The 55,851-nt window shown below is 69.7% G+C and carries 57 protein-coding genes and 1 pseudogene (1 of these 58 only partly in view); 39 read left to right on the plus strand and 19 right to left on the minus strand.

What is annotated here, in order from left to right; all coding sequences use genetic code 11:
* The 3 genes from D1J51_RS15165 to mobF all read left to right on the plus strand — a co-directional run.
* A partial coding sequence (locus D1J51_RS15165; RefSeq protein ID WP_205547951.1) for a hypothetical protein occupies nt 1–312 on the plus strand: 312 nt, incomplete at its 5' end.
* Between the two features lie 8 nt (nt 313–320).
* Nucleotides 321–758 carry a protein-tyrosine phosphatase family protein gene (locus tag D1J51_RS15170; protein ID WP_119076627.1) on the plus strand — a complete coding sequence of 146 codons (438 nt, stop codon included), beginning with the start codon at nt 321–323 and terminating at the stop codon, nt 756–758.
* A 185-nt stretch (nt 759–943) separates the two neighbouring features.
* On the plus strand, nt 944–4,390 hold the full coding sequence (gene mobF / locus D1J51_RS15175; RefSeq protein ID WP_240423339.1) for a MobF family relaxase: 3,447 nt from the start codon (nt 944–946) through the stop codon (nt 4,388–4,390).
* Between the two features lie 191 nt (nt 4,391–4,581).
* Here the strand turns inward: mobF and D1J51_RS15180 are convergent, their stop codons facing one another.
* A complete protein-coding gene (locus tag D1J51_RS15180) occupies nt 4,582–5,652 on the minus strand; it encodes a YeiH family protein (protein ID WP_119076631.1) in 1,071 nt (356 codons plus the stop codon).
* Nucleotides 5,653–5,742: 90 nt separating this feature from the next.
* Here D1J51_RS15180 and D1J51_RS15185 point away from each other — a divergent pair, with 90 nt between their 5' ends.
* The 3 genes from D1J51_RS15185 (at nt 5,743) to D1J51_RS15195 (ending at nt 8,024) form a co-directional block, all read left to right on the plus strand.
* Nucleotides 5,743–6,636: a LysR family transcriptional regulator gene (locus D1J51_RS15185; protein ID WP_119076632.1), complete on the plus strand. Its 894-nt coding sequence runs from the start codon at nt 5,743–5,745 to the stop codon at nt 6,634–6,636.
* 345 nt (nt 6,637–6,981) lie between these two features.
* Nucleotides 6,982–7,341 (plus strand): Cd(II)/Pb(II)-sensing metalloregulatory transcriptional regulator CmtR, encoded by a 360-nt coding sequence (locus D1J51_RS15190; protein WP_119076634.1) that lies wholly within the window; start codon nt 6,982–6,984, stop codon nt 7,339–7,341.
* Entirely contained in the window at nt 7,338–8,024 is a 687-nt protein-coding gene (locus D1J51_RS15195; RefSeq protein ID WP_119076636.1) for a cation efflux transmembrane domain-containing protein, read from the plus strand. Before D1J51_RS15190 ends, D1J51_RS15195 begins: the two co-directional genes overlap by 4 nt.
* A gap of 56 nt (nt 8,025–8,080) precedes the next feature.
* Here D1J51_RS15195 and D1J51_RS15200 read toward each other — a convergent pair whose 3' ends face one another.
* On the minus strand, nt 8,081–9,382 hold the full coding sequence (locus tag D1J51_RS15200; RefSeq protein ID WP_240423341.1) for a recombinase zinc beta ribbon domain-containing protein: 1,302 nt from the start codon (nt 9,380–9,382) through the stop codon (nt 8,081–8,083).
* Between D1J51_RS15200 and D1J51_RS15205 the strand changes: the two genes are divergently transcribed.
* Nucleotides 9,382–9,891 (plus strand): Bug family tripartite tricarboxylate transporter substrate binding protein, encoded by a 510-nt coding sequence (locus D1J51_RS15205; protein ID WP_119076638.1) that lies wholly within the window; start codon nt 9,382–9,384, stop codon nt 9,889–9,891. The two genes, D1J51_RS15200 and D1J51_RS15205, sit on opposite strands and share 1 nt — an antisense overlap.
* Nucleotides 9,888–10,349, plus strand: a pseudogene (locus D1J51_RS18685) (tripartite tricarboxylate transporter TctB family protein); the annotation flags it as partial. The gene D1J51_RS15205 and the pseudogene D1J51_RS18685, both read left to right, overlap by 4 nt.
* Nucleotides 10,350–10,547: 198 nt before the next feature.
* Here D1J51_RS18685 and D1J51_RS18495 read toward each other — a convergent pair.
* On the minus strand, nt 10,548–11,141 hold the full coding sequence (locus tag D1J51_RS18495) for a hypothetical protein (protein WP_240423343.1): 594 nt from the start codon (nt 11,139–11,141) through the stop codon (nt 10,548–10,550).
* Nucleotides 11,142–11,352: 211 nt separating this feature from the next.
* Between D1J51_RS18495 and uvrB the strand changes: the two genes are divergently transcribed.
* Nucleotides 11,353–13,443, plus strand: a complete 2,091-nt coding sequence (gene uvrB / locus D1J51_RS15215; protein ID WP_119076642.1) for an excinuclease ABC subunit UvrB — start codon at nt 11,353–11,355, stop codon at nt 13,441–13,443.
* A complete protein-coding gene (locus D1J51_RS15220) occupies nt 13,443–13,652 on the plus strand; it encodes a hypothetical protein (RefSeq protein ID WP_119076644.1) in 210 nt (69 codons plus the stop codon). The genes uvrB and D1J51_RS15220 overlap by 1 nt, the downstream gene beginning before the upstream one ends.
* Here the strand turns inward: D1J51_RS15220 and D1J51_RS15225 are convergent.
* Nucleotides 13,649–14,044, minus strand: a complete 396-nt coding sequence (locus D1J51_RS15225) for a VOC family protein (protein ID WP_205547957.1) — start codon at nt 14,042–14,044, stop codon at nt 13,649–13,651. The two genes, D1J51_RS15220 and D1J51_RS15225, sit on opposite strands and share 4 nt — an antisense overlap.
* A gap of 637 nt (nt 14,045–14,681) precedes the next feature.
* Here D1J51_RS15225 and D1J51_RS15230 point away from each other — a divergent pair.
* The 3 genes from D1J51_RS15230 to D1J51_RS15240 are packed head-to-tail and all read left to right on the plus strand — an operon-like array spanning nt 14,682 to nt 15,843.
* Complete coding sequence (locus D1J51_RS15230; protein WP_119076646.1) at nt 14,682–15,161, plus strand: hypothetical protein; 480 nt, start codon at nt 14,682–14,684, stop codon at nt 15,159–15,161.
* Nucleotides 15,162–15,187: 26 nt separating this feature from the next.
* Nucleotides 15,188–15,448 (plus strand): type II toxin-antitoxin system VapB family antitoxin, encoded by a 261-nt coding sequence (locus tag D1J51_RS15235; RefSeq protein ID WP_162903882.1) that lies wholly within the window; start codon nt 15,188–15,190, stop codon nt 15,446–15,448.
* Between the two features lie 29 nt (nt 15,449–15,477).
* A complete protein-coding gene (locus D1J51_RS15240) occupies nt 15,478–15,843 on the plus strand; it encodes a type II toxin-antitoxin system VapC family toxin (protein WP_205547959.1) in 366 nt (121 codons plus the stop codon).
* A gap of 16 nt (nt 15,844–15,859) precedes the next feature.
* On the opposite strand, the gene D1J51_RS15245 is transcribed toward D1J51_RS15240, so the two are convergent.
* Nucleotides 15,860–16,543, minus strand: a complete 684-nt coding sequence (locus tag D1J51_RS15245; RefSeq protein ID WP_119076652.1) for an RES family NAD+ phosphorylase — start codon at nt 16,541–16,543, stop codon at nt 15,860–15,862.
* A complete protein-coding gene (locus D1J51_RS15250) occupies nt 16,540–17,178 on the minus strand; it encodes a helix-turn-helix domain-containing protein (protein WP_119076654.1) in 639 nt (212 codons plus the stop codon). The genes D1J51_RS15245 and D1J51_RS15250 overlap by 4 nt, the downstream gene beginning before the upstream one ends.
* 159 nt (nt 17,179–17,337) lie before the next feature.
* On the opposite strand from D1J51_RS15250, the gene uvrA reads away from it, so the two are divergent.
* The 9 genes from uvrA to D1J51_RS15295 all read left to right on the plus strand — a co-directional run bounded on the left by uvrA (nt 17,338) and on the right by D1J51_RS15295 (nt 27,653).
* Nucleotides 17,338–20,244, plus strand: a complete 2,907-nt coding sequence (gene uvrA, locus D1J51_RS15255) for an excinuclease ABC subunit UvrA (RefSeq protein WP_119076732.1) — start codon at nt 17,338–17,340, stop codon at nt 20,242–20,244.
* A complete protein-coding gene (uvrC, locus tag D1J51_RS15260; RefSeq protein WP_119076656.1) occupies nt 20,241–22,175 on the plus strand; it encodes an excinuclease ABC subunit UvrC in 1,935 nt (644 codons plus the stop codon). The genes uvrA and uvrC overlap by 4 nt, the downstream gene beginning before the upstream one ends.
* Nucleotides 22,172–23,050, plus strand: a complete 879-nt coding sequence (gene rapZ, locus D1J51_RS15265; protein ID WP_119076658.1) for an RNase adapter RapZ — start codon at nt 22,172–22,174, stop codon at nt 23,048–23,050. Before uvrC ends, rapZ begins: the two co-directional genes overlap by 4 nt.
* 62 nt (nt 23,051–23,112) lie before the next feature.
* Nucleotides 23,113–24,093, plus strand: coding sequence for a DNA-binding protein WhiA (gene whiA / locus D1J51_RS15270; RefSeq protein WP_119076660.1), 981 nt, complete (start codon nt 23,113–23,115; stop codon nt 24,091–24,093).
* A 102-nt stretch (nt 24,094–24,195) separates the two neighbouring features.
* Complete coding sequence (locus D1J51_RS15275; RefSeq protein ID WP_119076662.1) at nt 24,196–24,813, plus strand: superoxide dismutase; 618 nt, start codon at nt 24,196–24,198, stop codon at nt 24,811–24,813.
* A gap of 28 nt (nt 24,814–24,841) precedes the next feature.
* Complete coding sequence (pgk, locus tag D1J51_RS15280; protein ID WP_119076664.1) at nt 24,842–26,044, plus strand: phosphoglycerate kinase; 1,203 nt, start codon at nt 24,842–24,844, stop codon at nt 26,042–26,044.
* Between the two features lie 44 nt (nt 26,045–26,088).
* On the plus strand, nt 26,089–26,883 hold the full coding sequence (tpiA, locus tag D1J51_RS15285) for a triose-phosphate isomerase (protein ID WP_119076734.1): 795 nt from the start codon (nt 26,089–26,091) through the stop codon (nt 26,881–26,883).
* A gap of 82 nt (nt 26,884–26,965) precedes the next feature.
* On the plus strand, nt 26,966–27,214 hold the full coding sequence (gene secG, locus D1J51_RS15290; RefSeq protein WP_119076666.1) for a preprotein translocase subunit SecG: 249 nt from the start codon (nt 26,966–26,968) through the stop codon (nt 27,212–27,214).
* Nucleotides 27,215–27,287: 73 nt separating this feature from the next.
* Nucleotides 27,288–27,653 (plus strand): RNA polymerase-binding protein RbpA, encoded by a 366-nt coding sequence (locus tag D1J51_RS15295; protein ID WP_119076668.1) that lies wholly within the window; start codon nt 27,288–27,290, stop codon nt 27,651–27,653.
* Nucleotides 27,654–27,719: 66 nt separating this feature from the next.
* Here D1J51_RS15295 and D1J51_RS15300 read toward each other — a convergent pair whose 3' ends face one another.
* From D1J51_RS15300 to tkt, 3 genes are read right to left on the minus strand one after another with little or no spacing between them, the layout of a single operon-like run.
* Nucleotides 27,720–29,273, minus strand: coding sequence for a glucose-6-phosphate isomerase (locus tag D1J51_RS15300; RefSeq protein ID WP_119076669.1), 1,554 nt, complete (start codon nt 29,271–29,273; stop codon nt 27,720–27,722).
* A 34-nt stretch (nt 29,274–29,307) separates the two neighbouring features.
* Complete coding sequence (gene tal / locus D1J51_RS15305) at nt 29,308–30,417, minus strand: transaldolase (protein ID WP_119076671.1); 1,110 nt, start codon at nt 30,415–30,417, stop codon at nt 29,308–29,310.
* On the minus strand, nt 30,414–32,492 hold the full coding sequence (gene tkt, locus D1J51_RS15310) for a transketolase (RefSeq protein ID WP_119076673.1): 2,079 nt from the start codon (nt 32,490–32,492) through the stop codon (nt 30,414–30,416). The genes tal and tkt overlap by 4 nt, the downstream gene beginning before the upstream one ends.
* 105 nt (nt 32,493–32,597) lie before the next feature.
* Here tkt and D1J51_RS15315 point away from each other — a divergent pair, with 105 nt between their 5' ends.
* Nucleotides 32,598–33,530 (plus strand): heme o synthase, encoded by a 933-nt coding sequence (locus tag D1J51_RS15315; RefSeq protein WP_119076675.1) that lies wholly within the window; start codon nt 32,598–32,600, stop codon nt 33,528–33,530.
* Between the two features lie 341 nt (nt 33,531–33,871).
* Nucleotides 33,872–34,219: a hypothetical protein gene (locus D1J51_RS15320; protein WP_162903883.1), complete on the plus strand. Its 348-nt coding sequence runs from the start codon at nt 33,872–33,874 to the stop codon at nt 34,217–34,219.
* On the opposite strand, the gene D1J51_RS15325 is transcribed toward D1J51_RS15320, so the two are convergent.
* Nucleotides 34,188–35,132, minus strand: coding sequence for a COX15/CtaA family protein (locus D1J51_RS15325; RefSeq protein WP_240423345.1), 945 nt, complete (start codon nt 35,130–35,132; stop codon nt 34,188–34,190). The genes D1J51_RS15320 and D1J51_RS15325 overlap by 32 nt on opposite strands.
* Before the next feature lie 249 nt (nt 35,133–35,381).
* On the opposite strand from D1J51_RS15325, the gene sufB reads away from it, so the two are divergent.
* The 10 genes from sufB (at nt 35,382) to D1J51_RS15375 (ending at nt 45,868) form a co-directional block, all read left to right on the plus strand.
* Entirely contained in the window at nt 35,382–36,800 is a 1,419-nt protein-coding gene (sufB, locus tag D1J51_RS15330) for a Fe-S cluster assembly protein SufB (RefSeq protein WP_119076678.1), read from the plus strand.
* The gene (sufD, locus tag D1J51_RS15335; protein WP_119076679.1) at nt 36,800–38,008 is read left to right on the plus strand and encodes a Fe-S cluster assembly protein SufD; all 1,209 of its coding nucleotides are present in this window, start codon (nt 36,800–36,802) and stop codon (nt 38,006–38,008) included. Before sufB ends, sufD begins: the two co-directional genes overlap by 1 nt.
* Nucleotides 38,008–38,340 carry a non-heme iron oxygenase ferredoxin subunit gene (locus tag D1J51_RS15340; RefSeq protein ID WP_119076681.1) on the plus strand — a complete coding sequence of 111 codons (333 nt, stop codon included), beginning with the start codon at nt 38,008–38,010 and terminating at the stop codon, nt 38,338–38,340. The genes sufD and D1J51_RS15340 overlap by 1 nt, the downstream gene beginning before the upstream one ends.
* Nucleotides 38,337–39,095: a Fe-S cluster assembly ATPase SufC gene (gene sufC / locus D1J51_RS15345; protein WP_119076683.1), complete on the plus strand. Its 759-nt coding sequence runs from the start codon at nt 38,337–38,339 to the stop codon at nt 39,093–39,095. Before D1J51_RS15340 ends, sufC begins: the two co-directional genes overlap by 4 nt.
* 18 nt (nt 39,096–39,113) lie before the next feature.
* Nucleotides 39,114–39,464 (plus strand): metal-sulfur cluster assembly factor, encoded by a 351-nt coding sequence (locus D1J51_RS15350; RefSeq protein ID WP_119076685.1) that lies wholly within the window; start codon nt 39,114–39,116, stop codon nt 39,462–39,464.
* An 80-nt stretch (nt 39,465–39,544) separates the two neighbouring features.
* Nucleotides 39,545–41,077 carry a glucose-6-phosphate dehydrogenase gene (gene zwf, locus D1J51_RS15355; protein ID WP_119076686.1) on the plus strand — a complete coding sequence of 511 codons (1,533 nt, stop codon included), beginning with the start codon at nt 39,545–39,547 and terminating at the stop codon, nt 41,075–41,077.
* Nucleotides 41,074–42,042 carry a glucose-6-phosphate dehydrogenase assembly protein OpcA gene (locus D1J51_RS15360; RefSeq protein ID WP_119076688.1) on the plus strand — a complete coding sequence of 323 codons (969 nt, stop codon included), beginning with the start codon at nt 41,074–41,076 and terminating at the stop codon, nt 42,040–42,042. Before zwf ends, D1J51_RS15360 begins: the two co-directional genes overlap by 4 nt.
* Nucleotides 42,035–43,486, plus strand: a complete 1,452-nt coding sequence (gene gndA / locus D1J51_RS15365; RefSeq protein ID WP_119076690.1) for an NADP-dependent phosphogluconate dehydrogenase — start codon at nt 42,035–42,037, stop codon at nt 43,484–43,486. The genes D1J51_RS15360 and gndA overlap by 8 nt, the downstream gene beginning before the upstream one ends.
* Nucleotides 43,483–44,220, plus strand: a complete 738-nt coding sequence (gene pgl, locus D1J51_RS15370) for a 6-phosphogluconolactonase (RefSeq protein WP_119076692.1) — start codon at nt 43,483–43,485, stop codon at nt 44,218–44,220. Before gndA ends, pgl begins: the two co-directional genes overlap by 4 nt.
* Nucleotides 44,221–44,269: 49 nt before the next feature.
* Nucleotides 44,270–45,868, plus strand: a complete 1,599-nt coding sequence (locus tag D1J51_RS15375; protein ID WP_119076694.1) for an ABC-F family ATP-binding cassette domain-containing protein — start codon at nt 44,270–44,272, stop codon at nt 45,866–45,868.
* Between the two features lie 36 nt (nt 45,869–45,904).
* On the opposite strand, the gene D1J51_RS15380 is transcribed toward D1J51_RS15375, so the two are convergent.
* Nucleotides 45,905–46,687, minus strand: coding sequence for an ABC transporter permease (locus D1J51_RS15380; RefSeq protein WP_119076696.1), 783 nt, complete (start codon nt 46,685–46,687; stop codon nt 45,905–45,907).
* Nucleotides 46,684–47,733 (minus strand): ATP-binding cassette domain-containing protein, encoded by a 1,050-nt coding sequence (locus tag D1J51_RS15385; protein ID WP_119076698.1) that lies wholly within the window; start codon nt 47,731–47,733, stop codon nt 46,684–46,686. The genes D1J51_RS15380 and D1J51_RS15385 overlap by 4 nt, the downstream gene beginning before the upstream one ends.
* 62 nt (nt 47,734–47,795) lie before the next feature.
* On the opposite strand from D1J51_RS15385, the gene D1J51_RS15390 reads away from it, so the two are divergent.
* Nucleotides 47,796–48,785: a helix-turn-helix transcriptional regulator gene (locus D1J51_RS15390; protein WP_119076700.1), complete on the plus strand. Its 990-nt coding sequence runs from the start codon at nt 47,796–47,798 to the stop codon at nt 48,783–48,785.
* On the opposite strand, the gene D1J51_RS15395 is transcribed toward D1J51_RS15390, so the two are convergent.
* From D1J51_RS15395 to D1J51_RS15415, 5 genes are all read right to left on the minus strand, one after another.
* Entirely contained in the window at nt 48,786–49,028 is a 243-nt protein-coding gene (locus D1J51_RS15395) for a lysophospholipid acyltransferase family protein (RefSeq protein WP_119076702.1), read from the minus strand.
* A 174-nt stretch (nt 49,029–49,202) separates the two neighbouring features.
* Complete coding sequence (locus tag D1J51_RS15400; RefSeq protein WP_119076704.1) at nt 49,203–50,039, minus strand: cutinase family protein; 837 nt, start codon at nt 50,037–50,039, stop codon at nt 49,203–49,205.
* Entirely contained in the window at nt 50,032–50,940 is a 909-nt protein-coding gene (locus tag D1J51_RS15405) for an SURF1 family cytochrome oxidase biogenesis protein (protein ID WP_119076706.1), read from the minus strand. Before D1J51_RS15405 ends, D1J51_RS15400 begins: the two co-directional genes overlap by 8 nt.
* Complete coding sequence (locus tag D1J51_RS15410) at nt 50,933–51,178, minus strand: hypothetical protein (RefSeq protein ID WP_205547963.1); 246 nt, start codon at nt 51,176–51,178, stop codon at nt 50,933–50,935. Before D1J51_RS15410 ends, D1J51_RS15405 begins: the two co-directional genes overlap by 8 nt.
* Nucleotides 51,175–51,552, minus strand: coding sequence for a DUF3099 domain-containing protein (locus D1J51_RS15415; RefSeq protein ID WP_119076708.1), 378 nt, complete (start codon nt 51,550–51,552; stop codon nt 51,175–51,177). Before D1J51_RS15415 ends, D1J51_RS15410 begins: the two co-directional genes overlap by 4 nt.
* A gap of 136 nt (nt 51,553–51,688) precedes the next feature.
* Between D1J51_RS15415 and fabG the strand changes: the two genes are divergently transcribed.
* The gene (fabG, locus tag D1J51_RS15420) at nt 51,689–52,399 is read left to right on the plus strand and encodes a 3-oxoacyl-ACP reductase FabG (protein ID WP_119076710.1); all 711 of its coding nucleotides are present in this window, start codon (nt 51,689–51,691) and stop codon (nt 52,397–52,399) included.
* An 87-nt stretch (nt 52,400–52,486) separates the two neighbouring features.
* Entirely contained in the window at nt 52,487–53,296 is an 810-nt protein-coding gene (locus tag D1J51_RS15425; protein WP_119076712.1) for an isocitrate lyase/PEP mutase family protein, read from the plus strand.
* Nucleotides 53,297–53,308: 12 nt separating this feature from the next.
* Here the strand turns inward: D1J51_RS15425 and serB are convergent, their stop codons facing one another.
* A complete protein-coding gene (gene serB, locus D1J51_RS15430) occupies nt 53,309–53,947 on the minus strand; it encodes a phosphoserine phosphatase SerB (protein WP_119076714.1) in 639 nt (212 codons plus the stop codon).
* 125 nt (nt 53,948–54,072) lie between these two features.
* Between serB and D1J51_RS15435 the strand changes: the two genes are divergently transcribed.
* Together D1J51_RS15435 and D1J51_RS15440 are read left to right on the plus strand one after the other, a co-directional pair.
* Nucleotides 54,073–54,858, plus strand: coding sequence for an ABC transporter ATP-binding protein (locus D1J51_RS15435; RefSeq protein WP_119076716.1), 786 nt, complete (start codon nt 54,073–54,075; stop codon nt 54,856–54,858).
* A gap of 133 nt (nt 54,859–54,991) precedes the next feature.
* Nucleotides 54,992–55,240 (plus strand): type B 50S ribosomal protein L31, encoded by a 249-nt coding sequence (locus D1J51_RS15440; protein ID WP_119076718.1) that lies wholly within the window; start codon nt 54,992–54,994, stop codon nt 55,238–55,240.
* Nucleotides 55,241–55,298: 58 nt separating this feature from the next.
* Here D1J51_RS15440 and D1J51_RS15445 read toward each other — a convergent pair whose 3' ends face one another.
* Nucleotides 55,299–55,851: the 3' portion of an exonuclease domain-containing protein gene (locus D1J51_RS15445; protein ID WP_119076720.1), read on the minus strand. It continues 146 nt past the right edge of the window; the window shows 553 of its 699 coding nt (coding positions 147–699); the start codon falls outside the window, past its right edge — the gene reads right to left on this strand; the stop codon is at nt 55,299–55,301.

Consider the following 55,851-nt stretch of genomic DNA (forward strand, 5'->3'; position numbering starts at 1 on the left):
GCGGCGATCAACCGCCGCCAGTTCGCCGTCACCGGCGCCAGCCGCTTCACCGGCGGCACCATGACGATGCCCTCTGGCCGCACCCTCCGCTCGGCGGACGTGATGAAGCCGCTGGGCAACCCGAAGCGCACCCCCGACTTCTACGAGGTCGTCGCCCTGCAACACACCCGCCTCGTGGACGACGGCGAACCGAACCCGACCGCGCGCATGGCCGAGCTCAGCCGCGTGCCGCTCTCCACTGCACAGGGCTGGGTTGCCCGTGCCCGCCGCAAAGGACTGCTCCCGCCCGGACGCCGAGGCCGCGCCGGGTAAGGGTTCGCATGACGAGCTGGGCGATTGAGGACGCGGGCGTGGTGCGCCTGCCAGACGGTCGTCTGATCCGTGGCACGGGCGCGCGTCGGCCTCGCGGTCAGGCCCCGCCCCCGGAGTTCGCCGTCTACCTCTTGGGCCGCGACCCTCGCGTGGCCGACTGGCCCTACTGCTGGGTCAGGTGGCCGGACTTCCGCCTGCCTGGCTCCACCGAGGACGCCGTGGCCGCACTCAGAGAAGCGCACGCGCGGGCCGTGTCCGAGCGGGTCGAGATTGCCTGCGGCGGCGGGGTCGGCAGAACCGGAACCGCTCTCGCGGTGCTCGCCGTATTGAGCGGCGTTCCGGCGGCCGCTGCCGTGGAATGGGTGCGAGCGAACTACCACCCCCGCGCCGTCGAGACTCGCCGCCAGCGAGCCTGGATCGCCACCGCCGCATCCTCTCTCACCTGACGCAGAACCGCCACCCTCCCGCGCCGCCTGCTCACCAAGCCCGTACGCCTCCGCGCCTGCCGCCTGAGCACATCCTGAGTCCTCCCGCTGTCCTCTTGACCTCTCAATCCTGAATGTACGTATACTAACTACGTTAGTTGCCAGTACGCCAGATAGCGAGAGGGGGTAGCAGAATGCATGGGGGCGTGGTTCCGTTCCGGGGCACCGGGGCCGATGCGCTGCGCTATGTCGAGGCCGACCGTGCTCGTGCTGACGACTACTACCTCGGCGCGGAAACCTCGGTGGCGCAGTTCGCGGCGCTCGACAGCTCAGACGCGGTTACCGACAGGCTCGGCCTTGATCCTGTGGGGTATGCGGGGTGGGTGGACTGGGTTGATCCGTTGACCGGGGAGCGGATGGGCAGACCCCGACGGGCGGGAGTGTATCGGCAGGGATCGCCGCGGTTCATGGAGATGGTCATCAACGGGCCGAAGTCGCTGTCGATCGCCGCCGCGCTTCACCCCGAAGTCTCGGCGGCGCTGGACGCGGCGCAGCAGGACGCGCTGGCCGAGATTCGGCGGTGGGTTGCCCGGCACTCGGTGACCCGTGTCGGGCCGCTCGGTGCGCAGGAGCACGTTCCCATCGAGCGGTTGCAGGTCGTCGGGATCACGCACCGCACGTCTCGTGCGGGTGATCCGCACCGGCACATTCACATGCAGATCGGCACCAGAGTGTGGGCGGCGGGGAAGTGGCGAGGACTGGACACCACCGCTCTGTTCCGGCAGCAGGGCGCGATCCGTGCCCTCGGCACCGCAGTGATCGCGGCAAGCCCGGAACTCGCTGCCGTGCTCGACCGACACGGCCTCACCCTCGACCCCGCCACCGGCGAGGTCGCGGAGTTGCAGCCGTACAACGCGGTCATGTCGAAGCGGGGTGAGCAGGTGGGCCGCAACCTCGACCGCCTCGAAGCCGAATGGCGGGCCACGCATCCCGGTGAGACGATGGGGCCGGTCGTGACCTCTCGCCTGATCGCCAAAGCATGGGCATACGAGCGGCCTGCGAAGAAGCCCACCACGCTCCGTGAGGAACAGGCGTGGCTGACGGAGTTGGTCGAGGCCGGATACGACCCCGCGAGCCTGCAACGGCCCGCAACCCCGGTGCCGGTCAGCCTCGATGACCTCAGCGTGCAGGAAGTCGCCTCCCGCGCCCTCGACCGCTGCGCCGCAGGTGCGTCGGTATGGACGACACACACTGTGACCGAGCACGCCACAACGATCATGACCGAGTACGGAGTACGCGCCAACGGAGATGAGATCCGCGACTTCGTGCAGGCTGCGACGGTGCTGGCGTTGGAGGACTGCTTCACGATCCTCCCGCCCGACACACCACGCCCAGAGCATGTCGCTCACTGGACGAGCGTGCGCGTCATACAGGCCGAGACAGAGCTGCGCGACCTGATCGCCGCCCGTGTACCCGAGCAGGAGCCGGAGCACCCGGACGTGCGCCGGCTGGCGCAAGCGCAGAACCTCGACCCCGGCCAGACCGAAGCCGCCGCAGCGGTCGCCTCAACCGACCCGTTGGTGATCGTGGAGGGCGCGGCGGGCAGCGGGAAGACGACCATGCTTGCCACCGCGATCCAGGCGAGTGAGGCGCACGGGCGAGCGGTGCGGGTGGTGGCTCCGACGAAGAAGGCCGCCGAGATCGCGCACCAGGAACTCGGCGTGCCCGCTGAATCGGTCGCGTCACTGGTGTACGCGCGCGGGTGGCGGTGGAACCGCGACGGCGTATGGACACGACTCGTCGTGGGTGACGCCGACCCCATCACCGGCGCAACCTATACCGGCCCGCCGAGCGAGGCGCGGTTGCGCAAGGGCGAACGGATTGTGGTGGACGAGGCGGGGATGCTCGACCAGGACACCGCCCTGGCCCTGCTCGCCGTCGCCGCAGAAGCGGGCGCGACGCTCGCGCTCGTGGGTGACCGGGCGCAACTCCCCGCCGTCGGACGGGGCGGAGTACTCGACATGGTTGCGCAGATTCGGGGCCGCACGTTCGATATGGCCGAGGTACACCGCTTCGCCGATCCCGAATATGCCGAGCTGTCGGTGCGGTTGCGCGACCGCGACGATCCCGGCGCGATCTTCGACCAACTCGCAGCTCTGGGCCTGATCCGCTTGCACGACGATACCGAGAGCCTGCGCGACCACATCGCCAATCATCACAGCGGCGGGGAGGCGGTCACGGTCGCCACCAACGACGTGGCCGCACGCATGAACGCGCGCATCCGCGATCAGCGCGTGCAAGCGGGAACCGTGGATGACGAGACGACCGCGACCGGGAGCGACGGACTTTCCATCGGTCAGGGTGATCTGATCCAGACTCGCAAGAACGACGCGGCCCTGGGGGTGGCGAATCGTCAGCAGTGGATCGTGCAACACGTCACCGAGGACGGCACCGTGTGGGCGGTTGAGGCAGACAGCGACCGCAAGCGCGACCACACCGTGCGCCTGCCCGCCGGGTACGTCACCGAGTACGCGCACTTGGCCTACGCCTCGACCGCCTACGGTGTGCAAGGCATTACCGCCACCAGAGCCGACACGATCCTCACAGGCGCCATGAGCGGCGCAGCCGTCTACGTCGGCATGACCCGAGGCAAAGATCAGAACCAGTTGCACATCATCGCCCAGAACACAGCCGACGCCCGAGCGCAGTTCATCTACGCTGTAGAACGTGACCGGGCAGACCGTGGGCTGGCCGACGCCACCCGACAGGCGGCAGAGGCGGTGCGGGGTCTGGTCGACGACGGCCCCGCCAAGCGCGTGAACACCGAGATAGCCGCACTCACCGCAAAGGCCGAGCGAGCCGAGGCGCGGGCTGCGCTCTGGCAGCAGGCCGCTGACGCCCTCACCGAGCTATACGCCCAGCAACGTGACGACCTCGACCACGCAGGCCAAGCCCGCGACACCGCAGCCCAGCAGCTCGAACGGGTGCGGGCCGAGGTCGCCGCACCGCTCACCGAGCACGCATCGGCGGCACTGGCCGAGTGGGGCGACGCCGACGTCGAACTGCGTACCGCCCGCGACCGGCTGGGTACGGTCGGCAGGTTCGGCAAGCGTCGCGCGACCGCCGAGCACAACACCGCGCAGACCCTCGCCCGCGACGCTGAGCAGCGGCTGACGAGCGCGTGGGGCGAGCCGCCCCGCTGGAACGAGACTCGGGCCGCGTGGCTCGAGCGCGTCACGCGCCCTCGTATCGACGGCGATCCCCGCGTGATCGACGCGACCGAGCAGCACGATGCCGCAGCCAGGACGGTGCGCAAGGCGCTCGAACCCGACCCGTGGCCGCGCCTGCGCATCTACGCCCGCATCTTCGGCACCGAGGCCGTGGCGAAGCACCGGGCCGCCTACCTGGATGCCCGCCCCCACGCCAACGCCGAGAACGCGGCCCGCATCGCGAAGCAGGCCCGCGCCGAAATCGACACGCTACAGGCGCTCACCCCCGTCGAGGCAGTCGAGCGCATCGAGCAGACCCGCGCGACCGAGCAAGCGCAGCGCGACGCCGCCGACCGTGCCCTGAAAAAGCGGCAACGACAGCTCGATCCCTCCCACACGCCCGACCGCGGTCCCAGTGATGGCGGGCCGTCTCTGGGCTGGTGACCATCCTCCCCGACTTATGACCACGTAGTAGCCTCCAAGAGGAGGCGGTGAATACAAGCGGGTCGTAAAGGCTAATTCTTCATGGAAGCCGTATCAGCGTCTGTCGATCCCTCGTTCAGTATCTTCCTCGGTGTTGCCGCTGTGCTGACGCGGTGAGCTGATGGCTCGGACGGCTTCGCTGTGTGATCCGTTCATGCGATATGGCTCGCAAACGAGATCCCCGCCCACGCGATGGTCGCAACCAGAAGGGTGGAGAGTGCGGCAAGAGCGAAGGGCTTGAAGCCGACCTGTGCGAGGTTGCGGATCTTGACACCGCAGCCGAGGCCGAACATCGCCGCTGACAGTAGGCCGGTCTGCAACAGGCTCCCGGTTGTCAGCACGAACTCGGGCAGGGGCAGGAAGGAGCGCAGGAGCACCATGAGGATGAACCCGATGATGAACGCCGGGACGATAGGCGGCAGCTTTCTGGAGGATGTTTGCGAGGTAGGCGTGGGGTTCGCGCGCTGGAGGCGACGCTGTCGGATACTGAGCACGGCTACGACGGGTGCGAGAAGCAAGACTCGGGCGAGTTTCACGATCACTGCGACGGTGAGTGCGCCCGCGCCGATGATGCCGCCGGCTGCGACGACCTGGGCGATCTCGTGGATTGAGCCTCCTGCCCACATGCCCGCGGCTTCGGTATCGAATCCGAGGAGGTTCGCCGTCAGGGGCACGAGTGGGATCATGAGCGTGCCGAAGATGACCACCAGTGCTACGGCGGTGATCGTGTCCTCTTCCGCCTCATCGTCGGGGTCGGTCACGCCCGCTGCGCCGGCGACTGCCGCAGCACCGCAGATCGAGAAGCCGCATCCGATGAGGAGGGCCAGGCTGGGCCGAACCCGTAGCAGCCGCCCCAGCACAACGGTGCCGCATAGCCCGCCTGTGACGATGCAGACGACGACGAGGAGAATCGGGGCACCCAGGTCGAGGATGTCGGTGAGTACGAGCTGGAGTCCGAGAAACACGATGCCTGCGCGAAGAAGCTTCTTCGCCGAGAAATCGATTCCGGCGGTCACTGCCGTCGGCATTCGGAGCAGGTTCGCTGCGAGCACACCGAGCACGATCGCAACGATGAGGGGGCTGACTCCCGGCAGCAGCGCGTTCACTCCATAGGAAATGCCCGCCGCAAGCGCGCACGTCCCGAGTCCTGGCAGAAGCGACCGAAGGTAGACGAGGAAAGCGTGCGTGGGCCGGGTGCGGGCCTCATGCTGTAGGTCAGTCATGTATCTATCGTTTCGTCGGAAACCCCAGGTCGGTAGAGGCAGATCTCGTGCTGGTCACAAGTTATACTTGTCTCTAATGGGAGGTGAGTCATGCGGAGCGAACCGGACCTGGAAGCGCTGCGGGCGCTGATGCTCATCGCGCAGGAGAGCAGCATCTCGGCGGCAAGCGGACGGTTGGGGGTGAGCCAGCAAGCGGTATCGTTGCGTATCCGAAGCCTCGAGCGAAGCCTGGGGGTGAGGTTGCTGGTGCGCTCCGCGCGAGGTTCTCGCCTGACACCCGCCGGCGAACTCGTGGTCGGTTGGGCGAGGAAGTTGCTAGAAGCAGCCGATGATTTCTCCGATGCCGTGGATTCACTCCGTTCGGATCGAGCAAGGACGATGCGTATTGCCGCGAGTCTGACGATCGCCGAGTATTTGCTTCCCGAATGGATCGCCAGATGGCGCGCCCGGACCGACAGCAGCGGTCCAGGCATTCAGCTCGACGCCGAGAACAGCACCGCAGTCGCTGTGGCTGTGCGCGAGGGGACCGTCGATCTCGGATTCATCGAGTCTCCAGCGGTGCCAGCCGATCTGGGCGCGGTGACCATCGCCCATGACACACTCGCGGTCGTCGTGCAGCCCGGACATCGGTGGGCGAAATCCGCCAGGATCACCGCCCGCGAGCTCTCCGACACCAGCCTGGTGTTGCGCGAGCCGGGCAGCGGCACCCGCCACGCGTTCGAAGCGGCGCTCGCTGATACCGGCTGTTCACCCCACGCCAGCCCGGTGGCGGTGCTATCCACCACTCTCGGAGTGCGTAGCGCGATCATGGCAGGCGTTGCGCCAGGGGTGCTCAGCAGCTTGGCCGTAGCCGAGGATCTCCGAGCCGGACGGCTCGCTCGCGTCCAGGTCAGAGGTCTCACCATGACCCGTCCTTTGACCGCGATCTGGGCCGGGGCCTCGCCCTCACGCCATGCGCACGACTTCCTCGACGCTCTCGCCTAGATTCCAGCGATGACTGACCGGACGCATCGGTACGGAAGAGTGTCTACGAAAGCGATAAGCAAACCGCAGGTCGGCGTATCGCGGTGGAACTATCCACAGGCCATGCGCTGCAGATCGTTGATTTGCACGTCAGAACGCCCGCCGGGACTCGCGGCGCGAACTATCAATCTTAGCTGAGCGGGAGTGGTGGACACGGCGAGCCCATCTGGAACGGGCGGTCCCTGCCCGACCAGCTGCCGGGAACCCTCGACCCTCAGATGGCAACGCGACCCCTGTGTTATTCATGGCGCGACCGTCTTCTGATGACCTTTGACGGTAGGTCAGTCTTCACTGTATGGTCATTACATGCTGACTCTTGCTTCTCGGGTGGACGTGATGCACCGGCTCGGCCGGGCGATGGCCGACGCGACCCGCTCCCGCATCCTGCTCTCCCTGCTCGACGGGCCGGGGTATCCTGCGAAGCTCGCCCGCGACCTCGGGCTGACGCGCACGAACGTGTCGAACCACTTGGCCTGTCTGCGCGGGTGCGGGATCGTGGTGGCCGAGCCCGAGGGCCGGCAGACCCGCTACGAGATCGCCGACCCCCACCTCGCGGCAGCGCTGACCGCGCTAGTGGACGTGACGCTCGCGGTCGATGAGAGCGTGCCCTGCATGGATCCGGCCTGCACCGTCCCCGGCTGCTGCGACCCGGAGCCTGCGCAGTGACCACGGCAGTACTGCCTCCGGCACGGACGGGTGTGCTGCGGCGGCGGATCAGGATCGTCGTGGCGATCACAATCACCTGGAACGTCATCGAGGCGGTCGTCGCTCTCGCTGTGGGAGGAGCCGCCTCGTCTGCCGCGCTGATCGGGTTCGGGCTGGACTCGATCGTGGAAGTCCTCTCTGCCGCGGCTGTCGCGTGGCAGTTCGCCGCTCCCGACCCCGAGAAGCGGGAGAAGGTCGCACTGCGGGTGATTGCGCTATCGTTCTTCGGACTCGCCGTCTACGTCACCATCGACGCGATCCTGTCGCTGACAGGTCTGCGGGAGCCCGAGCACTCGACCGTAGGAATCGTGCTTGCTGCGCTGAGCCTGCTGGTGATGCCGTTCCTGTCCTGGTTCGAGCGACGCACCGGCCGCGAACTCGGCTCTGCCTCCGCGGTCGCGGACTCGAAGCAGACCCTGATCTGTACCTACCTCTCAGCGGCGCTCCTCATCGGTCTCTTATTGAACTCCTTGCTCGGGTGGGCGTGGGCTGACTCGATCGCCGCCCTGGTGATCGCTGGATTCGCCGTGCGCGAGGGTATCGAGGCCTGGCGCGGAGATGCGTGCTGCGCCGCCCAAGTCACAGTGCTTACCGGAGAGCGCGAGCCCGAGCACTGCGAGGACGATTGCTGCGCACCGCGCTGAGCAACCCGGCAGGTTGTTCGCTCGCTCCAACTCCATCAGATGCGTGAAAAGCCCCTCTACCGAGTCTTGGCCCACACTGTCCCCCGGTGAACCCCGAACTGACGTGCGACAGCGTTCACTCCGATCCCTCGCTCGCGGACTGTTCGCATAGCGTCCACTTCCTCGTCCGTCAGACGTGTTCGAGGTCGTTGCTTTGGTTCCGCCGACGCGCCGATCAGCGGGTCATCGTCCTCGCCCTCGGGGTCGGCGTGTCCGCGAATCCCTTGATTCCACGCGGAAACAAGCCTCTCAACCCGTGGTCGGCTGTTCCCGCAACGCTCCATTGCTTCCACCAGAAGTTCGTTGTTCAAACTTGCGACGTTTCCGGTTTGACCCGCCTGGATTCCGCCCGCGCCCTGCATGGCGAGGGCGGTGGCGTGGACTGCGGGGTTGAACAGGAAGTCGAACGGTTCGCCTGGTTCGGCGTCGATGCCGCCCACATCGGTGATGGTCAGGCGCTCGAAGGATGCTTGGTTGGCGATCCGTCGTAGTGAGTCGTCCAGGCTCGTGTAGATCGCGTGGGCGTCTCCGGCGAGGGCGAGGCAGTCGTCCAGGTGGGCGCGTGCTTGCTCGTACTCGATGCTGGATGCCTCGATCCGGGCGTCGAGGAACGCGACCTGCCGGGCGATGCGGTCTTGCTCGGTTTTGAGCAGGTCCAGGGGCATGGCTCCGGCGTAGGGGGCTTGCAGGAGCTTGGAGCGTTCGTCGTGGAGGCGGTCGCGTTCGGCGAGTTGGGCTTTGCGTTCGGTTTTCGCGGTCGCGTAGAGCCGGTCGAACTCGGAGTGGATCAGCTCGCGCAGCGCGCCGACGATGTGCTCGGGTATCTCCATCAGCCGGTAGTGGTCCTCCACGGCGGCCTCGACATCGGGCACGTACATGGCCTTGCGGTCGCAGCTGGTGCGCTTCTTGTGCCGGCCGGAGCAGATGAAGTAAGGGTAGATCACCCCGGTGCCGCTCTTGGCGTTGCTCAGGATCAGCCGTGAGCCGCAGGTGCCGCAGAACACGCTGCCTTTGAGGTAGTGGTCGTGGGCTTGGGTCTTCTCCCCGGAGACGCGGTGTGCGGCGGGTGGGACGGATTCGCCCGCGAACAGCAGCAAGTCCTGCGGACGACGGGCCTCGTGGGCAATGTTCAGGTCGTAAACATCCCCGGCGCCGCCGGCACCATCGGCCTCGGAACCTTCACGACGTTGGACGGGCGGGCGGACAATCTCCTGGTGACGGGGTCGGGGATGACCGGAGGGATCGTACTGAACGATTCGCCGGTGGGCTTCGAAGACGTACAGCCGATCGCGAAGCGTGGGTCGCTGATCCGGGAGCAATGCCCTGGTCGGGAGGCTCCGCCGGGACCATCGACCATCTCCTCATCGCCGAGCTCGCACAATCCACCGGTCTGGATCCCGCGGAGATGACCTACATTCCCAAGTCCGGGGGCGGGGAGGCGATCCAGGCGCTCCTCAACGGCACGGTCGAAGCCGTCGCCACGGGATACAACGACGTGTCGGATCAGATCGACTCCGGCAGGGTGCGGGCGCTCGCGGTCAGCAGCTCGCAAGAGCTCGACGGCGTTGACATCCCCACGATCGCCTCGCAGGGATACGACGTCGAGGTCGCCAACTGGCGTGGTCTCCTCGCAGCGCCGGGGGTGAGCCGGGAACTGGTTGACCAACAGCTCGAACTCATCACCGAGCTGCGGAACAGCGAGGAGTGGCAGGAGGTACTCAAGCGGATGAGATGGGAGGACGCCTGGCTCACCGGAGACGAACTCGATGAGTTCTTGAAACAGGACATGGCGAAGACTGAAGCATTGGTGAAGGAGCTCGGACTATGACCCGCGAAGCGCACCCCGCTCAACCAGCACCCAAGACCACGAGTGTGCCCATCGGAGAACAATCCTGGTGGGTGGGCAGGTCGGGACTCGTCTTCCCGCTGATCCTGGCCGCCTTCGCCACCCATCTGCTCGTCGGACAGCTGACCATGACGGTCGCACCCGAGACGGAACCCCCGGGCCCCGGTTTCTTTTCAGCCCTGATCATCGGACTCCTGTACCTCTTCGCGGTGCTTCTCGCCATCGGAATCATCCGGCGTCCGCAGCTGCCCGAGGACATGCACGGCGACCTGCGCACTTCCGAGATCCGCGTCGTGCGTCCCGGCCGCGTGCGCCGCAGTGCGCCGCTGTACAGCGACTGGTCGAGGATCGCCTGGGCGGTCGGGGGATTCGCGGCCTTCATCCTGCTGCTGCACCCGGCCGGATGGATCCTGGCCGGTGGCCTTCTCTTCTGGACCACGGCGAGAGCCTTCGCTTCACCCCGGCCGTTCAAGACGCGTACTCCGCGAGACGTGCAAAGTTCGTTCTGGGCCAGGGCAGGCCTGAAACGAGCTGCTGCCCCTGCACTTCCCGCCGTTGCAGCTGAACCTCCAATCCGGTGCAACCTCTCACCATGTGCGCCCTCGCGTCGCGCTGCGCCCCAGACTCGGGCTCCGGCCTCATGGCTTCGCAGGCGGAACCGTCTCTCCCTGGCCGAGCGCATCGATCGCGAGCTCGGTGATCCGACCGGTATCGAGGTCCATCAGCGTCGCCCGCCACACGGGTTCGCCGTTCCTGCTGCCCAGTTCGAGCTCCACGAGTCGCGGGCTCGGGTAGGTCTCGCCCGAGAGCCGCGCGGCTTCGGCGGTCCCGACCTCGATCCCCGCCAGAGCGCTCTCGGGCAGTTGCACGTAGCCGTCCCGCAGCAGCGAGCGGTCTCGCGCGTCGATCAGCGCTTCGCGGCCCCGCCGCTCATCGGTCACCCGCTCGCCGGTCCAATCCATCTGCGGGTCCCGGCTCGTCACGCGCCACGCCCAGCGGTCGTCCTGATACTCGAGGCGGAGGCCGACGATCGTGCCGCCCACCGCCTCGGACTCGCTGGTGAACGCTTCGAGCCAGTCCGACGGCCAGCCGACCTCCGTCGGAATCCCGCCGCTCGGGTAGTCCTCGCCGACCGTTTCAGGGGCGTCCGGGACGGGGGCGGAGCACGCGGCGAGCGTGAGCGCCGAAGCGAGGGCGATCGCGCCGGCGAGGGTCTGCCCGGATCGTCTCAACGTCTTCTCCTCTGAACACATGGGGTCATCAGGATCATATGCCGCGGTTCGCCGAGAACCCGATTGCAGGGTTCGCGATTCGCATCCGGCTGAGGCAGGCCGGGCCGCTGCCGATCGTGCGGCCGCGGGGAACCGCCGTGATCGCGGCCGAGGTCCCGGGTTCGCGGACCGCGGAAGCCGAACGTCGGGGGTGCGGAGTAGGCTCGAAGGCATGGAAACGACCCGCTCCGTCAGGCCCTTCGAAGTGGTCAGCGAGTACGAGCCCTCAGGCGATCAGCCGCAGGCCATCGAGGAGCTCGCGAAGCGAATAGACGCCGGCGAGACGGACATCGTGCTGCTCGGCGCCACCGGCACGGGCAAGTCCGCGACGACCGCGTGGCTGATCGAGCAGGTGCAGCGGCCGACCCTCATCCTGGCCCACAACAAGACGCTCGCCGCGCAGCTCGCGAACGAGTTCCGGGAGCTCCTGCCGAACAACTCCGTCGAGTACTTCGTGAGTTACTACGACTATTACCAGCCCGAGGCCTACGTGCCGCAGACCGACACCTTCATCGAGAAGGACTCCTCGATCAACGCCGAGGTCGAGCGCCTGCGCCACTCGACGACCAACGCGCTGCTCTCGCGGCGCGACACGGTCGTCGTCTCGACGGTGTCGTGCATCTACGGCCTCGGCAAGCCCGAGGAGTACTACGAGGCGATGGTGCCGCTCGTCGTCGGCGACGTGCTGGATCGCGACGTGCTGCTGCGACGCTTCGTCGACATGCAGTACCAGCGCAACGACATCGAGTTCGTGCGCGGCAACTTCCGGGTGCGCGGCGACACGGTCGAGATCATCCCGATGTACGAGGAGCTCGCGATCCGGATCGAGTTCTTCGGCGACGAGATCGAGGCGCTGTACTACCTGCACCCCGTCACGGGCGAGGTGATCAAGCGGGTCGAGACGGTCTCGGTGTTCCCGGGATCCCACTACGTCGCGAGCCGCACCGTGATGAACCGCGCGATGGGCACGATCGCCGAGGAGCTCGACCAGCGCACGGGAGAGCTCAAGCAGCAGAACAAGCTCGTGGAGGAGCAGCGCCTCCGCATGCGCACCACCTTCGACCTCGAAATGATGGAGCAGATCGGCTTCTGCTCCGGCATCGAGAACTACTCGAGGCACATCGACGGGCGCCGGCCGGGGGAGGCGCCGCACTGCCTGCTCGACTACTTCCCGGACGATTTCCTCGTCGTGATCGACGAGTCGCACGTCACCGTTCCGCAGATCGGCGCGATGTACGAGGGCGACGCCTCGCGCAAGCGCACCCTCGTCGAGCACGGCTTCCGGCTGCCGAGCGCGCTCGACAACCGCCCGCTCAAGTTCGACGAGTTCAAGGAGCGGGTGGGGCAGACGGTGTACCTGTCCGCGACGCCCGGCGCCTACGAACTCGCGCGCGCCGACGGCGTGGTCGAGCAGATCATCCGCCCGACGGGCCTCGTCGATCCCGAGATCGTGGTGAAGCCCTCGCAGGGCCAGATCGACGACCTGCTCGAGGAGGTGCGGGCGCGGGCCGAGCGCGACGAGCGCGTGCTCGTGACCACGCTCACCAAGCGGATGGCCGAGCAGCTCACCACCTTCATGGAGGAGGCCGGGATACGGGTGCGCTACCTGCACTCCGATGTGGACACGCTGCGCCGCGTCGAACTGCTCACGGAGCTGCGCGCCGGTGTCTACGACGTGCTCGTCGGCATCAACCTGCTGCGCGAGGGCCTCGACCTGCCCGAGGTGTCGCTCGTGGCGATCCTCGACGCCGACAAGGAGGGCTTCCTGCGCTCGTCGACCTCGCTCATCCAGACGATCGGCCGCGCGGCGCGCAACGTCTCCGGGCAGGTGCACATGTACGCCGACACGGTCACGCGGTCCATGCGCGAGGCGATCGACGAGACCAACCGGCGCCGCGAGATCCAGATCGCCTACAACACCGAGAACGGTATCGATCCGCAGCCGCTGCGCAAGAAGATCGGCGACATCACCGCGATGCTGGCGCGCGAGGCCGCCGACACCGAGGACGTGCTCTCCCGCACCGGGGCGCACGCTCAGCGCAAGGGCGGATCCCCGCAGCGCGCCAAGGGCAAGGCTGCGGCACGAGCGGGCGCGATCGCCGGCGAGGGCGCCGCGAAGCTCGAGGAGCTCATCGCCGACCTCACCGAGCAGATGCTCGCGGCCGCCGAGGAGCTCAAGTTCGAGCTCGCCGCACGCCTGCGCGACGAAGTGGCGGAGCTCAAGCGCGAACTCCGCAGCATGGACGCGGCGGGGCACCTGTAGTGTCGATCGTGTACGGCGAGGTGGTGCTCCCGGGCCTCGGAGTCGTCGCAGGCCCGTTCACCAGGTGGATGCCGGCGCGGGGGAGCCAGAGCGGCGGCACGGTCGGGCTGCGCTCCGCACCGGGATGGGCGGGAGCCGCGCTCGCGGGTGATCCGGAGCCGCTGCGGGATCTGCTCCTGCCCGCTCGCCTACATGCGCGTCTCGTCTAGGCGAGCGGCGCATAGAGGTCGATCGAGTTGCCGTCGGGATCGAGCACGGTCGCGTAGCGCTGTCCCCACGGGGCGTCCCAGGGGGCGGTGCGCGCGGCATCCGGAAACCGGTCCACGATCTCGGCGTAGGCGCTGTCGACCTCGGCCGCGTTCTGCGCTCGGAAGGCGAACCCGATGCGGTTTTCGCCCTCGGGAAGGTCGAAGTCGGGCAGGAAGCCCCGGACGGTCGAGACGGGATCCCACGCGAGGATCATGCCGCCGGGCAGCCTCGCCTCGACGTGGGGCGCGTCATCCTGCCCGAGGGGAATGTCCACGCCCAGCACTCGGTAGAACTCGAGCGAGGCTCCGAGGTCTGCCGTCACGATACCGATGAAGTCGAATTGCAGGGCCATACCACCGAGCGTAGGCGCTTCGAGCCGTCGCCGCTTGAACGAAACGGACGCACTTGCGCGGTCGGTTATCTGGGAGCCCCCGGAGTCTCCGTACTGCCGAGTCATCGAATGCGGGGCGTCTTCGCTCACATCACGCGTTTCCAAGCGAGTTCTCTCAGTTGCTCCCAGATTTGCGCGATGTCGCGTTACCGGCTGCCCGCTTCTTGCAAACTCGATGCATGTCGCCATCACACTGCTCAGCACTCCGGGCAACGCAGCTCCTGTCGTCTCCGTCGATCTCGGATGACGAGTTCTTCGAGGCCACCGGCTATCTCTCCAAGCGCTTCGACCGGCGTGGCGCAGATCTCGACATTCGATACGACGAGAGCGCACCCCAGATCTTGTACGACTGGTTCCGGCACGCCCGATCGCGGGTGCCGGACTTTCGGGTGTGTAGCTTCGGGTGCTATGTCGAGAGCCTCTTCGACGTGGATCTCGGGCTCTATCTCCCCGACGGATGGAGCCACTCCCGCATGCTGTCGCTCAACGAATCTCTCCGCGCCGACCCGAAGTGGGACGGCGCGATCCATGCGGCCTATGTGGAGCTGGATCAGAAGCCGAATGCTGCACTGACGTGCTGCGCTGCTGATCGCTGGGCTTGGATCCCGACCCCAGAATCTGGGCCTACCTGCTCAAGCGTCCCGATGACCTCGAGGCATGGTGCGCGGTCGGCTTCCGCCTCGGTCCCGAACGCCTACCCGGGTTCATCGGGTTCGCGGAGGCCGAGCTCATTCCGCGCGTGCTCGCCGTACCACGCTGCCTCGACTACGGCACCTGCGCGGATGACGACGAAGTCGGTGAAGAGTGGCCGATTCTCGCGCTCTGGAAGATTCTCAGAAAAATCGAGATCGAGTGGGAGTTCCATGGTGCGGGTATGTCTCTCCTGGAATGCGCCGTCCGCTCATGCGATGCAGGTCTCGGCGACCAGGCAGTGCAGATGTTCTCGCTCCCTGAGTACCAGAGGCGAATCACCGAGAGCACCATCGAACTCCTGGAGGACGCGCGGCAGCGCGAGCACCGAACTTACCCGCGAGAGAAGCTGGAGCGACTCCTACAGCACGTGAGAGGTAGAACATGAAGACATTCGAGGGTAGAATTCGAGGCATGAGCCTCAACATCAAGAATGAGGCGACCCACGCCAAGGTGCGCCGCCTCGCCGAACTCACCGGCACAAGCATGACCGCGGCCGTCGATGAGGCGGTCGAGCGTCGGCTGGCCGAGATTGAAACGCACCGGTGGGGTAGCCGGGGGCCGGAGGCCGAGAGGCTGCTTCAGAGGATTCACGCGGTGTTCACACCCGAGGTCGTCGCGGAGACGAAACGCTTCGAAGAAGAGCTCTACGACGAGAGCGGGCTCTTCAGGTGATCGTCGATACGTCCGCGTTGGTCGCGGTCATGAGAGCGGAACCGGGTTACGAGACGATCGTCGAGGCGCTCGAGCTCGCGTCCTCGAGAGAAATCTCCGCGGCGAGCTACGTCGAGCTGAGCGCGGTGATGGGGCGAACCGCCGAGCGACAGCTCGCAGTCGACGAGACGCTCGCGGGGTTCCGCGTCGAGATCGTGCCGTTCGACGAGCACCAGGCTCGGATCGCGGTGCAGGCGTATGGGCGCTACGGACGGGGCAGCGGGCACCCCGCGAGACTGAATCTGGGAGACGTCTACTCGTACGCACTCGCCTCGGTCACCGGCGAGCCGCTGCTCTACGTGGGAGGCGATTTCGCTCGCACCGATGTCGCCTCGGTGCTCCCGGCGACCGCCTGAGACCGATCGGCTGCCATCACAGCAACAGGTACCCGTATCGCTCGGCGATCGCGTCGACCGCGCCGGTGAGCTCCTCCCGGTCGAGGCGGAGCAGCGCGAGCGGGTGCCGCGGGAGCGCGTCCGAGGCGGAGGACCAGAGCACCACCACCCGCGCAGGGGGCACCACGGAGGACGCCGCGACCACGCCGTCGAGCTCGGGATACCGCGCGCGGATCGCGCGGGCCCACTCCCGGGATCGCTCCCGGTCTCCCGAGGCGATGGCGGCGTTGCCGCCCGCGACCGCGACCCAGTCGCTGTCGCTCAGATCGAGCATCCGAAGCGGCCTCGTCGTCTCGAACACCGCGAGGGTCGGCGCCCCCGCGCTCCGGCGGATGATGCGGTGCTGCTGGAACACCTCGAGCAGGCAGGCTGCGAAGGCCGACTCGATCGCTGAGGCCGGATCGGACGAGGCCGGATTGCTCTCGAGCACGGTGTACATCACCCCGCACCCGGGATGCGCGCCGGCCGGCTCGGGGTGGGGGTCGAAGCGCGCGTCGAGGGGTCCGAACTCGCGGAACTCGAACCACTCCGCCGGGTGAGCCCCGCCCGCCCTGAAGACCCGGGCGAGTGCGACGCCGGCGGACGTTTCGCGCACCCACCCGGCATCCGCGGAGAGATCCGGGAAGCGCGCCGGATCTGGAGCGGGCAGGTGCTCGCTCACGGCAGCCGGTTGAGCGCGTCGTCGACCGCTTCGGCGGCCGCTTCGGGATCTCCGCCCTGGGCTAGCCACTCGAACGGCGCGAGCGCCTCGCCGTCGATCCGCAGGCGAGACGAGGGAGAGGTGAGCACGCGCTCCGTCAGCAGCAGCGGCGAGCCGGCCGGGATGGACCGGGCCACCGTTGACCAGCCGAGAGGCTCGCGTCCCTCCGGGAACTGGAACCGCGGAAGGCGCCACCCGTCGGTGCGGCGCTGCGCGAGCAGGGTGCCCGCGGCGCACCGCTGCCGCACCCTCGCGGTCGTCACCCCCAGTATCTCCGCCGCTTCTGCGACCGTGCAGGCGTGCTGCTCCGTCTGCTGCTCCCACAGCCGTCCCCGTGTGGTCGCCGGCAGTGCCGACGGCTCCTGTAGGGCCGGCTCGCTCACCCCGAGGCGGCCGAGTGCGGAGATCTCGGCGCCGGTGAGCCCCCGGAGGTCGGCGTGCTGGTGCGCCACGATCCCCGTCAGCATCTCCTCGGCGACCTCGAGGCCGTCGCCCTCGATCTGCGTGACGAGCGCGAGCAGGCGATCCCGCGCCGCCCGGTCCTGCGTCCCGTGCGGGAGGCGGGGGGTCCGCTGGGGCAGATGCGCGATGGACATCTCGATCCTTTCGATAGCTTGCTTCGATAGTACCTGATAATCTCGGTTCGGAGAGGTGCGCTCCCTGCGAAATTTCTCGTAGATACGTTCGAACACGGGGCTCCTTCGACGTAGGATGGAGCAGTGACTTCCTCGCCCGTACAGTCCCCTCCCGCATCGATCCGCTCCGCGGCCTCGCACGCCTCCATCAGCGTCCAGGGCGCCCGCGTTCACAACCTCCGAGATCTGGACCTGAGCATTCCGCGCGACTCGATGGTGGTGTTCACCGGCCTGTCGGGCAGCGGCAAGTCGAGCCTCGCCTTCGACACGATCTTCGCCGAGGGCCAGCGCCGGTACGTCGAGAGCCTGAGCGCCTACGCGCGCCAGTTCCTGGGACAGGTCGACCGCCCCGACGTCGATTTCATCGAGGGACTGAGCCCCGCCGTCTCCATCGACCAGAAGTCGACCAACCGCAACCCGCGGAGCACCGTCGGCACGATCACGGAGATCTACGACTACATGCGCCTGCTCTGGGCGCGCGTGGGCGTGCCGCACTGCGCGGTGTGCGGGGAGCGGATCGAGTCGCAGACGGTGCAGCAGATTGCCGACCGGCTCATGGAGCTGCCGGAGCGCACGCGGTACCAGGTGCTCGCTCCGGTGGTGAGCAAGAAGAAGGGCGAGTTCGTCGACCTCTTCCAGGACCTCGCCGCGAGCGGCTACTCGCGCGCGCTCGTGGACGGCGAGCTGATCCAGCTCTCCGATCCGCCGAAGCTCAAGAAGCAGGTCAAGCACGACATCTCGGTGGTGGTGGATCGACTCGTCGCGAGTTCCGACGTGCTCGGCCGGCTCACCGACTCGCTCGAGACCGCGCTGCGGCTCGCCGGCGGCATCGTCTCCGTCGACTTCGTCGACCGCGAGGCGACCGCGGAGGACCGCACCCGGGTGTTCTCGGAGCGCCTGAGCTGCCCCAACCAGCACCCCGTGCAGCTGACCGAGGTCGAACCGCGCACCTTCTCCTTCAACGCCCCGTTCGGCGCCTGCTCCGCCTGCTCGGGTCTCGGCACGAGCATGTCGGTCGACGAGGATCTGGTGCTCGGGGATCCCGAGCTCTCCATCGAGGAGGGAGTCATCGTTCCCTGGACGAGCCAGGGCAAGAGCCTCTACCAGTACTATGAGAAGCTGCTCGTCGGTCTCGCGGCCGACCTCGATTTCTCGCTGAGCACGCCGTGGGAGCGACTGAGCGACGAGGTGCGCGAGGCGGTGCTCTACGGCAACAACTTCAAGGTCAACGTGCGTTGGAAAAACCGCTTCGGCCGCGAGGTGAAGTACTCGAGCGGCTTCGAGGGCGTCATCCCGTTCATCGAGCGCCAGTACGCCGAGGCCGAGAGCGACGCCAAGCGGGATCGCTGGCAGGAGTTCCTGCGCGAGGTGCCCTGCCACGCCTGCCACGGGCAGCGCCTCAAGCCGGAGGTGCTCGCGGTCACCGTCGACGGCGAGTCCATCGCGGGCGTCACCGAGTTCAGCCTCACCAACGCCAAGCGCTTCTTCGACGAGGTCGTGCTCACCGAGCGCGAGGCGAGGATCGCGGCGCAGGTGCTGCGGGAGATCCGGCTGCGCTTCGACTTCCTCATCGAGGTCGGACTCGGGTACCTCACGCTCGCGCGAGCGGCGGGCACCCTCTCCGGCGGCGAGGCGCAGCGGATCCGGCTCGCCACCCAGATCGGTTCCGGGCTCACGGGCGTGCTGTACGTGCTCGACGAGCCGAGCATCGGCCTGCATCAGCGCGACAACCGGCGCCTCATCGAGACGCTGCTCAAGCTGCGGGATCTCGGCAACACGCTGATCGTCGTCGAGCACGACGAGGAGACGATCGAGGCGGCCGACTGGATCGTCGACATCGGCCCGGGGGCGGGCGTCGAGGGCGGCACCGTCGTGCACTCGGGGGAGTACCGCGAACTGCTCGAGAACCGGCGCTCCATCACGGGCGACTACCTCGCGGGGCGGCGCAGCATCGAGACGCCGAAGCGGCGGCGCAAGCGGGATCGCAAGCGCGAGCTGAAAGTCGTGGGCGCCCGCTCCAACAACCTCAAGAACGTCGACGTCGCCTTCCCGCTCGGCGTCATGACCGCGGTCACCGGCGTCTCCGGATCCGGCAAGTCGACCCTCGTGAACGACATCCTCTACCGCGTGCTCGCCAACCAGCTCAACGGCGCGCGCCTCGTGCCGGGCAAGCACACGCGCGTCACCGGTCTCGACCACCTCGACAAGGTCGTGCACGTCGACCAGGCGCCGATCGGGCGCACCCCGCGTTCCAACCCGGCCACCTACACCGGCGTGTTCGACAAGATCCGCACCCTCTTCGCCGGAACCCCCGAGGCGAAGACGCGCGGCTACCTGCCCGGCCGCTTCAGCTTCAACGTCAAGGGCGGTCGCTGCGAGGCGTGCTCGGGCGACGGCACGCTGAAGATCGAGATGAACTTCCTCCCCGACGTCTACGTGGCCTGCGAGGCCTGCGGCGGCAAGCGCTACAACCGCGAGACGCTGCAGGTGCGGTACAAGGGCAAGAACATCTCCGAGGTGCTCGAGATGCCCATCGCCGAGGCCGAGGAGTTCTTCCGGCCGATCTCGTCGATCCACCGCTACATGAAGACGCTCGTCGACGTCGGCCTGGGCTACGTGCGCCTGGGTCAGAGCGCCACCACGCTGTCGGGAGGCGAGGCGCAGCGCGTCAAGCTCGCCACCGAGCTGCAGAGGCGCTCGAACGGCCGCAGCATCTACGTGCTCGACGAGCCGACCACGGGGCTGCACTTCGAGGACGTGCGCAAGCTGCTCCTCGTGCTGAACGGTCTCGTCGACAAGGGCAACACGGTCATCACGATCGAGCACAACCTCGACGTGATCCGCAGCGCCGACTGGGTCATCGATCTCGGCCCCGAGGGCGGCTCGGGCGGCGGCACGATCATCGCCGAGGGCACCCCGGAGCAGCTCGCGAAGCGCCCCGAGAGCCACACCGGGCGCTTCCTCGCCGAGGTGATCGGGGGCTGGGCCGCCAAGTCGGCGCGCGCGGTGCAGCGGGAGTCGGCTTGAGCCCTGACGACCACCGCCTCGCCTTCCGGCCCGCGCAGGGCGAGATCCCGACGAGCCCCGGCGTCTACCGGTTCAGCGACAAGCACGGTCGCGTGCTGTACATCGGCAAGGCGAAGAACCTGCGCGCGCGGCTGGCCAACTACTTCCAGCCGATGCACTCGCTCATGCCGCGCACTCGCACCATGCTGTCGCTCGCGGCGAAGGTGGACTGGACGATCGTGGCGACCGACACCGAGTCGCTCGTGCTCGAGCACACCTGGATCACGGAGTTCAAGCCGCCCTTCAACGTGCAGTTCAAGGACGACAAGACCTACCCGTATCTCGCAGTGACGCTGCGCGAGGCCGCGCCGCGCCTCATCATCACCCGCAACGAGAGGATCCGCGGTGCGCGGTACTTCGGACCCTATCCGAAGGTCTGGGCGCTGCGCGAAACCGCGGTGCTGCTGCAGCAGGCCTTCCCCATCCGCACCTGCAACGACGCGGACTACAAGCGCGCCATGCAGAGCGGGCGGCCCTGCCTCGCCGGCCAGATCGGGCGCTGCAGCGGGCCGTGCTCGCAGCGGCTCACGGTCGAGGAGCATCGCGAGCGGGTGGGCGAGCTGGTGTCGTTCCTGGCCGGAGGGGATCGCTCGCACCTGAGGAGGCTGCAGCGATCGATGCGCGACGCGGCGGCGGAGCAGCGCTACGAGGACGCGGCGCGGCTCCGCGATCAGGTGCAGGCCGTCGAGCACGTGATGGAGAAGAACGCGGTGGTGCTCGGCCACGACGTGAACCTCGACGTCTTCGGCCTGCGCGCCGACGAGCTCGCGGCCGCGGCTCACCAGTTCATCATCCGGGCGGGCAGGATCCGGGGCGAGCGCAGCTGGATCGTCGACGTCGAGCTCGACGACTCGCCCGGCACGCTGCTGGAGCAGGTGATCCAGTCCGCCTACGAGGGCGACCGGGAGCCCCCGCCGCAGATCCTCGTCTCTCGGCTCCCCGAGAACGCGCCCGAGCTCGAGGAGGCGCTCAGCCGCCGCCGCCCCAGGGGCGGTCGCGTCCGCGTGCGGGTTCCCGAGCGCGGCGACAAGGCGCAGCTCATGGAGCGCGCCGTGCTCAACGCGGGCGAGAACCTGATCCGGCACAAGCTCAAGCGCGCCGCCGACCTGACCGCCCGCACGGATGCCCTGGCCGAGCTGCAGCGGGCGCTGGGCATGGAGGAGCCGCCGCTGCGCATCGAGTGCATCGACGTCTCGCACCTGCAGGGCACGGGAGTGGTCGCGTCGCTCGTCGTCTTCGAGGACGGGCTGCCCGCCAAGGGGGCCTACCGCAAATACCGCGTCGAGGAGACCCGAGACGACACCGACTCGATTCATCAGGTGGTGTCGCGCCGCGCCGCGCAGCTCAATCACGCGCGGGAGAACGGCGAGCAGCCGAGCGGCATCTACCGCGATCGGCCGCAGCTCATCATCGTGGACGGCGGCGAACCGCAGGTGAGGGCCGCGGCGCGAGCGCTCGACGAGGCGGGGATCTCCGACGTCGCGCTGTGCGGCATCGCGAAACGGCTCGAGGAGATCTGGCTGCCGGGGGACCCGTTCCCGGTGATCCTGCCGCGCACGAGCGAGGCGCTCTTCCTCGTGCAGCGGGTGCGCGACGAGGCCCACCGCTTCGCCATCGCCTTCCAGCGCCAGCGCCGCAGCACCTCGATCGCCAGCCGGCTGTCGGAGATCCCCGGTCTGGGGCCGAAACGCGTGCAGGGACTGCTCAAGCACTTCGGCTCGGTCGCCCGCCTGCGCGCGGCGTCGCTCGAGGAGCTCTCCGCGGCACCCGGGCTCGGCCCGAAGCTGGCCGAGCAGGTGCTCGCTCACCTCGAACCGGGACCCGCCGCTGAGGCTAAGCTTGAGGTAGGGGTATCGGCGGAATCGGCGTCGCACGGAGAGGATAGCGAATGAACGACCAGGGATCCGGTCAGGAGATCCTCATCGTCACCGGCATGTCCGGAGCCGGGCGCAGCACCGTGGCGAACACGCTCGAGGACCTCGGGTGGTACGTGGTCGACAACCTGCCGCTCTCGATGCTGAAGACCCTCGCGGACATGGCCGACCGGTCGGGAGGAGCGCTGCCCCGCATCGTCGCGGTGGTCGACGTGCGGGGCCGGGATCTGTTCGGCGAGATCCAGGAGACGGTCGGAGAACTGCGCGCGAACGCGACGGTGCGGGTGGTCTTCCTCGACGCGACCGACGAGATCCTCGTGCGCCGCTACGAGTCGGTGCGCCGCCCGCACCCGCTGCAGGGCGACACCGCGAGCCTGCTCGACGGGATCCGCCTGGAGCGGGAGCGCCTGCAGGAGCTGCGCGCGTCGAGCGATGTCGTGATCGACACCTCCCGGTACAACGTGCACGATCTGTCGACGGCGACCCGGGACCTGTTCTCGGACGACAACACGCCCGGCCTGCAGCTCTCGGTGCTCAGCTTCGGCTTCAAGTACGGCGCCCCCACCGACGTGGACCTGATGGTCGACATGCGCTTCCTGCCCAACCCGTTCTGGATCCCCGAGCTGCGTCCGCTGACGGGGGTCGACCCCGAGGTCAAGGACTACGTGCTGAGCCGCGACGGCGCCGCCGATTTCCTCGACCACTACGTGGCCGCGCTCACCCCGGTGCTCGCCGGATTTCAGCGCGAGAACAAGCGGCACGCCTCACTCGCGGTAGGATGCACCGGCGGCAAACATCGCTCGGTCGCAACCGCCCGCGAACTCGCGGATCGGCTCGCGGGCCTGCCCGGCGTCAGCGTCAACCTGCGCCACCGAGACCTCGGTCGCGAGTGAGTCGGCTCGCCGCCGACCCCGTTTGTTCGCGCTCTCGCGCCAGACTCCGAAAGGACCCCTTCGTGCTGTCAACCTCCGAGGTGAAGAATGAGCTCGTCCGTTTCCCGGTGCAGCGCACCGGTGAACGGATCGCGGAGGTGGCCACGATTCTGCGTCTCGCCGGCGGCCTGCACACAATCTCGGGCCGCATCGCCCTCGAGGCGGAGCTGCACACGCCCCAGATCGTGCAGCGCGTGCGCAAGGACCTCGCGGAGCTCTACGGCGTGCGGTCGGAGGCCAAGCAGCTGCCCCCGTCGAGCACGCGGCCTGGCGCTCCGCAGTTCCTCGTGCGGGTGCTCGACGGCGAGACGCTCGCCCGTCAGCTCGGTCTGCTCGATCAGCGCCGTCGCCAGATCCGGGGACTGCCGAACCGGCTCACGACGGGGGCGCAGGCCGAGCTCGCGGCCATCTGGCGCGGGGCCTTCCTGGCCCGCGGCGGCCTCACCGCCCCGGGCCGCTCGGCCGGGCTCGAGCTCGTGTGCCCGACGAGCGAGGCCGCCATGGCGCTCGTCGGCGCGGCGAACCGTCTCGGCATCGAATCCAAGAGCCGCGAGATCCGGGGCCAGAACAAGGTGATGATCCGCGACAGCGAGGCCATCGGCGAGATGCTCGGCGCGATGGGCGCGGCGCAGGCGCGATCCGCCTGGGAGGAGCTCCGCCGCGCTCGCGAGACCCGCGCCACGGCGAACAGGCTCGTCAACTTCGATGACGCCAACCTCCGACGCTCGGCGCAGGCGTCGGTCGCGGCCTGCGCGCGGGTGGAGCGCGCGATGGAGATCCTCGGCGACGAGGTGCCGGAGCACCTGCGCTACGCGGGTCACCTGCGCCTGCAATACCGCGAGGCCAGCCTCGACGACCTGGGCGCGCGCGCGGACCCGCCGCTGACGAAGGACGCGATCGCGGGGCGCATCCGCCGTCTGCTGGCCATGGCCGACAAGGAGGCCGAGGTCCGCGGCATCCCCGGCACGGAGGCGAGCCTGCCGGAGGAGCTGGACTCGATGTAGTCAACCCGTCGGGCGCTGTCAAGGCCCGACATTCTCCGACGCTTCGAAGCGCGGAGCCATAGACTGGATCCGAAACTGTCGAACGAGAGATTGGAGTGCCGCATGGCCGCCTACTCACTTCCCGAGCTTCCCTATGATTACGCTGCTCTCGAGCCGCACATCAGCGGCAAGATCATGCAGTTGCACCACGACAAGCACCATCAGGCCTACGTGACGGGCGCCAACACGGCGCTCGAGCAGCTCGCCGAGGCGCGCGACTCCGAGAACCTCGCAGCGGTGAACAAGCTCGAGAAGGATCTCGCCTTCAACCTCGGCGGCCACGTCAACCACACGATCTTCTGGAACAACCTCTCGCCGGAGGGCGGGGAGCGTCCCGAGGGCGAGCTCGCGGCCGCGATCGACGAGCACTTCGGCTCGTTCGAGAAGTTCCAGGCGCACTTCACGGCGACCGCCCTCGGCGTGCAGGGATCCGGCTGGGCCGTGCTCGCGTGGGACGCGCTCGGTCAGCGGCCGAACGTCGTGCAGCTCTTCGACCAGCAGGGCAATCTGCCCGCCGGCACGATCCCGCTGCTGATGCTGGACGTGTGGGAGCACGCCTACTACCTCGACTACCTCAACGTGCGGGCGGACTACGTGAAGGCGTTCTGGAACATCGCCAACTGGCAGGACGTGGCCAAGCGACTCGAGACCGCTCGTTCGCAGACGCCCGGCCTGATCTGACCCGGCACCCGAGGAGCCCGCCGCACCCATGCGCAACATCGAATCCCTGGGACCGCTGCGCGCTCGGACGGTCATCGTCCGATGCGACCTCAACGTCCCGCTGGCCGACGGCGTCATCACCGATGACGGCCGCATCCGAGCCTCGCTCGCCACGATCCGTGAGCTGAGCGGGGCCGGCGCCCGGATCGTCCTGATCAGCCACCTCGGCCGCCCCCAGGGCGCACCGGAAGAGCGCTATTCGCTTCGACCGGTGGCGGCGCGCATGGCGGAGCTGCTCGGCTCCCGCGTCGAGTTCGTCGACGAGACCGTCGGGGCTGCGGCCTCGGCGGCCGTCGGCGGGCTCGCCGGCGGCGACGTGCTGCTGCTGGAGAACCTACGCTTCAACCCCGGCGAGACCAGCAAGGACGAGAGCGAGCGCCGCGCCTTCGCGCAGCAGCTCGCCGAGTTCGGCGACGCCTTCGTCTCGGACGGCTTCGGGGTGGTGCACCGCCGCCAGGCGAGCGTGTACGAGCTGGCGCAGCTGCTGCCGAGCGCGGCGGGCCGCCTCGTCGCGGCCGAGCTCGAGGTGCTGCGGCGCCTCACCGAGCACCCGGAGCGCCCCTACACGGTGGCGCTCGGCGGCTCGAAGGTCTCCGACAAGCTCGGGGTGATCGCCCACCTGCTCGAGCGGGTCGACACGCTGCTCATCGGCGGGGGCATGCTCTTCACCTTCCTCGCGGCGCAGGGGCACGGCGTGGCCTCCAGCCTGCTGGAGGAGGATCAGCTCGACACCGTGCGCGGGTACCTCGACGAGGCCGAGCGCAGGGGGGTGCGGATCCTGCTGCCCAGCGACGTCGTGGTGGCCGAGGCCTTCGCCCCCGATGCGGCGCACGAGGTGGTGGCCGTCGACGCGATCGAATCGTCGCGATTCGGATCCTCCGCCATCGGACTCGACATCGGACCGGACTCCGCGGCGGCCTTCGCCGAGGAGATCTCGCGATCGGCGACCGTCTTCTGGAACGGCCCGATGGGCGTGTTCGAGATGGAGGCGTTCGCGAACGGCACCCGGGTCGTCGCCCGCGCGCTCACCGAGACGGGCGGCTTCACCGTGGTCGGCGGAGGCGACTCCGCCGCCGCCGTGCGCGCGCTCGGCTTCGCCGACGAGCAGTTCGGCCACATCTCGACGGGCGGCGGCGCCAGCCTCGAGTTTCTGGAGGGCAAGCAGCTGCCCGGTTTGGAGGTGCTCGCGTGAACGAGCAGACGCCGCGGATCCCGGACCCCGGGACCCGCCAGCCGCTGCCGCAGGCGGCGCGCACCCCGCTCATCGCGGGCAACTGGAAGATGAACCTCGACCACCTGCAGGCGATCGCCCTGGTGCAGAAGCTCTCGTGGACGCTGAAGGACGCGCGGCACGACTACGAGCAGGCCGAGGTGGCGGTCTTCCCGCCGTTCACCGACCTGCGCTCCGTGCAGACCCTGCTCGCCGCAGACAAGCTGTCGCTCGTGCTCGGGGCGCAGGACGTGTCACCGCACGACTCGGGCGCCTACACGGGCGACGTCTCGGCCGCCATGCTCGCCAAGCTCGACGTGACCTACGCGCTCGCGGGCCACTCGGAGCGCCGTCAGGGGCACGGTGAGAGCGATCGCACGGTCGGTCTCAAGGCGCTCGCGGCGCACCGGGCCGGCCTCGTGCCGATGATCTGCGTGGGGGAGACGGCCGAGGACCTCGAGGAGCACGGCGCAGCCGCGATCCCGCTCGCTCAGCTCACCGCGGCGCTCGCGGAGCTCCCGGTCGATGCCGAGTTCGTGGTCGCCTACGAGCCGGTGTGGGCGATCGGCAGCGGGCAGGCAGCGACCCCGGAGCAGGCCGAGGAGGTGGCCCGGGCGCTGCGCGAGGCGCTGCGGGAGCTGCGCGGCGACGAGCGCGCGTCGGCGACGCGCATCCTGTACGGGGGATCCGTGTCGAGTCAGAACGTCGCGAGCTTCCTGCGGCAACCCGACGTCGACGGGGCGCTCGTCGGCGGGGCGAGCCTGAAGGCCGACGAGTTCTCGCGCATCGTCCAGTTCCAGAAGCACGTCACCGCCGCATAGCGCGCTCCGACCCAGCGTTCGCTGCGACGCGATATACTGGACGCTGGTCTTCCACGCCCTCGACCCCTGAAAGGCGGCCCGCGTGCTCATCCTCAAGATCGCACTGATCGTCATCCTCGTGATCACGAGCCTCCTGCTCACCCTCTTCATCCTGCTCCACAAGGGACGCGGCGGCGGCCTCTCCGACATGTTCGGCGGCGGCGTCACCTCCAGCCTGGGCTCGTCGGGAGTGGCCGAGCGAAATCTCAATCGCATCACGATCGTCGTCTCGCTGGTGTGGGGCGCGGCGATCGTCGGGCTCGGGCTCATCGCACGGTTCTCGGTGGCCTGAGCCCACCCCAGCCCCTCGCACCGGCGTTCGCGGAGCACCCCGCGAACGCAGCATCTTCGTCAGAAAGGTATCCATGGCTGGCAGCAACGCCATTCGTGGTGCGCGCGTCGGATCCGGCCCCATGGGGGAGAAGGATCACGGAGCCCGCGCCGACCGCATCCAGATCTCCTACTGGGACGCCCTGGGCAACGAGACGGTCCGCTACTTCGCGGCCGACGTGCCCGTCGAGGAGATCCCCGAGCAGATCGACTCGCCGACCACGGGCCTGCCCGCGGGCCGCGATCGGGAGAACCCTCCGCTGCTCCCGAAGAACGAGCCCTACAAGACGCACCTCGCCTACGTCAAGGAGCGCCGCACGCCCGAGGAGGCCGAGGAGCTGCTGGAGGCCGCGCTGCGGAAGCTGCGCGAGCGCCGAGGCACGGCGAACAAGCCGGCGTAGGGATTCCGCCCCCACGGGAACGGCCCCTCCGCTCGAGAGGGGCCGTTCCCGTCTGTCCGCTTCGGATCAGAGCGCGGCGAGGAGCTCGCGCAGCGGGCCGTCCTCGCCGTGGGGGAGCTGCAGCACGAGCACGGGCCGGCCGCGCGCGACGAGGACCTCGCGATCGCCACGGGCCTGGGCCGCGATGAGCGCGCCGAAGCTGCTCTCCGCCCCGGGGATCATCAGGTCGCGCTCCGCGATCTCGGTGATCTGCAGGAACGCACCGAGCGCCGGGCCGCCCTTGTGCAGCTGGCCCACCGAGTGCAGGTACGAGGGGCCGAAACCGAGCGCCACGGGAACGCCGAGCGACCGCGAAAGCCGGTCTCGCAGACGCCGCAGCGCGGTTGTCTGGGGGCCCGCCGGATCGAGGTAGGCGTGGATCGCGAGATAGCCGCCCTCCGGCACCGCGGCTCGCAGCGCGGCGGCGAGCTCCTCGGCCGCCGGCGAGGCCGCTCCACCGCCCCTCTGCGCCGAAGCGTCGGCCAGCGCGGCCCGCGCCGCGACCTTCGCGGCCTCGACGTCGGGCTGGTTGAAGGGATCGATGCGCATGAGGCGGCCGAGGACGGCCGTGGCGACCTCCCACAGCAGCACCTGAGCGCCGAGCGTACCCGACACGGCGACGTCCCAGCCCTCCTCGGTCTCGGGGGCCTCGGCGCCCACGCGCACGCGCACCGTGTTCGCGGGGGGAGCGTCGAACTCCGGCGCATCGGCGGGCAGTGCGATCGGCAGCACTCCCTCGCCGTCCTTGCCGGTCGACTCGGCGATGAGCTGCTCGATCCAGGCGCCCAGACCCCACTCGGCACCCGGGCGCTCGGACACCGCCAGCACGAAGCGGGCGGGCAGGCCCCCGGCGATCGCGGCGGCGAGGCGCAGCGCGGGATTCTCGGGGGAGTCGTCCCCGAGCCCGTCCCGCTCCCGCTCGGCGTCGGCGACGAGGGCGCGCACGTCGGCTCCGGCGAGGCCCGACGGCACGAGCCCGAACGCGGTGAGCGCTGAGAAGCGGCCGCCCACGAGGGGGTCGGCGTTGAACACGCGCCGACCGGCGGCGCGAGACTCGCCGTCGAGCGGGGAGCCCGGGTCGGTCACGATCACGATGCGCTCGGCGGGATCGATGTCGACGGAGCGGAAGGCGTGCTCGAAGGCCGCCAGGTGGCTGCGCGTCTCGATCGTGCTGCCCGACTTCGAGCTCACGATCACGGCCGTTCGCGGCAGCTGGGACGCATCGAGCACGCGTCGCACCGCATCGGGATGCGTGGAGTCGATCATGGTGAGTTCGACGCCGGCCCAGCGAGTGATCACGGAGGGCGCGAGGCTCGACCCGCCCATGCCGCACAGCACGAACCGGTCGACGCCGCTCTCGAGAAGCTCCCCGCGCAGCTCCTCGATGCGCGGGATGAGCCCCCGAGCCGAGCGGGAGAACGCGGTCCAGCCGAGCCGTATGGCCGCCTCCGCCTCGGCGGCGGGACCCCACAGCGCGGCGTCACGCTCGAAGATGCGACTGGCGACGTGATCGGCGACGACCCGCTCCAACGGCTCTTCGAAACCCGACGCGCCTGATCCGATGCTCAGCTGAACGCTCATCGCTCCTCCGCCTTTCTTCAGCTCCGGGCCCTCTTCAACCCCGGGCCCTTCCCAGCTCGCGCTCGACCGTATCGCAGAGCTCGTCCCAGGAGGCCTCGAACTTCTGCAGTCCCTCCAGCTCGAGCTTCTCGGTCAGCTCGGCGTAGTCGACGCCCTGGGCGTCGACGGCGTTGAGCAGCTGGTTCGACTCGAGATACTCGGAGGTGACCGTGTCGCCGCGCACCTCGCCGTGGTCGGCGAACGCCCGCAGCGTCGCCTCGGGCATTGTGTTCACGACGCCGGGGGCGATGAGCTCGGCCACGTAGAGCGTGTCGGGCAGCGACGGATCCTTGACCCCGGTCGAGGCCCACAGCGGGCGCTGCGCGTTGGCCCCGAGATCGAGCAGCAGGCGCGCGCGCTCGGTCGCGAAGGCCTGCTCGAAGACCTCGTAGGCGAGGCGGGCGTTGGCGATGCCGGCCTGCCCCTTCAGCGCGAGCGCCTCGGCGGTGCCGATCGCGTTCAACCGCCCGTCGACCTCGGTGTCCACGCGCGACACGAAGAACGACGCCACCGAGTGGATGCCGGAGAGATCCGTGCCCGCCGCGCGGGCCCGCTCGAGTCCCGTGAGGTAGGCGTTGATGACCTCGCGGTAGCGTTCGAGGCTGAAGATGAGCGTCACGTTCACGCTGATGCCCGCGGCGATGGTCTCGGTGATGGCCTCGAGCCCCTCGACCGTGGCCGGGATCTTGATCATGGCGTTGGGCCGGTCCACCTTGGCCCACAGCTCGCTCGCCTGCGCGATCGTCCCCGCGGTGTCCCTGGCGAGACCCGGCTCCACCTCGATGGAGACGCGGCCGTCGCGCCCCCCGGTGCCGGCGTACACCTCCGCGAGCACGTCGCAGGCGTCGGCGACATCGGCCGTGGTGAGCTCGACGATGGCGTCCGAGACGCCCAGCCCGCGCGCGGCGCACGCCGCGATCCGCTCGCCGTACCCCACGCCCCCGGCGATGGCGCCCGCGAAGATCGTCGGGTTGGTCGTGACGCCGACCACGTCGTGGCTGTCGATGAGCTCGCGCAGCTCACCGCTCTCGATGCGACTGCGGGAGAGGTCGTCGAGCCAGATGCTGACTCCGGCGCCGCTCAGTTGCTGGGTCGATGCGCTCATCGTGCTGCCTCCACTGCTGCAATGCTCTCGTGCGCCGCGGCGACCACGGCGTCGGCGGTGATCCCGAACTCCCGGAACAGGGTCTCGTAGTCGGCCGAGGCGCCGAAGTGCTCGATCGACACCGAGCGCCCGCGGTCGCCCACGTAGCGCTCCCAGCCGAGCGAGAGGCCAGCCTCGACGCTCACGCGAGCCGAGACGGCGGCGGGCAGCACGCCCTCCCGGTACTCCTCGCCCTGCTCGGCGAACCACTCCAGGCACGGCGCCGAGACGACGCGCGCGCCGATCCCGTCCGCAGCCAGCCGTTCGCGCGCCTCGACCGCCAGCTGCACCTCGGAGCCGGTCGCGAGGAGCAGAACGTCGATCGCGCCGGTGGGGGAGTCGGCGAGCACGTAGGCGCCCCTGCGCACGCCCTCCGCCGAGGTCCCCTCGAGCACGGGCACGTTCTGCCGGGTCAGCGCGATGCCGGTCGGCCCGGTGCGCCGGGAGAGCACCTCGTGCCACGCGGCCGACACCTCGTTGGCGTCGGCCGGGCGCACGACCGCGAGGTTCGGGATCGCGCGCAGCGCGGCGAGCTGCTCGATGGGCTGATGGGTGGGGCCGTCCTCGCCGAGCGCGACGGAGTCGTGCGTCCACACGAAGATGCTCGGCACGCGCATGAGCGCGGCGAGGCGCACGGCCGGGCGCATGTAGTCGCTGAAGATCAGGAACGTGCCGCCGTAGGCGCGGGTTCCGCCGTGCAGCTGGATGCCGTTGAGGATCGCGCCCATCGCGTGCTCGCGGATGCCGAAGTGCAGCACCCGTCCGTAGGGGTCGCCGCTCCACGACGAGGTGGAGCGGTTCGCGGGCACGAACGACGGGACGCCGGGAATGGTGGTGTTGTTGGACCCGGCGAGGTCGGCGGAGCCGCCCCACAGCTCCGGCATGACGGGGCCGAGTGCCGCGAGCACCTTGCCGCTCGCGGCGCGGGTGGCGATGCTGTCGCCCGGCTCGAACACCGGGAGCGCCTCGAGGGCGCCCTCGGGCAGCTGCTGCGCCTCGAGGCGATCGAACAGCGCCTTGCGCTCGGGGTTCGCGGCGGCCCACGCGTCGAAGGAGCGCTGCCAGGCGGCGCGCTTGGCCGCGCCGCGATCCACCGCCCCGCGCGTGTGCGCGATCACCTCGGGAGCCACCGCGAAGTGCTGCTCGGGATCGAAGCCGAGCACCTCCTTGAGACCCGCGAGCTCCTCGCCGCCGAGCCTGGAGCCGTGGATGCCGCCGGTGTTCTGCTTGCCGGGGGAGGGCCAGCCGATGATCGTCCTCAGGATGATGATGCTGGGCCTCGACGTCTCGGCCTGCGCCGCCTCGACGGCGCGGTGCAACTCGGCGACGTCCTCGACGTACTCGCCGGTCTTCTTCCAGTCGACCTCGAGCACCTGCCAGCCGTACGCCTCGTAGCGCTTAGCCACGTCCTCTGAGAAGGAGATGTCTGTGTCGTCCTCGATGGAGATCTGGTTGGAGTCGTAGATCGCGATGAGGCTGCCGAGCTCCTGGTGCCCCGCGAGCGACGAGGCCTCGCTCGTCACGCCCTCCTGCAGGTCGCCGTCGCTCGCGATCACGTAGATGAAGTGGTCGAAGGGGCTCGTACCGGGAGCGGCCTCCGGGTCGAACAGACCGCGCTCGTAGCGGGCGGCGTACGCGAAACCGACGGCCGAGGCGAGCCCCTGGCCGAGCGGGCCCGTGGTGATCTCGACGCCGGCGGTGTGCCCGTACTCGGGGTGCCCCGGCGTCTTCGATCCCCACGTGCGCAGCGACTCGAGGTCGTCGAGCTCGAGTCCGTAGCCGCCGAGATACAGCTGCACGTACTGGGTGAGCGAGGAGTGGCCCGCAGACAGGATGAACCGGTCCCGGCCGACCCACTTCGGGTCGGAGGGGTCGTGCCGCATCACCCGCTGATGCAGCAGGTAGGAGACCGGGGCGAGGCTGATCGCCGTGCCCGGGTGTCCGTTGCCGACCTTCTCGACCGCGTCCGCCGCCAGCACCCGCGCGGTGTCGACGGCGCGATCGTCGAGCTCATCCCACTGCAGTTCGTTTCCCAAGACTCACCTTTCCGAGGGCAGGATCGAGCGCGTTCGCGCCCACCGGATCAATCCTACTGGCAGCGGACGCGGAGCGGGCGGGTCCCCGGGGTAACATGGGAGGTGATGTCCACGCAGATCCCAGCTCAGTCCCAGGCCGCCCCGCTCCGGCCGCGTCCGTCCGTCGGACGTACCCTCAGGAATTACGTGGCCCTCACCAAGCCGCGCGTCATGGAGCTGCTGCTGGTGGTCACGGTGCCGGCGATGATCCTCGCGCAGGGCGGTCTCCCGAATCTGTGGTTGGTGCTCGCGACGCTCGTCGGAGGCGCGATGAGCGCGGGATCCGCCGGCGCCTTCAACTGCTACATCGATCGCGACATGGACCGCAAGATGAAGCGCACCGAGAACCGGCCGCTCGTCACCGGGGAGGTCTCCGACCGCAGCGCGCTCGTCTTCTCGTGGGTGCTCGGCGTGCTCTCCGTCGTCTGGCTGCTGCTCACCACCACATGGCTCGCGGCGGTGCTCTCGGCCGCCGCCATCTTCTTCTACGTGGTCGTCTACACCCTGCTGCTCAAGCGGCACAGCGAGCAGAACATCATCTGGGGCGGGATCGCGGGCTGCTTCCCCGTGATCATCGGCTGGGCCGCGGTGACCGGCGACCTCGGCTGGCCCGCATGGGTCTTCTTCCTCATCATCTTCCTGTGGACCCCCGCGCACTACTGGCCGCTCTCCATGCGCTACCGCGACGATTACGCAGCGGCCGGCGTGCCGATGCTCGGAGTCGTGCGGGGTCGCGCGACGGTCGGGCTGCAGATCATCCTCTACACCTGGGCCACCGTCGTCTCGAGCCTGCTGCTGCTCCCGGTCGCGTCGATGGGGTGGACCTACACGATCGTCGCGCTGGCCTCCGGCGCCTACTTCATCGCCGAGGCGCACCGGCTGTACGGCAGTGCGATCCGGGGCCGCGAGGGCCAGCCGATGCGGGTCTTCCACGGCTCGATCACCTACCTCTCGCTGCTGTCCCTCGCCATCGCGATCGATCCGCTGCTGCCGTTCTGATCCGGGGCGGCGATCACGGCGACGGACCCCGCCCGCCCGGCGCCGCAGGCGAGTCCTCGCTCACAGCAAGCATTCTGCGCTCAGTTCTGCTCGGAACGGTGGATATCTCAGCGAGCATCATGGCCCGCGCCCGAACCTGTTCCCATGAACCCTCGGCTCAGCGCCGACGAGGCCTTCGGCGATCGCGCCTTCCGGTGAGCGAGGCGGTGCGCCTCGGGTACAGCCGGAGGATCTTCGAGCATCCTCGGTGGCATCGACCGTTTCCCGGCGTCCGATCGAAGGCGCCGCCGCCAGATGATCTGCGCGACCGGGGCGGCAGACGGATCGGCCGCTTCGACGCGGTGGACGACGAGACCCGCAGCGTCTTCGAGTACGACGGCGGGCAGCACTTCTTCTCGAGGAGGCAGCGGCGGCGGGATCCCCGCAAGCACCAGACCGCTCGCGACGCCGGGTGGCGGATCATGGTGCTCTACAGCGAGGACGTGCTCGACGCCGAAGCGCCGGCCGGTCGCCGCATGCTCGAGTTCGGCGGGCGCAGGGCGCATCGCATCCGGCCGGCTCCGTCGCGGCTGCTCGAGGAGCGATCCGGCGACGATACGGAATCCGCGGTCCCGCCCGCGGTCCCCGACGGTCCGCCGCGAACCGCGCCCGGCCCCGTCAGGCGGCGGCCTCGGGGGCCGGGCGCTTGAGGCGCAGGACCACGACCGTCATCGCGGCGGCGGTGAGCGACGCCAGCACCATGTGCACCCCGACGGCGAGTGGCGGCAGCCCGCTGCGCGCCTGGTAGACGCCGACGCCGATCTGCACGATCAGCGTCGCGAGCAGCGCGATCGACCAGCGCAGCGGGCGCAGGCGCCTCGCCGCGGCCCAGCCCACGAGCGACAGCACGAGCGCGAGGGTGATGTAGCCGGGCCACGAGTGGATGTGGCTGAGCAGGGTCGCGTCGAAGCCTTCGCGCACGATGTTCGCGTCGCCCGAGTGCGGGCCCGCACCGGTGGTGAGCACCCCGAAGAAGACGGTGACGGCCATGAACAGGGTGGTCACGTGGGCGAGGATCGCGAAGCCCCTCGGCACCGCGCGCTCGCGAGGAGCCGGCGGCTCGTACATGCGCACGAGATAGCCGGCCGTCACGCACACGATCACCAGCGAGACCGTGTAGTGGAAGCCCACCAGGTTGGCGTTGAGCTGCAGCCACACCACGAACGCGCCCACGAGCGCCTGCAGCACCACGAGACCCAGCACGACGGCCGAGACGGCGAGGAGGTCCCGGCGCCGGGCGCGAAGGCGCCAGCTCAGCAGCAGCACGAGCAGGCCGACGATCAGCAGGGGCCCCGAGATCGTGCGGTTCGCGAACTCGATGATGCCGTGAATGCCCATCTCGGGGGTGGGCATGAGCGAGCCCGGCGTGCAGACCGGCCAGTCGGTGCAGCCGAGCCCCGAGCCGGTGAGGCGGACCGTGCCGCCCGTGGCGATGATCGTGACGTTCAGCACGAACGAGGCCCACGCCGCGACGCGGAGGAGGCGGGAGGGCCCCGCTGCGCGCGATTCGCGGGACGTGCCGATGGCGGGTGCCGACCCGGCGGGGGTGGTCGCGGCGGACAACAGAGCTCCTCTCGGCGGCCTCCCGTTTGTGCGCCCCCTGGCGCGCCCCTCCCGTTTTCGCCGGGAGGCTGTAGAATGGGAAGCTGTGGTTGCGTTGGGCGAACCGCCGTCGGGTGCGAAGCACCGGATCGGACGGTTCCGTCCGAAGCCCAGACTACTGCACCGCTGCAGGGCCAGGCCTGTGTGCCCGATTCGATTTCGCGTGCGCATCGGGGTCGGCCCGGCGAGACGAAGAATGAGGGAGGGATCATGCCAGAGGTATTGATCGACCGACCCGAGCTTGAGGGCTTGGGCCAGTACGAGTTCGGCTGGCACGACAGCGACGAGGCGGGCGCGGTAGCGCAGCGCGGCCTCAGCGAGCAGGTCGTGCGCAACATCTCAGGGCTGAAGAACGAACCGGAGTGGATGCTGCAGCGACGCCTCAAGGCCCTGCAGATCTTCGGCCGCAAGCCGATGCCGTCGTGGGGTGCCGACCTCTCGGAGATCGACTTCGACAACATCAAGTACTTCGTGCGCTCCACCGAGAAGCAGGCCACCACCTGGGAGGAACTGCCCGACGACATCAAGGAGACCTACGAGCGGCTCGGCATCCCCGAGGCCGAGCGCCAGCGCCTCGTCGCGGGCGTCGCCGCGCAGTACGAGTCCGAGGTGGTGTACCACCAGATCCGGGAGGATCTGGAGAAGCAGGGCGTCATCTTCCTCGACACCGACACCGCGCTGCGCGAGCACCCCGAGTTCTTCGAGGAGTACTTCGGCACCGTCATCCCGTCGGGCGACAACAAGTTCGCCGCGCTCAACACGGCCGTGTGGTCGGGCGGCTCGTTCGTCTACGTGCCGAAGGGCGTGCACGTCGAGATCCCGCTGCAGGCCTACTTCCGCATCAACACGGAGAACATGGGCCAGTTCGAGCGCACGCTCATCATCGCCGACGAGGGCAGCTACGTGCACTACATCGAGGGCTGCACGGCGCCCATCTACAAGTCGGACTCCCTGCACTCCGCGGTCGTCGAGATCATCGTGAAGAAGAACGCCCGCGTGCGGTACACGACGATCCAGAACTGGTCGACCAACGTGTACAACCTCGTGACGAAGCGCGCGATCGCCGAGGAGGGCGCCACCATGGAGTGGGTCGACGGCAACATCGGCTCCAAGGTGACCATGAAGTACCCGTCGATCTACCTGACCGGAGAGCACGCCAAGGGGGAGACCCTCTCCGTGGCGTTCGCGGGCCCCGGCCAGCACCAGGACGCGGGGGCGAAGATGATCCACCTCGCGCCCCACACGAAGTCGTCCATCCTCTCCAAGTCGATCGCGCGCGGCGGCGGCCGCACCGGCTACCGCGGCGAGGTGCGCGTGGACGCGAACGCCCACCACGCCGCCAACTCGGTCGTCTGCGACGCGCTGCTCGTCGATACGATCTCGCGCAGCGACACGTACCCGGCCATCGACATCCGCACGGACGACGCCGAACTGGGCCACGAGGCCACGGTCTCGCGCGTCAGCGAGGATCAGCTCTTCTACCTCATGAGTCGCGGCCTCGCCGAGGAGGAGGCGATGGCGATGATCGTGCGCGGATTCATCGAGCCGATCGCTCGCGAGCTGCCCATGGAGTACGCCCTCGAACTGAACAAGCTCATCGAGATGGGCATGGAAGGATCCGTCGGATAATGACCGAAGCCGTAGCAGAGAAGCAGAGCGCGGACGGTACCGCGCGGGCCGCCCAGCACGGTCTCGTCGCGCACTCCGACGGCGACTGGGCCAACCGGGTTCCGGTGCAGACCCGCTCCGCGCGCCCGAAGTCGACCGACGTGGCCGACTTCGGGCGGGTCACCGGTCTCGAGGCCGTCTGGAAGTTCACGCCCGTCGCGAAGCTGGATGCGCTGCTGAACGGCGCGCTCGACGGCTCGCGCACCCCGGTCTCGGTGACCGGGGCGGCGGGCGTCTCGTCGGAGTGGATCGCCCGCGACGACGCCCGCATCGGCCGCGCGGGCATCCCCGAGGACCGGGGCGCCGCCGCCGCGTGGAGCGCGTTCGGCGAGGCCCACCTGGTCAGGCTTGCGAGCGAGGAGAAGACCACCGCGGTCGTCACCCGCGACGCACTCGACTCGAGCCCCCGAGCCGCGCACACCGTCATCGAGGCGGCTCCCCAGAGCGAGGGGCTCGTGATCCTCGAAAACACCGGATCGGCGCAGCTCTCCGAGAACATCGAGATCGTGGTCGGCGACGGCGCGAAGCTGACGGTGGTCTCCGTGCAGCAGTGGGCCGACGACGCGATCCATCTCGCGAGCCACCACGCCTCCGTGGGGCGCGACGCGTCGCTCACGCACATCGTCGTCTCGCTGGGCGGGGCGGTCGTGCGCCTCAACCCCTCGATCCACCTCGATCACGAGGGGGCGAACGGCGAAGCGCTCGGCGCCTACTTCGCCGACGCCGGCCAGCACCTCGAGCACCAGGTCTACCTGGACCACGACGCCCCGCACACCCGCAGCCGCGTCACCTACAAGGGTGCGCTGCAGGGCGAGGGCGCGCACACGGTGTGGATCGGGGACGTGCTGATCCGCAACAACGCGACCGGCACCGACAGCTACGAGCAGAACCGCAACCTCGTGCTCTCGGAGGGCACCCGCGCCGATTCGATCCCGAACCTCGAGATCGAGACCGGCGACATCGAGGGCGCCGGCCACGCCTCGGCGACCGGCCGCTTCGACGACGAGCACATCTTCTACCTCCAGAGCCGCGGCATCTCGGAGGAAGAGGCGCGCAAGCTCGTGGTGCGCGGCTTCCTGCTCGAGGTCATCGCCCGGATCGGCGACGAGGCCACCGAGGAGCGGCTGCAGGCCGCGGTGGAGGCCGAACTCGCCGAGTCAGTTCGCTGATGGCCCGGCGGAGGGTGCTCGCCGTGAGCGATCTGGTGCAGGATCAGGCGACGCGCATCGTCGTCGACGACGTACCGATCGCCGTGGTGCTGGACTCCCAGGGAGAGATCCACGCCATCGGAGACACCTGCAGCCACGGGCAGATCAGCCTGTCAGAGGGATTCGTCGAGGGCGACACGCTCGAGTGCTGGGCCCACGGCTCCGCGTTCTCGCTGCGCACCGGCGTCCCGCAGAACCTTCCGGCCTACGAGCCGGTTCCCGTCTACGTTGTCGAGATCGAAGACGGAGACGTGTACATCGACCCCACCGTTACGAAAGAGATTGAACAATGAGCTCCGTTCTTGAAATCAAGGACCTGCACGTCAGCGTCGAGACCGAGCAGGGCGAGAAGCAGATCCTCAAGGGGGTCGACCTCACCGTCAAGCAGGGCGAGACCCACGCCATCATGGGCCCCAACGGCTCGGGCAAGTCGACCCTCGCCTACGCGATCGCCGGCCACCCGCGCTACGAGGTGACCGGGGGATCGATCCTGCTCGACGGCGAAGAGGTGCTCGACATGGGGGTGGACGAGCGCGCCCAGGCGGGCCTCTTCCTCGCCATGCAGTACCCGGTCGAGATCCCCGGCGTGACCAACGCGAACTTCCTGCGCACCGCCAAGACCGCGATCGACGGCGAGGCGCCGGCGATCCGCAGCTGGATGAAGGACGTCAAGGAGGCCATGCAGAATCTGCGCATGGACGAGTCGTTCGCGTCGCGCAACGTCAACGAGGGCTTCTCGGGGGGCGAGAAGAAGCGCAACGAGATCCTGCAGCTCGAGCTGCTGAAGCCGAAGTTCGCGGTGCTCGATGAGACCGACTCCGGCCTCGACGTGGACGCGCTCAAGGTGGTGTCGGAGGGCGTGAACCGGGCGAAGGCGAACACCGGCCTGGGCGTGCTGCTCATCACGCACTACACCCGGATCCTGCGCTACATCAGGCCCGACTTCGTGCACGTCTTCGTGAACGGCCGCGTGGCCGAGGAGGGCGGCCCGGAGCTCGCCGAGCGTCTCGAGGAAGAGGGCTACGATCGCTTCCTGCAGAGCGCGTAGGGGGCTTAGGCTAGGCGTATGAGCGACGCAGTAGAGACCCCTCCGCAGTCGATCGACCCCGAGTTCCGCGAGCAGGCGCTCGAGGCGCTCAAGAGCGTCTCGGACCCCGAGCTGGGCGTCAACATCGTCGACCTCGGCCTGATCTACGATCTGGCCTTCGACGAGGAGCACGACGCGCTCGTCATCAGCATGACGCTCACGAGCGCCGGCTGCCCGCTCACCGACGTCATCGAGAACGACATCGCCGAGGCGCTCGACGGGCTCGTGACGGCGTTCCGCATCAACTGGGTGTGGATGCCGCCGTGGACGCCGGAGCGCATCACCGACGACGGTCGGGACATGATGAGGGCGCTGGGCTTTGCGATCTGATCCTCGAACCGGCGCACGGCCCGGTGGGGCGTTCGCATCCCAGCGCCCTGCCGTGGGGCAGCGGGGATTCACCATCTGAGATGGCGCCCGCCAACCCCCTCCGCTCGCCCGACGATCCTCGCCTCAGCAGGATCGCCGGGCCGAGCGCGCTCGTGATCTTCGGCGTGACGGGCGACCTGTCGCGCAAGAAGCTGATGCCCGCGGTGTACGACCTCGCCAATCGGGGTCTGCTGCCGCCGGGATTCGCTCTCGTCGGGTTCGCCCGGCGCGACTGGGCCGACCGCGACTTCGCGGAGATCGTGCGGGATGCCGTGCGGAGGCACGCGCGGACCCCGTTCCGCGAGGAGACCTGGCAGCAGCTCGCCCAGGGCATCCGATTCGTGCAGGGGCAGTTCGACGACCCGGCCGCGTACGTCCGCCTGCGCGACACGGTAGCCTCGCTCGATCGCGAGCGGGGCACGATGGGCAATCACGCCTTCTACCTCTCGATCCCTCCGAGGATGTTCCCGGAGGTCGCCCACCAGCTCAGCAGCTCGGGTCTCGTGGATCGCGCGAGCGACGACGGGCGCTGGCGGCGCGTGATCATCGAGAAGCCGTTCGGGCACGATCTCGCCTCGGCCCGGGCCCTGAACGACGCCCTCGAGGCGGCCTTCCCGGCCGACTCGATCTTCCGCATCGATCACTACCTCGGCAAGGAGACGGTGCAGAACATCCTCTCGCTCCGCTTCGCGAACACGATGTACGAACCGATCTGGAATCGCAACTACGTCGATCACGTGCAGATCACCATGGCGGAGGACATCGGGGTCGGCGGCCGGGCCGGGTACTACGACGGCGTCGGGGCGGCGCGGGACGTGATCCAGAACCACCTGCTGCAACTGCTCGCGCTCACCGCCATGGAGGAGCCGATCAGCCTGAGCGCCGGGCACCTGCGCGCGGAGAAGGAGAAGGTGCTCGAGGCCGTGCGGCTTCCGGACGACCTCGCGGCGGCTGTCGCGCGCGGACAGTACGCGGGCGGCTGGCAGGGCGGCGAGCTGGTGAGCGCCTTCCTCGACGAGGAGGGAATGGATCCGCGATCGCGCACCGAGACCTTCGCGGCGCTGAAGCTCCAAGTGAACACCCGCCGCTGGGCGGGCGTGCCCTTCTACCTCCGCACCGGGAAGCGGTTGGGCCGGCGTGTCACGGAGATCGCGGTCGTGTTCCGCAGGGAGCCGGGGGAGCTGTTCGGCAAGGCCGAGACGACCGAGCAGGGTTCGAACGCGCTGGTGATCCGCGTGCAGCCCGACGAGGGGATCACGATCCGGTTCGGCGCCAAGGTGCCGGGAACGGCGGCGCGGGTGCGCGACGTGACGATGGACTTCGGCTACGGGCACGCCTTCACCGAGGCGAGCCCGGAGGCCTACGAGCGCCTGATCCTCGACGTGCTGCTGGGCGACGCCCCGCTCTTCCCGCGGCAACGGGAGGTCGAGCTGTCGTGGCGGATCCTCGACCCGGTCGAGGAGTACTGGGCCTCGCTGGACGACTCGCCAGAGCAGTACGCCCCCGGTTCGTGGGGCCCGAGCTCCGCAGCGGAACTGCTTGCGCGCGACGGACGCACCTGGAGGCGGCCGTGATCGAGGAGCTTCCCGGAACGAGCGTGAGCGCGGTGGCGCGCCGCCTCGTGTCGATGCGGCAGGAGAGCGGCGTCGCAGCGCTCGGCAGAGTACTGACCCTCGTCATCGCGGCCACCGGGTCGCTCGACGAGGCCGTGGTCGAGGCGGCGAACGATGCCTCGAACGAGCACCCGATGCGCGTCATCGTGCTGCTGACCCGGCCCGAGGGCGCGCCTCGCCTCGACGCGGAGATCCGCGTCGGCGCCGACGCGGGCGCGAGCGAGGTGGTCGTGCTGCGCGCCTACGGCGACGTCTGCACGGGCGTCGAGAGCCTCGTCTCCGGCCTGCTGCTTCCGGACGCGCCGGTCGTCGTGTGGTGGCCGGGCGATGCGCCCGAGCGCCCGGGCTCCGATCCGCTCGGGCGCATCGCGCAGCGCAGGATCACGGACAGCGCGTCGATCACCGACGCCGCCGAGCAGGCGAGGCGGATCGACGCCTACACCCCGGGCGACACCGACCTGGCGTGGACCCGGCTGACCCGGTGGCGCGAGCACCTCGCCGCGATGCTCGACCAGCCGCCGTTCGACGCCGTCACCTCCGTCGATGTCGTCGGCAAGGCGGGGTCGATGTCGACGCAGCTGCTCGCGGCCTGGCTGCAGCTCGCGCTGGAGAGGCCGACGGTCTGCCGCCTGCCCGACGAGAACCAGCTCGCCGAGGGGGTGCGATCGGTCACCCTGTCCCGGGCGAGCGGCGACGCGGTGCTGGAGCGCGTCTCGGGCTCGCGCACGCTGCTGCGGCAGCCCGGGCACCCGACCCACGAGATCGCGCTGCCGCGCCGCACCCTGAGCGAGTGCCTGGCCGAGGAGCTGCGCCGCCTCGACGAGGACGTCATGTACCGTCGCGTGCTGGAGCGGCTGAGCCGCATCCGGGCCGCGCAGGAGGCCCTGGGAAACCGAACGAGTGAATGGAGCACCGACCATGACTGAGCCCGCAGCGCACGATCCCTCCGCGAACATCGGTGTGGTGGGGCTGGCGGTGATGGGGGCGAACCTGGCCCGCAACCTGGCGAGCCGCGAGGGCAACACGGTCGCGGTGCTCAACCGGAGCCCGGAGCGGACGGATCGGCTGGTGGCCGACCATCCCGAGGCGGGGTTCGTGCCGACCTCCTCGTACGAGGAGTTCGCGGCGAGTCTGTCGCGGCCGCGAACCGCGATCATCATGGTGCAGGCCGGGGCCGCGACCGACGCGACGATCGACGAGCTCGTGCGGGTGTTCGAGCCGGGCGACATCATCGTCGACGGCGGCAACGCGTTCTTCCCCGACACGATCCGCCGGGAGCGGGCGGTGCGCGAGACGGGCATCAACTTCGTCGGGGCGGGGATCTCGGGCGGCGAGGAGGGCGCGCTGAACGGACCCAGCATCATGCCGGGCGGCTCGGACGAGGCCTGGCAGACGCTCGGCCCGATCCTGCGCTCCATCGCGGCGGTGGCCGAGGGCGAGCCGTGCGTGACCCACGTCGGCCACGACGGCGCCGGGCACTTCGTGAAGATGGTGCACAACGGCATCGAGTACGCCGACATGCAGCTGATCGCCGAGGCCTACGACCTGATCCGCCGCGGCACGGGCAGAAGCCCCGCCGAGATCGCCGAGATCTTCGCCGAGTGGAACACGGGCGAGCTCGAGTCGTACCTCGTGGAGATCACCGCCGAGGTGCTGCGGCAGGTGGACGCCGCTACGTGCGAGCCGCTCGTGGACGTGATCCTCGATCAGGCCGGCGCGAAGGGCACCGGCGCGTGGACGGTGCAGACCGCGCTCGCGCTGGGGGTGCCGGTTTCCGGGATCGCGGAGGCCACCTTCGCGCGCTCGCTCTCCTCGCGCCCGGAGCAGCGGGCCGCGGCGCGGGCGCTGCCGGGTCCGGAGGCGGCGTTCGTCGTGGAGGACGACGCCGCGTTCATCGAGGACGTGCGGCAGGCGCTGTACGCGTCGAAGATCGTCGCGTACTCGCAGGGCTTCGACGAGATCCGGTCCGGCGCGGCCGAGCACCGCTGGAGCATCGACCTGGGCGCGATCGCGCGCATCTGGCGCGCGGGCTGCATCATCCGCGCCCAGTTCCTGAATCGCATCGCGGAGGCCTACGCCGCCGATCCGGAGCTGCCCGTGCTCATGGCGGCCCCGTACTTCTCGGATGCCCTCTCCCGCGGCCAGGGGGCGTGGCGGCGCGTGGTCGCGGCGGCGGCGCGGGCCGGCATCCCGACTCCCGCGTTCGCCTCGTCCCTGGCGTACTACGACGGGCTGCGCGCCGAGCGGCTGCCGGCCGCGCTCATCCAGGGCCAGCGGGACTTCTTCGGCGCCCACACCTACCGGCGCGTCGACCGGCCGGGCGGCTTCCACACGCTCTGGTCGGGCGACCGCACGGAGATCGAGGCGTGACCGCTCCGGGGCCGCGCATCGAGCGCGTCGCCGACCTCGACGCGCTGGGCTCCGCGGCGGCCTCGGGCCTGATCGATCTCTGCCTGGCTCGCCAGGAGGAGGGCGCGGTGCCGTGCGTCGTGCTCACCGGCGGCGGCGGGGGAGAGCGGGTGCTGAGGGGCCTCGTCGCCCACCCCCGCCTCGGCTCCGTCGACTGGCAGCGGGTGCGCTTTCTCTGGGGCGACGAGCGCTGGGTCCCGGCCGGGCACGGCGACCGCAACGACAGACTGGCCGACGACACGCTCTTCGCTGCGGTTCGGGTGGACCCCGCCCTCGTGCACCGCGCGCCCGCAAGCGATTGCGGCCTCTCGCTCGACGAGGCGGCGTCCGCGTACGCCGAGCTGGTCGCGGGGATCCCGCGCATCGACCTCTCCCTCAACGGGGTGGGGCCGGACGGCCACATCGCATCGCTCTTCCCCGGGCGGGAAGACCTGCTGCGCGCGGATCCCGGCACCCCCGACGCGATCCCCGTGCGCGACTCGCCGAAGCCGCCCCCCGAGCGCGTCTCGCTGACGCTCCCCGCGCTGAACCGCGCCGAGCACGTGTGGCTGCTCGCGGCGGGCGCGGGGAAGGCTGCGGCGGTGGCTGGCATCACGGCGCCGGGCGAGCCCCCGCTGCCGGCGGCGCGCCTCGCCGGTCGCGTCGAGACGGTGCTCTGGGCCGACGAGGCCGCGCTGTCGCCTCCGGTAGACTAGCGAGGTTGTCCGCGCGAGGGTCGTTCGCGCGCAGGAAGGAGCCCAAGCCGTGATCACCGTCGAGGACCTCGCGATCGACGTGGGCGCCCGGCGTCTCATGGAGGGCGTCACGTTCCGCGTGAATCCGGGCGACAAGGTGGGACTCGTGGGCCGCAACGGGGCTGGAAAGACGACGCTCACCCGCACCCTCTCGGGCGAGCTGCAGCCGAGCGAGGGCAGGGTCGCCGTGACGGGCGAGCTCGGCTTCCTGCCGCAGGATCCGCGCTCCGGCGACCCCGAGCAGATCGCCCGGCACCGGATCCTCGACGCCCGCGGCCTCGGCACCCTGCAGCAGAACATCGCGAACGCCACGGAGGACATGGCGTCGGAAGATCCCGCCGTCGCCGAGAAGGCGATGAAGCGGTTCGGCAACCTCACGGACCGGTTCCAGGCGCTCGGCGGCTACGCGGCCGAGTCGGAGGCCGCGACCATCTCGAGCAACCTCGGCCTGCCCGACCGCATCCTCGACCAGCCGTTGAAGACGCTGTCGGGCGGCCAGCGCCGCCGCATCGAACTCGCGCGGATCCTGTTCTCCGACGCCGACACGATGATCCTCGACGAGCCGACGAACCACCTCGACGCCGACTCGGTCGTGTGGCTGCGCGAGTTCCTCAAGAACTCGAAGGCCGGGGTGATCATCATCAGCCACGACATCGACCTCGTGGGAGAGACCGTCAACCGCGTCTTCTACCTCGACGCGAACCGCCAGGTCATCGACATCTACAACATGAACTGGAAGCTTTACCTGCGGCAGCGGGCGGCCGACGAGGAGCGCCGCCGCAAGGAGCGCGCGAACGTCGAGAAGAAGGCCTCGGCTCTGAAGGATCAGGCAGCGAAGTTCGGCGCGAAGGCGTCGAAGGCCGCTGCCGCGCACCAGATGGTCGCGCGCGCCGAGAAGATGCTGTCGGGTCTCGAGGAGGTGCGCCAGCAGGATCGCGTGGCGAAGCTCCGCTTCCCCGATCCCGCACCCTGCGGCAAGACCCCGCTGATGGCGGAGGGGCTCTCGAAGTCGTACGGTTCGCTCGAGATCTTCGCGGGTGTGGATCTCGCGATCGACCGCGGTTCGAAGGTCGTCGTGCTCGGCCTCAACGGCGCCGGCAAGACCACGCTGCTGCGCCTGCTGGCGGGCGTCGACGAACCCGACACCGGAGAGCTCGTCGCGGGTCACGGCCTGAAGGTCGGCTACTACGCGCAGGAGCACGAGACGCTCGACGTCAAGGCGAGCGTGCTGCAGAACATGATCTCGGTGTCGCAGCACCTCACCGAGACCGAGGCGCGCCGGGTGCTCGGCTCGTTCCTGTTCACCGGAGACGACGTGCACAAGCCCGCCGGCGTGCTCTCCGGCGGGGAGAAGACCCGCCTCGCGCTCGCGATGCTCGTGGTGTCGAGCGCCAACGTGCTGCTGCTCGACGAGCCCACGAACAACCTCGACCCGGCCAGCCGCGAGGAGATCCTCGACGCGCTCGCGCACTTCAGGGGCGCCGTGGTGCTCGTCTCGCACGACCATGGCGCGGTCGAGGCGCTGGGCCCCGAGCGGGTGCTCATCATGCCCGAGGCGACCGAGGACCACTGGTCGAAGGAGTACCTGGAGCTGATCGAGCTGGCGTGACCCGGCGGGAGGAGCCGTCGGGCCACGCCTCGTCCGTCAGCCGCTGCGTCGGATCGCGCGGATGCCGACCAGGAGCCCGATCGCCGCGACGGCGAGCGCCGAGACCCAGCCCCAGAGGGCCGCGGGGTCGGAGAAGTCTCCCGAGAGCAGCGCTCGCTCGCCCTGCACCACCCAGTTCACCGGGTTGACGGCGGCGACCGCCCGCATCCACGCGGGACCCTCGTCGAGAGGCAGGAGCATCCCCGAGAGGATGAGCAGCGGAAACATCAGCCCCTGCTGCAGGCCCCAGAACAGCCACTCGCGGTCCTTGGTGACGAGGGCGAGCGCGTAGGAGAGCGAGCCGAGCCCCACGCCGAACGCGGCGAGGAGCACGAGCCCGGCGAGGAGCCCGGCGGGGTGGACGCGGAAGCCGAACGGCCAGGCGAGGCCCACGATCAGCAGCGCCTGCACCGCGATCGGCGCGATCTCCTTGAGCGCTCGCCCTACGAGCAGCGACGGCCGCGACAGCGGCGCGACCAGCGTGCGCTCGTGCGAGCCGGTCATCATCTCGTACTGCAGATTCGATCCGGTCATGCCGGTGCCGAACAGCACGATCATGACGATCACGCCGGGAACGAACCACTGCAGCGTCTCTCCGGCGGGAAGCCCCGACATGCCGATGAGCAGCGGTGCGAACAGGCCGAGGAAGACGAGCGGCTGCAGCAGGCTGAAGATGAGCGAGAACGGGTCGCGGATCACCGGGCGGAGCTCTCGGACGAGCACGTTCCAGGTGTCGCGCGCCACATTCGGGCGCACAGCGGTGTCGGTAGCGGTGGTCATCGGACTGCCTCCTTCTTCGCGGGGCCGGCGGCCTCGTCCTGCGCGGTCTGCTGCTGATCGTTCTCGTCGGCCTGCCCGCTGTCGTCGGCCTCGCGCAGCGTCCGTCCCGTGAGCGCGAGGAACACGTCGTCCAGCGTGGGCGGCACGCCGGTCGCGGAGCGCACGGCGATCCCCGCCTCGTCGAGGGCCCGGATCGCTGCGGGCAGCAGCGCGTCGCCGTCCGGCGCCGTGACCGACACCTCCCGCTCCACGACCCGCGCCTCGCGGTCGGTCAGCCCCCGCACGACGCCCGCCGCGCGACGGGCCTCATCCGCGTCGGCGAAGCCCAGCGTGACCACGTCGCCCGCCAGCTCGGCCTTCAGCCGGGTCGCGGTGTCGTCCGCGACGATCCGCCCGCGATCCATCACCATCACGCGCTCGGCGTAGCGGTCGGCCTCCTCGAGGTAGTGCGTGGTGAGGAAGACGGTGGTGCCGTGCCGCTCGCGCAGCTCGAGGATGTGCTGCCACAGATTCGCCCGGCTCTGCGGATCGAGCCCCGTCGAGGGCTCGTCGAGGAACAGCAGGGGAGGGGCGTGCATGAGCGCGAGGGCGATGTCGACCCGCCGCTTCTGCCCGCCGCTGAGCTGCTGCACGGTGCGGGTGGCGAAGGACGAGAGATCGAGCGACTCGATGAGCTCATCGGCCCTGACGCGCGCGGAGGCTCTTGAGAGCCCGAAGAAGGCTCCCTGACTGAGCAGCTCGTCTCGCACGCGCTGCGCGAAGCTGCCGCTCGTGAGCTGCCCGACGTAGCCGATCCGGGCCCGCACGCCCCCGGGGTCGCGGAGGATGTCGCTGCCGACCACCCGGGCGGTGCCCTCGGTGGGCGGGAGCAGGGTCGTCAGCATTCGCAGGCTGGTGGACTTGCCCGCGCCGTTCGGCCCGAGGAAGGCGACCAGCTCGCCGCGAGCGACCCTGAAGGTGAGGTCGGCGACCGCCTCGACGGTCTTCTTCTTGGCGGTGAATCGTTTGGTCAGTCCGTGCGTTTCTATGATCGGTTCGTGTGTCATACCTCGAGGGTAGGAAACAACCAGGACAGATCCTGTCCTCAAAACGTGGCAATCTGGAGAACATGTCCGATACGACCTCCCGCGCCCTGGCCCTCCTCAACCTGCTACAGACGCACCGGCACTGGCCCGGGTCCGAGCTCGCCGCGCGCCTCGGCGTCACCGAGCGCACCGTTCGCCGCGACGTCGACCGCCTGCGCGAGCTCGGCTACCGCATCGAGTCCACCCCGGGTGCGGCGGGCGGCTACCGGCTGGAGGCGGGCAGCGCCGTGCCCCCGCTGCTGCTCACCGACGAGGAGGCGGTGGCGATGGCGATCGGGCTGCGCGTCGCCGCCTCGCAGCGCCTCGTGGCCGGCCCCGAGACGACGCTCACGGCGCTCGCGAAGCTGGAGCAGGTGCTGCCCGCGCCTCTGCGCCGCCGCGTGAACGCGCTGGCCGAGACCGTGCAGCCGGCGGGGATCTCCGCGGGCGCGCCCGTGTCGTCGGAGGTGCTCGGCGAGGTCGCGCTCGCCTGCCGGGACCACGAGCGCGTGCGGTTCTCGTACGCCGACGCGGAGGGAGTCGTCACGCGCCGCCGCGTCGAGCCGCACGCGCTCTCGCCGGCCGACCGGCACTGGTACCTGCTCTGCTGGGATCTCGAGCGAGACGACTGGCGCACCTTCCGTGTGGACCGCCTGTCGCATCTCGAGCACACGCGCGTGCTGTTCGAGCCGCGCCCGCTGACGCCGGAGCGGATCGAGGAGTTCATCCTGATCGCTCGGTCGTGGATGCGGCAGGTCGTCGAGACGGACGTGGTGATGGAGCTCCCGCTCGAGGAGATGAAGCGGTGTTTCGGGCAGTGGTCCCAGGGGGCCACGGCCGAGGACGAGTCGCACACGCGCTGGCCGGTCGGCGGCGCCGACTGGCGCGAGGCCATGCACGGGATGCTCTACATCCCGCCCGGCGTCGAGTACACGACGGATCTCTCGGAGCCCCATCGCAGCGAGCTGCGCGAGTCGGTGCAGCGCGTGCTCCGCGCGCTCGACGCGCCGAGTCCGCGCGCGTCCGATCGCTGATCACGGCTGGAGCGGGGTCACCGCACCCCTCGTCCCGTCGATGCGCACCCGCTGCCCGTTCTCGAGGCGCCGGGCGCCCGCCGAGACCGGATCCGCCGCCCCGGCCGGGTCCATGCCGTAGCGCTCGACGTCTTGCGGGCGCACGACCGGGATCCCCGTGAAGAACATCCGCAGCAGCGGGTTCCGCAGCAGCTGCAGCGAGACGAGGTGCTGCGCCTCGGGGAACGCGCGCTGCACCTGCACGCCGTCGATCGCGCCGTTGCGGTGGCTCGCGAGGATAAGCCGCCGCGCCGCGCCGCGCCGGGGCTCCAGCCCGGCCGGCCCCCCGGGTGAGGCCGAGGGGGCGGTGCTCGTAGCGGCCCGACATCTTCGGCTCCGGTCCCGCCTGACTTCTCGACCGACGCGTCGTCTCCCAGACTATCCCGGGGCGCCCTCGGAGGTAGGGTCCCTCCGCGGCGGATCCATGCGGGTGACGACGAACGCGGCACCGTCCTGCGGCATGCCGTTGGTGTAGTACTCGACGTGGGGCTCCTCGTCGAGGTCGAGGCTGCTCTGACAGACGAAGTCGCCGGCCACGCAGTAGTCGCGTACGCGATCGGCGTAGGCGTCGAGGCTGCCGGGCGGGCGGGGCAGGATCCCGTTCAGCCGCGGATCGTAGCTGCCGTAGTCGAACGGCTCGCTGCCGACGAAGCGCGGATTGCCGTAGAACACGATCGCGAGCACACGCTCAACGGCCTCCTCGCTCACCTCGCCGACGGTCTGGCCGACCAGCCGCACGTCGGGGGAGGAGAGCGCGTCGCCGATCACGAGCGCGCCCTGGGAATAGCCGAGCAGGATGAAGCGCTGCTCCTCGCAGGTCTGCGCCTGCACGTTGAGGGTGTCGATCAGCGTGCGCGCGCCGACGGTGCCGCCCTCCTTCACGTCGGTGTCGGCGGGGTACTCGAGGTCGAGCCGCTGCACCTCGCCGGGGCGCGCGTCCGAGACGGCCTTCGCGACGGGGGAGAGCAGCTGGCCTCGTGAGGGCTCACCCGTGCCCCTCGCGGTGATGACGAGGTACGGCGAGCAGTCGAGCGGGTCCACGACGGGCTCCGGGTTGAGGTCGGCGTCGAGCTCGTCCGCCGCGTCGGGGGGCGCCGGATCCTCGGTCACCTCGGCGAGCGACTCCCGGGTCTCGGACGGATCGACCGACGGCGCGCACGCGACCAGCGACAGCGCGAGGCCGGGGATCAGCGCCAGCAGCGGCAGCCTACGCATCGAGCAGCGCGTCCTCCTGTTCGGCGTCGCTCGGTCCGCGCCTGCGACGGCGCTCGGCGCTACGGCGATCCTGCTCGCGCACCTCGACGCTCCCGGCGTTGAGCGCGCGGTACTCCCGTCGCGCCGCGTAGGCCACGCCGATACACGCGATCAGGATGAACACGTACCACTGCAGCGCGTACGAGAGGTGGGGGCCCTCGTCGCGCGCCGGCTTCTCGGGCAGCACGCCGCTCTCGCCGGACGGGTCCTCGGAGACCAGCATGCCGTAAGCGCCCGTGTACGCCTCGCCCTCGGCATCCGCGAGCCGCGCCAACTCGGGCAGATCGATGCTCGCGACCGTGCGCCCCGCGGTCGTGCGACCCGGGATCACCGGCTCGGAGGCGCGCAGACGCGTCACGACGCGCACCTCCCCGGACGGCGGCGTCGGCAGATCCGCCACGTCGAACTCCCCGCGCTCCGCCGTGCTCCCGTCGACCGGTACCCAGCCGCGATCCACGAAGAACACCGTGCCGTCGCTCGTGCGCAGCGGCTGGATCAGGTTCGATCCGACGCCCTTCGGGCCGGGGCGGTTGCGGGCGAGATAGGGATCGCCGAAGTACTCGCCCACCACCGACACCGTGCGCCACTTCTGCGCGTTCTCGTCGAACGAGGCCGGGTCGGGGAGCTCCTCGGCGAGCGGGACGGCCGCGGCGTCGTAGTTCGCATCGATGCGGGCGATCTCCGCCCGCGCCTCGTCCCGCCGATCGAACTGCCAGTCGCTCAGCAGCACGCAGGCGATCGAGAAGATGAGCAGCATCGCGAAGTAGCCGATCCAGCGCGGGGATCGCAGAAAGCTCCAGCCGACCCCGGCGGTCTCCGTTTCCCGCGCCGTCTCCCGGGCCCGGGTGATCGATTCAGTCATCGAGCTCACCCACCTCGCGCACCTCGAGCGGGAAGTCGCGCGCCGCGAGGAACTCCCGGAGCGTCTCCAGATGGTCGCCGCACGCGAGCCAGGTCTTTCGCCGATCCGCGTCGTGGATCCTCGGGTTTCGCCAGAGAATGGCCCAGTGCGCCCCGTCGCGGCACCCCGCGCGGGAGCACTCGAAACGGTGCTCGGGGGCGCCGCCGGGCATCAGCGACCACGGTGCGGGGGCGCTCATGCCGTCCCCTCCGCGCCGGAGGGCGTCTCGCCCGCGGACCTCGCGCGTCGCTCTGGCTCCACGTCGATGACGATCAGCGTCTCATCGGCGGGCTTCCCGGGCTCGACCGCCGAACGCCCCTCGATCTGCAGCGGATCCGGAGCCTCGGGGGCCTCGCCGCCGCCGTGGGCGACGGCGTTGCCCACCATCACGGCGAACCACGGCAGGAACACCGCGCCCGCCGCAGCGAGCACGATCCACCAGCCCCGCACCCAGAACAGCGAGGCGACGCACGCCACGCGCAGGCTCATCGCGATGAAGTACATGCGCATACGGTGTGCGCGATCCTCGGCCGGATTCACGCCGGCCGATGTCACGCTGTAACTCTTCGCCATGCGCCCCTTTTCTCCGTACCCATCAGCCTACGCCGTCTCGCTGTGCTCGCGCCTGAAATGAGCGCCGCGCGTCTCGAAGCCGGCCGCGCGGAGGTCGCATAGGGTGGATCGCAGCTGTCTCGACGGAAGGATCCCCATGACCACCTCGCGCACCGTACTCGTCACCGGAGGCAACCGCGGCATCGGCTCCGCGATCGCCGAGCGCATGATCGCCGACGGCCACCGCGTCGCCGTCACCGCCCGCTCCGGCGAGGGGCCCGAGGGATCGATCACCGTGCGCGCCGAGATGACCGACGCGGCGTCCATCGACGCCGCGTTCACCGAGATCGAGGCCCGGCTCGGTCCGGTCGAGGTGGTCGTCGCCAACGCGGGCATCACTCGCGACACGCTGCTGCTGCGCATGACGGAGGAGGAGTTCACGAGCGTCATCGACACCAACCTCACGGGCACCTTCCGCGTGGTGAAGCGCGCCGCGAAGGGGCTGCTCAAGGGGCGATTCGGGCGCGTGATCCTCATCTCGTCGGTGGTGGGCCTGTACGGATCGCCCGGCCAGATCAACTACTCCTCGTCGAAGGCGGCTCTCGTCGGCTTCGCGCGCTCCCTCACCCGGGAGCTGGGCGCCCGGGGCATCACCGCCAACGTGATCGCACCCGGATTCGTCGAGACCGACATGACCGCGTCGCTGCCCGAGGAGCAGCAGAAGCAGTACCTGGCGTCCATTCCCGCCGCCCGCTTCGGGCAGGCGACCGAGATCGCCGGTGCCGCGTCCTTCCTCGCGGGCGATGACGCCGCCTACATCTCGGGCGCCGTGATCCCCGTCGACGGAGGCCTGGGGATGGGGCACTGACGCGGCCCCGAGGCGGGCCGATCCCGGCTTGTCAAGCCCCCGCGCGCCCCTTTTCCCGCTGGTGCGCCCGGGCGTAGCCTGGAGCGCATGAGCACCATCGAGCACCCCCGGCCCCGGACCCGCGTCGCGACCGACGCCCAGACGCTGGCCGAGCTGTACTTGTCGGCCGAGATCCTGCGCGTGGTGAACGTCTGGGACGCGGTGAGCGCGCGGGTCGTCGCCGAGCTGCCGGGCACCCGGGCCATCGCGACGGCCGGCCACGGCATCGCCGCCGCGCACGGCTACCCCGACGGGGAGCGCATCCCGCTCGAGCTCATGCTCGCCGCGGTCGAGCGCATCGTCGCCGCGACCGAGCTGCCCGTCACCGCCGACCTCGACGGCGGCTTCGGCGACGCCGCGGATACCGTGCGCCGCGCCATCGATGTCGGAGTCTGCGGGGCCAACATCGAGGACCGGCTGCGGCCCCTGGACGAGTCGGCCGCAGTGATGCGGGCGGCCGTGCAGGCCGGGGAGCGGGAGGGCGTGCCCTTCGTGCTCAACGCTCGCACCGACGCGATCGTCAGGGGAGGAGGACGGCACCGCAGGGAGTCGCTCGCCGACGCGATCGAGCGCGGGAGGGCCTACCTCGACGCGGGCGCGCAGTGCGTCTTCGTGCCCGGCGTGCTCGACGCCGACGAGGCGCGCTCGCTCGTCGAGGGAATCGGGGAGCGCCGGGTCAGCGTGATCGGGCTGCCCGGCGCGCTCACCGCCACCGAGTACGAGGCGCTCGGCGTCGCGCGCATCTCGTACGGGCCGATGCCGCAGAACGTGGCGCTCACCGCCCTCAAGCGCCTCGGCGAGTCGCTGCAGGCCGACGGATCCATCCCGGGCGGCACCGAGCAGCTCAACGATTTCTGAGGCTTCGGGGGATCAGCCCAGGTGCTCGAGCAGCGGGATGGCGAGAGAGAGGTCGTGCTCGATCGAGACGTCGGCGCGCTCGCGCACGAGCGGCTTGCCGTTGAACGCCACGCCCAGGGCCGCGACCGCCATCATCTCGAGGTCGTTCGCGCCGTCGCCGATCGCCATGGTCGAGGTCAGCGGCGTTCCCGAGGCCGCCGCCCACTCCCGCAGCGCGGCGGCCTTCGCGGAGCCGTCGACGATCGCGCCCCTCGTGCGGCCCGTGAGCACGCCCTCTACCACCTCGAGCCGGTTCGCGCGCCAGAGGTCGAGCCCGAGATCCTCCGCCAGGGGGTCGAGCACCTCGTGGAATCCGCCCGAGACCACTCCCACCCTGCCTCCGCGCTCGTGCACGGCGGCGACCAGCCGATGGATGCCGGGCGTGAGCCGCACCCGCTCGTAGGCCTCGCGGAACACGGACTCCGGCGTTCCGGCGAGCGTCGCCACCCGCTCCCGCAGGCTCTCGGCGAAATCGAGCTCGCCGCGCATCGCCCGCTCCGTGACCTCGGCGACACGCTCCCGGCTGCCGGCGGCATCGGCGAGCAGCTCGATCACCTCGTCCTGGATGGTGGTGGAATCGCAGTCGAGCACGACGAGGGGGGAGGGGGCCATGCGCTCCAGTCTAGGCAACCGCGGCCATCGGCATGACCGGCCCCGGCCGCCGATCCTACCGCCCCACCGCTCCCGCGCCAGCGCGCCGCACCCGCGTCCGGGCGACACTGGTTAGGCTGGTGTGCATGGTCAATGTGCTCCGACTCACCGACGTCTCCTACGTGCGCGACCGCCGCCGGATCCTCGACGGGATCGACTGGTCGGTGGAGGACTCGGAGCGATGGGTGATTCTCGGACCCAACGGCGCGGGCAAGACCACGCTCATGAAGCTCGCGACGGCGAACGACTACCCGACGACGGGAACCGTCGACGTGCTCGACAAGCGCCTCGGCAGGGTCGACGTCTTCGAGCTGCGCAACCGCATCGGCTTCGTCTCGTCGGCGACCGGCCGTCGCATCCCGGCGAACGAGCGCGTGCGCGACCTGGTGCTCACCGCCGCGTACTCGGTGGAGGGCCGGTGGAACGAGCACTACGACGACATCGACGTGCGCCAGGCGGAGCGCATCCTCGCCGAGTGGGACCTCGGGGACTTCGCCGACCACACCTACGGCACGCTCAGCGACGGGGAGCGCAAGCGCGCCCTCATCGCCCGCGCGGTGATGACCGATCCCGAGCTGCTGCTGCTCGACGAGCCGAGCGCGAGCCTCGACCTCGGGGCGCGCGAGCGGCTGCTGCAGATGCTCTCGGGCTTCGCCCGATCGCCCTATTCGCCCGCGATGGTCATGGTGACGCACCACGTCGAGGAGGTTCCGCCGGGCTTCACGCACGTGCTCATGCTGCGCGGAGGGCGCGTGCAGGCCTCGGGCCCCATCGCCGAGACGCTCACCGCCGAGAACCTCGAGGCGACCTTCGGCATGCCGTTCGACCTCGCGGTCTCGAACGGCCGCTATGCCGCCGTTGCCCGGCCGTAGAAAAATGCAGACGCTTACGGGGAACGGCCCGCTCATCTGATAGGCTGGATCCTTGGCGCGGGGGAGTCCCGCCTATCCCAAGACCTCAAGGTGTGCTGCTACACACCTTCAACCAGGCACCGAAGGAACACTCATGAAGACCGACATCCACCCCGAGTACAACGCAATCGTCTTCCGCGACCTCGCGTCGGGGGAGACGTTCCTCACCCGCTCCACGCTGACCAGCGAGAAGACCATCGAGCTCGACGGTCAGACCTACCCCGTCATCGATGTCGAGATCTCGAGCGCCTCGCACCCCTTCTACACGGGCAAGCAGCGCATCATGGACTCGGCCGGGCGCGTCGAGAAGTTCAACCAGCGCTTCAAGGGCTTCGGAGCCTGAGCGATCGGCTCTGAAGGAGAGGGCGGGGGTGCTTCCTCCGCCCTTTCTGCTGCCCGCGCTAACGCATCGGCCAGCGCCCGTCAGCGATGAATGAGGGATCGCGCACGCGACGCATGTACTCCTGAAAGCTCTCGGCCTGCGCCGCGGCCCACCCCACCTGCGCGCGATGGAGCTCCTCGAGGTCTTCGGGGATCACGTCCGAGTACTTGCGCGCGATGCGCTGCAGCACCCGGCCGGCCGCTATGGCGTCGTCTCCTGCGTCGTGCGCGCTGCCGATCCCGACGCCGTGGTGCGCCGCGACGGCCTCGAGCGTGCGCTTGCCCTTGCGGTACCGGTCGAACTGCTTGTCGAGGATCAGCGGGTCGATGACGGGGGAGAGCCCGCTCGGCAGCGCGACGCCGTGGCGCTCGGCCTCGGCCGCCAGCAGGCTGAGGTCGAACGGCGCGTTGTAGGCGACGACGGGAAACCCCCGCTCGATCATCTCGAGAAGCTGCGCCACGATCTGCTGCACGCCGACCGCCGCGTCGATGCCGCTGGCCCGCGCGATCTCCGTGCTGATGCCGTGCACCTGCACCGCGGCGGGCGGGATCTCGATGCCCGGGTCGAGCAGC

Source organism: Leucobacter sp. wl10, from assembly GCF_003569785.1.
GTDB lineage: Bacteria > Actinomycetota > Actinomycetes > Actinomycetales > Microbacteriaceae > Leucobacter.

Bases quoted from the DNA above. Each gene is read 5' to 3' on its own strand.
- sufC (WP_119076683.1), top strand. From the start codon at position 38,337: ATGAGCTCCGTTCTTGAAATCAAGGACCTGCACGTCAGCGTCGAGACC.
- D1J51_RS15300 (WP_119076669.1), bottom strand. From the start codon at position 29,273: ATGAGCGTTCAGCTGAGCATCGGATCAGGCGCGTCGGGTTTCGAAGAG.
- pgk (WP_119076664.1), top strand. From the start codon at position 24,842: ATGCGCAACATCGAATCCCTGGGACCGCTGCGCGCTCGGACGGTCATC.
- D1J51_RS15170 (WP_119076627.1), top strand. From the start codon at position 321: ATGACGAGCTGGGCGATTGAGGACGCGGGCGTGGTGCGCCTGCCAGAC.
- D1J51_RS15235 (WP_162903882.1), top strand. From the start codon at position 15,188: ATGAGCCTCAACATCAAGAATGAGGCGACCCACGCCAAGGTGCGCCGC.
- D1J51_RS15350 (WP_119076685.1), top strand. From the start codon at position 39,114: ATGAGCGACGCAGTAGAGACCCCTCCGCAGTCGATCGACCCCGAGTTC.
- D1J51_RS15240 (WP_205547959.1), top strand. From the start codon at position 15,478: ATGAGAGCGGAACCGGGTTACGAGACGATCGTCGAGGCGCTCGAGCTC.
- D1J51_RS15275 (WP_119076662.1), top strand. From the start codon at position 24,196: ATGGCCGCCTACTCACTTCCCGAGCTTCCCTATGATTACGCTGCTCTC.
- D1J51_RS15410 (WP_205547963.1), bottom strand. From the start codon at position 51,178: ATGAGCGCCCCCGCACCGTGGTCGCTGATGCCCGGCGGCGCCCCCGAG.
- D1J51_RS15405 (WP_119076706.1), bottom strand. From the start codon at position 50,940: ATGACTGAATCGATCACCCGGGCCCGGGAGACGGCGCGGGAAACGGAG.
- D1J51_RS15440 (WP_119076718.1), top strand. From the start codon at position 54,992: ATGAAGACCGACATCCACCCCGAGTACAACGCAATCGTCTTCCGCGAC.
- rapZ (WP_119076658.1), top strand. From the start codon at position 22,172: ATGAACGACCAGGGATCCGGTCAGGAGATCCTCATCGTCACCGGCATG.
- D1J51_RS15205 (WP_119076638.1), top strand. From the start codon at position 9,382: ATGCCCTGGTCGGGAGGCTCCGCCGGGACCATCGACCATCTCCTCATC.
- D1J51_RS15250 (WP_119076654.1), bottom strand. From the start codon at position 17,178: ATGTCCATCGCGCATCTGCCCCAGCGGACCCCCCGCCTCCCGCACGGG.
- D1J51_RS15180 (WP_119076631.1), bottom strand. From the start codon at position 5,652: ATGACTGACCTACAGCATGAGGCCCGCACCCGGCCCACGCACGCTTTC.
- D1J51_RS15340 (WP_119076681.1), top strand. From the start codon at position 38,008: ATGGCCCGGCGGAGGGTGCTCGCCGTGAGCGATCTGGTGCAGGATCAG.
- D1J51_RS15390 (WP_119076700.1), top strand. From the start codon at position 47,796: ATGTCCGATACGACCTCCCGCGCCCTGGCCCTCCTCAACCTGCTACAG.
- serB (WP_119076714.1), bottom strand. From the start codon at position 53,947: ATGGCCCCCTCCCCCCTCGTCGTGCTCGACTGCGATTCCACCACCATC.
- sufD (WP_119076679.1), top strand. From the start codon at position 36,800: ATGACCGAAGCCGTAGCAGAGAAGCAGAGCGCGGACGGTACCGCGCGG.
- sufB (WP_119076678.1), top strand. From the start codon at position 35,382: ATGCCAGAGGTATTGATCGACCGACCCGAGCTTGAGGGCTTGGGCCAG.
- D1J51_RS15185 (WP_119076632.1), top strand. From the start codon at position 5,743: ATGCGGAGCGAACCGGACCTGGAAGCGCTGCGGGCGCTGATGCTCATC.
- D1J51_RS15380 (WP_119076696.1), bottom strand. From the start codon at position 46,687: ATGACCACCGCTACCGACACCGCTGTGCGCCCGAATGTGGCGCGCGAC.
- D1J51_RS15225 (WP_205547957.1), bottom strand. From the start codon at position 14,044: ATGGCCCTGCAATTCGACTTCATCGGTATCGTGACGGCAGACCTCGGA.
- tal (WP_119076671.1), bottom strand. From the start codon at position 30,417: ATGAGCGCATCGACCCAGCAACTGAGCGGCGCCGGAGTCAGCATCTGG.
- gndA (WP_119076690.1), top strand. From the start codon at position 42,035: ATGACTGAGCCCGCAGCGCACGATCCCTCCGCGAACATCGGTGTGGTG.
- D1J51_RS15425 (WP_119076712.1), top strand. From the start codon at position 52,487: ATGAGCACCATCGAGCACCCCCGGCCCCGGACCCGCGTCGCGACCGAC.
- D1J51_RS15315 (WP_119076675.1), top strand. From the start codon at position 32,598: ATGTCCACGCAGATCCCAGCTCAGTCCCAGGCCGCCCCGCTCCGGCCG.
- D1J51_RS15385 (WP_119076698.1), bottom strand. From the start codon at position 47,733: ATGACACACGAACCGATCATAGAAACGCACGGACTGACCAAACGATTC.
- D1J51_RS15400 (WP_119076704.1), bottom strand. From the start codon at position 50,039: ATGCGTAGGCTGCCGCTGCTGGCGCTGATCCCCGGCCTCGCGCTGTCG.
- D1J51_RS15190 (WP_119076634.1), top strand. From the start codon at position 6,982: ATGCTGACTCTTGCTTCTCGGGTGGACGTGATGCACCGGCTCGGCCGG.
- zwf (WP_119076686.1), top strand. From the start codon at position 39,545: ATGGCGCCCGCCAACCCCCTCCGCTCGCCCGACGATCCTCGCCTCAGC.
- D1J51_RS15435 (WP_119076716.1), top strand. From the start codon at position 54,073: ATGGTCAATGTGCTCCGACTCACCGACGTCTCCTACGTGCGCGACCGC.
- D1J51_RS15415 (WP_119076708.1), bottom strand. From the start codon at position 51,552: ATGGCGAAGAGTTACAGCGTGACATCGGCCGGCGTGAATCCGGCCGAG.
- uvrB (WP_119076642.1), top strand. From the start codon at position 11,353: ATGGAAACGACCCGCTCCGTCAGGCCCTTCGAAGTGGTCAGCGAGTAC.
- fabG (WP_119076710.1), top strand. From the start codon at position 51,689: ATGACCACCTCGCGCACCGTACTCGTCACCGGAGGCAACCGCGGCATC.
- D1J51_RS15295 (WP_119076668.1), top strand. From the start codon at position 27,288: ATGGCTGGCAGCAACGCCATTCGTGGTGCGCGCGTCGGATCCGGCCCC.